The organism is Bartonella sp. CL162QHHD (assembly GCF_042195435.1).
GTDB lineage: Bacteria > Pseudomonadota > Alphaproteobacteria > Rhizobiales > Rhizobiaceae > Bartonella.
Genome location: NZ_JBHIOG010000046.1, coordinates 1 through 57,671 on the forward strand (window position 1 = coordinate 1; position 57,671 = coordinate 57,671).

The following is a 57,671-nucleotide window of genomic DNA, read 5'->3' on the forward strand; positions in this document are numbered from 1 at the left end:
TGGGGCATAACAAACGTGTTCCAAACCATTACGGTCTCGGAAAGTTCCTGTTTTAGGGTTGAAAGAACGGTATTTTTTCTTACAATAGTTAAGCCAATCAGATTCCCATGATTGTTGTACTGGCTCATATTTCACCATTTGCGGAGCTTCATAAATTATCTGTTCTTGTGGAACCTGTTGATATACAATTTGATTTTGTGGTACTATTTGATAAACAACTTGTGGCTGTTCTGGTTTTTTTAAAACTGTACCAAGAATCGTACCTGTTGCAAGACCAAGAATACCCATTACTACAGCATCTCCTGAGTTTTCTATATGAACATTACGGTGTTTTGTTTTTTTGCGCTCGACGTAATGATACGTTTTGTTTTCAATATAATGATAATGGTGGTGGTGGTGATGATGATGATGGTGTTGTTGTTCCGTCTTACTATGTTTGGCTACAAACCTTTCATGTTCGGCTTTAAATCTTCTTTTGCCGTCTTCAAAACTCTTGTGGAAATCATCAACAAACTTTTGGAAATCATCAGAAAAAAAGCCACGTTTTCTATCAGAACAATGGGAGCGAGAAAAACCGCAAGGCGGGATATCAGCTTTCTTCCTTATTTCCCTTATCGCATCATCTGTTTCTTTACGCATCTTCCTCATCATATCATCTATTTCTCTCGAGATAGAGTCACTACGATTCCATGCCATATTCGCAAGCGTTGCATTTAGCGGCATCAAAACGGTCACAGTTGACATTGCTGATAATACCGCTAACCTGATCACTTTTTTCATAATGATGCTCCTTGTGTAAATTCGTATTTTTCACATCCTACACGTTTCAAACTGAATAGAGCCTGAACAATTTTGGACTTTATTGTGACAAAAAAATAAAAATTCATTTAGTTAAATCTACCACGGAGACAGTACAATAAAATCATAACAGAATTTTGATTTCAATTAATGTACTCTGCTTGAGGTTAATTAATAAATTTGTATTGAGAGTACCCGATTTTTTACTATGGGATATAAAATCTTTATTTATTGGTACTTTTTTATTGTTTGGTACAATATGAATTGAACAATAGGTGTATGAATACAAAGTTATCATTTTTTATCATAGTCTTATGGTTCTATGAGAAAGTCTTATTTTACTTTATTTGTGTTATAGAACAGTGACCTATTTGAATATTTTTTTGTAAGGATCGATAATATTGAGTTAAATATCAGAGTATAACTGTATAAAATAATATATTTTGGAATTTTTTGTAAAATGTTCTTTCTTATGTTGTTTTAGACAAATTGGAGCACCCTTGATGTTGGAGGTTGTCTATTTTTCGGATAATGCTGTTTGCTTTTGAACCTTAGTCTTTTTTAGAAGAGCTGAAGATTATTTTATGCGGTTTGAAATTTCTTACTCCTTCATTGATTGCGTTTTTTTCGTTTTATTGTTGCTTGATTAGGGGTGTTTTTACGAGATTTTCCTTTTTGATTTTCCAAAATACCAGTGTCCATGGTTGGTCCCATGTGTGCAAGGTCTGGTTTGGAGAAAAGACTTTGTTGTAACACGGGCTCATGGGTGGATTGTTCGCTATGATGTGTTAAGGGATTTTCTGCGAGTTCTAGTTCTATCTTTTGTAATTGTTTGATTTCATCGCGAAGTCGCGCTGCTTCTTCAAAATTAAGATCAGCAGCTGCTTCATGCATTAATTTTTCAAGGTGTTTAATATGAGATGCTAAATTGTTGCCAACTATATTTTTTTTCTCGATAACATCAGGGATATTTGTACGAACATGGTTGTTTTCATCGCCTAAATTGAGAATATCTCCGATATTTTTTTTGATACTTTTCGGTGTGATATGGTGTTCTTCATTATAGGCTATTTGTTTTTGTCGACGTCTTTGTGTCTCCTGTAAGGCTCGTTCTATGGAACCAGTGATCGTATCTGCATAGAGGATAACACGGCCATCTACGTTACGTGCAGCACGTCCGATTGTTTGTATGAGGGAAGTTTCAGAGCGCAAAAAGCCCTCTTTATCGGCATCTAGAATGGCAACAAAACCACATTCTGGAATATCTAAGCCTTCTCGGAGCAAGTTGATACCGATGAGGACATCAAAGGTGCCAAGCCGAAGATCGCGTAGAATTTCAATGCGTTCTAATGTATCAATGTCAGAATGCATGTAGCGTACACGAATGTCTTGTTCGTGGAGATATTCAGTTAAGTCCTCAGCCATACGCTTTGTGAGAACTGTCACCAATGTACGGTAGCCTTTTTGAATTGTTTTACGAATTTCATTCACAACATCATCGACTTGATTTTTGGCTGGACGAACCTCTGTTGGTGGGTCAACAAGCCCTGTTGGGCGAATAACTTGTTCCGCAAAAGTGCCGTGAGATTGTTCTATTTCCCAGCGTCCAGGTGTTGCGGAGACAGCAATCGTTTGTGGGCGCATAGCATCCCATTCTTCAAAGCGCAAAGGACGGTTATCCATACAAGAAGGGAGGCGAAAACCATATTCTGCTAGTGTTGCTTTTCTACGAAAGTCACCTCGGTACATGCCCCCAATTTGGGGAATGGTTACGTGGCTTTCATCGATAAAAACAAGAGCATTATTTGGAATGTATTCGAACAAGGTTGGTGGTGGTTCTCCGGGTTTTCGTCCTGTTAAATAACGTGAATAATTTTCTATTCCGGCGCATGAGCCGGTGGTTTCTAACATTTCTAAATCAAAAATTGTACGTTGTTCTAAACGTTGTGCTTCTAAAAGACGTCCAGCTGCGTTCAACTCATCGAGGCGTTGAACGAGTTCCATTTTGATGGCTTTCATTGCTTGATTGAGTGTTGGTCGCGGTATTACATAGTGTGAATTGGCATAAATTTTAATCGATTGAAGATCGCCTGTTTTTTGTCCGGTGAGAGGATCGAATTCCGTAATTGTTTCCACTTCATCGCCAAAGAGCGAAATACGCCAAGCACGATCTTCGAGGTGGGCAGGGAAAATTTCGATTGTATCCCCTCGTACACGAAAGGAACCACGAATGAAATTGATATCTTGTCGATAATACTGTTGAGAGACTAAATCAGCCAAGAGTGTTCGTTGATTGAGTTTGTCCCCTTTTGCTATTTGGAAGGTCATGGCCGTATAGGTTTCTACGGAACCAATTCCGTAGATGCAGGAGACAGAGGCGACGATAATAACGTCATCACGCTCTAAGACGGCGCGTGTTGCAGCATGACGCATCCGGTCGATTTGTTCATTAATTGAGGATTCTTTTTCAATATAGGTATCAGAGCGTGCAACGTAGGCTTCTGGCTGATAATAGTCATAATAGGAAACAAAATATTCGACGGCATTATGGGGAAAAAAACTTTTAAATTCACCGTAAAGCTGCGCTGCTAGAGTTTTATTTGGTGCTAAGATTAAAGCTGGACGCTGTGTTTTTTCAATGATATTGGCCATTGTATAGGTTTTTCCTGAGCCGGTAACACCCAAAAGCACTTGTGTACGTTCATCTTTTTGAATTCCCTCAACCAGAGTTTTTATGGCTTGAGGTTGATCTCCCGCGGGTTTAAAAGATGTTTCGAGTTGAAATGGAATACCACCTTCAGACTTTTCAGGACGAACAGGGCGGTGAGGTGTCCATAACGCGCCATTCTTAAAAAGAGGATTACCTGAAGCAATGAGAGCAGAAAGAGCTTCTACTGTTGCAGTAACACCATTTTTCATTGTTGTATCCTTTGATAGAAAAGTGTTGGTGATTTTAAAGAAAATACTAATTTTACAAATTTATTACGACAACAGCAAAACGTTATTGAACAGATTTATTTTGGTTTATTAGAGCTTTCATTAGGATATTGATCAAGTTTTTCATGAGAAGAGTTCTTTGAAGTATTTCTTTGGAGGGGGTATATTTGTGGTTGTTCGTGGACACTATTGCATTTTTGCCATGATGATATTCAAGAGGGCATAAGTTATTATGGCTGTTATGGAGAATAATCGGTATGTTTGGGCACTAAAGACATTGTATATGTGTGATAAAGATCGTTTCCATCTTTAAATGAAAGATAACGAGATGACACCCAACCTATTTGAGTGTTATATCGGATATGGCACCAATTTCCTTCACAGTTTTTAACAAAAACCAATTCTCCAGCAGAGATTAAGCCGCAAAGCGCATACTGAGTGCTGGGACCTGTTCTAAAATTAAGATTTCTCGTAACAAAAGCATCTGCTGCCTCTGATATTGTTGTGGCTAAAAAGAAAGAGCCAAACATAAAAAAAATGACGATTTTTTTCATTTTTCTGTAAAGAATTTCTTTAGAGATTTTCTATCCTTCTCTCTTCATATCCCATATGATTTCTTTTACTAGATTATGATAAAACAGAAAAAAATACAATTCTTTCTTCTTTAGGACACTTTTAAAGAGAATAGTGAAGTTTAACGTTTTAAACACCAAAATGAGATGTTTTAATCACTATTTGTGCATGTTTTGTTTCCTTTATTTATTTTTGTATGGAAAACAGCGATACTGTACTATATAATAAAAAAGATCGTAGTTTTCGGATTCCAAAAGTAATTTTGGAAGCCGTTTTTTGTATTTTTATTAAACCTTCCGTGTAATAGAAAGGGACGGATTATGGAAAAAGTTCCGATGACTACAGCTGGTTTTGAGAGTCTTAAAGAAGAGTTGCGTTGGCGTCAACAACAGGAGCGTCCGCGAATTATTGAAGCAATTTCTGAAGCGCGTGCGCATGGTGATTTATCCGAAAATGCTGAGTATCACGCAGCTAAAGAAGCGCAAAGTCATAATGAGGGGCGTATAAATGAGCTTGAAGATTATATCGCGCGAGCAGAAGTTATAGATGTCTCGCGTCTTTCAGGTGACAAAATAAAATTTGGCGCAACCATTAAACTCTTGGATGAGGACACTGAAGAAAAAAAAGTGTATCAGATCGTAGGAGATCAAGAAGCTGATGTAAAGGTTGGTAAAATCTCTATTTCTTCGCCTATCGCACGTGCACTTATTGGCAAGCAAGAAGGTGATGTGATTGAGGTGAATGCACCAGGTGGTGCGCATAATTATGAGATCATTAAGGTTCAGTACATCTAAATAACATATGGATTATTATGCGTGTATCTTTGGACGAAACTGAGGTTATTGCGCCTCACTTTAAAAGGCGTTTGTCGGGAGTAACATCTACGATTATTCAGCTTATTCCAATGCAACGCGAACAGGGTATACGTATATCCACTTTGGGGTTTGGTTTACCACAAACTTTACCGGCTCTTGCCTTTAGGGACCTTTTCGGACTTTGGAAAAGTCCGAAAGGGAAGCCATTTCGTATTTGGCATGCACGACGCAATATTGAGATGCTTTGTGGGATCTTTTTACGCGATGTTTTGCGAATGAAGCTTAAACTCATCTTTACTTCGGCTTCACAACGTCATCATAAGCCTTTTACCAAATGGTTGATTCGCTGTATGGATAGGGTTATAGCTACCAGTACACGTACGGGCGCTTATCTAGAAGTGCCTCATAAGGTTATTATGCATGGGGTGGATGTGAGGCGTTTTACTCCACCACAGACTTTTGATGATTGCTTTTCTTCGACAGGATTTCCAGGAAAATATGCGGTAGGATGTTTTGGGCGTCTGCGCTACTCAAAGGGAACAGATTTATTTGTTGATGCCATGATAGCATTATTGCCTGATTACCCCGAATGGACAGCACTTATCGCTGGTCGTACGACAGAGCAATATTATCATTTTGAAAAAGAGTTACGCCAAAAGATTGCTGAAGCTGGTTTAAGCGACCGCATTATTTTTCTTGGTGAGATTCTGGACATCCCTTTGTGGTATCGTCGTTTAACACTTTATGTTGCACCTTCTCGTACAGAAGGTTTCGGTTTAACGCCATTAGAAGCAATGGCATCACAGGTTGCGGTTGTAACGAGTGATGCAGGAGCTTATAAAGAATTGGTTGTAGAAGCGACAGGAACAGTTGTAAAAGCAGGAGATGGTTCGGCTTTAACCGCAGCAATTGAACCTTATTTTTCTGATGTGGAAAAAACATTGGCAGCCGGAAAGAAAGCTTTAACCCATGTTCGTACTCACTTTCCTTTGGAAAAAGAGGCAAGCAAGATTGAAAGTGTTTACAAAGAACTGTTTGCGGAAAAAACACTTTGATATGATATCAAAAATCTTCTTGAGGGATGATAAAAAGTGTTTTCCTTAAAGGTTTTTCATAGTCATCAAGAAAACAGCTCAATGATATAAATGTTATTTTACAAAATTTATATTGTCTTTAGTAGAACACTATAAAAAGTTCCCAAAATTTTGGATAAAAGATTAAAAATGTATATGCTTGAGAGCGATATGTAGTTTATGATAAAGCATACTAGGAGAGAGGAAAGCTACTTTTATTCATTGATATTTTAGAATAAGAAAATAATGCTTTAACTCAAGTCTGGGGATTTATGCACTATCTTATACGGTTTCGTACTGATATTGTTCGTTTTGTAAGACTTAAATAGATAGCAAAAAAAACGTTTTCTTGTCTTAAAAAGATAATGATGCTATCTCCATGGATAAAATAGTCGTACATATTTTCAATAAATTCATGATAAGATGGATTTAAGATCAATATATATATATGATTTTTATAGATAATTTACCTTTTCAATTTGAATAAGAGCTTTGAGTACCGTAAGATTTTCTTATGTCAAATCTGTTGATATTAAATCAATGAGAGCTATCCTCTAGCACATCACAATCGGAAGAAGGCATGTGGTGGATAAAAACTATTGAAGACAAGGTGTAAAGAGATTTCTTATAAATTGTCTGAAATGCAAGCTGTTACGACATTAACAGAAATAATATGGTGGTACTAATTTATATCTTATTTTGTAGTACCGACTTGCACCTTATTGTTATTTAAGTAAAAATGATGGTGACCATTTTATATCTTTCATGAAGGCTGTCGTGGAATGGGGGTGATGAGTACTGTGAGATGTTTTTTTATAAGCTTGTGAGTTCGTAATATAATAGCATTTTTTTCTATAAGGAGGTAACTCTATTAAAGAGAAAAAACACTTTTATCAGTAAATATTCATATTTTTTGCATGAGAGATTATTCGTAAAAAAGAATGTTCTATGCGTCCACTTTATTTGATAAAGAAGATCAATAAAGTGAAGCTTTATATGTTATGGTTTTGAAAATATTGGTATTTGATTGTTTTTGTTGAATTATTTTTATATCATTGATATGATGATTTGTATAGAATTTTAGAAAATCTTCAGTGGATTGAGTAAGGGGTGAATATTATGATGCATACTGTTCACACCTTTTTATCTTGTAAATTTTTTATCATGGTAGAATAAAATACTCTCTGCATTAGAATTGTTCACGCCAGAAAGCGGGAATAAAAAGGACGAATATTGTTATGATTTCAAGGCGTCCAGCTAACATTAGAAAACTTAAAATCCATAAAGCATGGTCGTTGATTGTAGAGAAATTACCAGTGGGGCCAATAATATCTCCAAAGCCTGGACCAACATTTGAAAGTGCGGTTAAGACCCCCGTAAAGGCAGAGGTAAAGTCAAGACCGGTTGTAAGCAAAAGTGCAGTGCCGATAACAAGGCAAAACATATAAAGACAGACAAAAAACAAAACGGCTTGAGCAACATCATTTGATATATTTGAGTGATCGTAGCGCGCTTTTACAACGACATTAGGAGAAAGAAGTTTTTCTATATTTGTTTGTGTAATACGCCAAAGAATAATGAGGCGATTGATTTTCATGCCACCAGAAGTAGAACCAGCACATCCGCCTGTAAAAGAAACAATGAAGAAAATTCCAAGCGCAAACGGTCCCCAAAGTTGATAATCTTCAGCGCTATAACCTGTGGTGCTAATAATGGATGAAAGGTGAAAAATGACATCAAGGAAAATCAAGTGGAACGCGCGATGATCATAAAACCGTAGCCATGCCGCTAAAGCAAAGCTGAAAAGGAGAACGATATGGAGAAAAACAATCACTTGTGGGTCAAGGAAGCGTTTGGAGTGTCCAGGAAGGACTAATTTAACATAAAGTACGAAGGGTAAAGCAGAAAGCAACATGAAGATTGTTGAAATAATTAAGATGGCTGGTTTATCAGAAAAATAGCCAAAAGAAGCATCATGCGTTGAAAAACCAGCTGTTGCTACTGTACTCATTGCATGGTTAATGGCATCAAATAAATTCATGCCTGCAGCAAAATAAGAAAGCATACAAGCCAATGTTAACCCAACATAAGCGATGATAATTCCGTTAGCAATTTGGTTGATGCGAGGCAATATTTTTTCAGATTTATCAGATGATTCCATATGAAAAAGTCGCACGCCACCCACACGCAGTGAAGGCAAAAGCAAGAGGGCTAAACCGATAAAACCAATGCCCCCAATCCAGCATATAAGGGAACGCCATAACAAAATACTTCGCGATAAATTATCAAGATCAGAAAGGACTGTGGAGCCTGTTGTTGTAATTCCAGAAACAGATTCAAAAATGGCTCCTGCTAGAGAGATGGGAAGAGGAGAAAGATAAAGAGGTAAGGCACCTACGATGCTTCCTGTAAGCCAAAGACAAACAGTGAGCATAAAGCCAAGCCGTGCTGAAAAGCGACAAGTAGCTCCCTTAGTTGCTAAAAGAATCAGCGTTGCTAACATGGTGGTTATGGCACAAGAATAGAGAAAGCTTATCCAATTACGATTGTTGTCGTGCAAATCCACAAAAATTGGCAAAAGCATTGCTCCTCCCATGATTAAGGCAAAACGTGCACAGACATTGATAATAAATTGAAAAATGATCGTTCCCTATCTTTGTATCTCTTTTTATTATGGTTTTGTGCTCATAAGAAGTTACATTTTTCTCTTTATAGGATAAGGATTAATTCTTAACATTAGCGTGCCTTGATGAATTAGTAATCAGACCTTTTCATAAAACTTGAAAAGAAGTATACATAACATAATTAGGGCTCTTGAAAAATATTTTTTTAAAAAGCTGCATTCCGTTATCATTTATAGAATAATTAATTTATAATAAAGTGAAGGGGATTTAATGGTGCAATCGCATATTCGTCTGCTGATTATTGGCTCAGGTCCGGCTGGTTATACAGCGGCGATCTATGCAGCAAGAGCAATGCTTAAGCCGGTTTTGGTGACGGGCTTGCAGCAGGGTGGACAATTAACAATTACAACTGATGTTGAGAATTATCCAGGTTTTGCAGATCCCATTCAAGGACCATGGTTGATGGAACAAATGGCAAAACAAGCTGAGAATATGGGGACAAAAATTGTCTATGATACAATTATAAAGGCTGATTTGTTGAAGTATCCTTTTGTCTTATATGGGGATTCAGGAACACAATATTCTTGTGATGCACTGATTATTGCAACAGGAGCTCAAGCACGCTGGCTTGGTTTAGAAAGTGAACAGACCTTTATGGGCGGAGGTGTTTCCGCTTGTGCTACATGTGATGGCTTTTTTTATCGTGATAAGGACGTTATTGTCGTGGGAGGAGGAAATACGGCTGTTGAAGAAGCACTTTATTTATCGCATTTGGCTAAGAGTGTAAGCGTGGTTCACAGGCGGGGGCAGTTTCGGGCAGAAAAAATTTTGCAAGATAGGTTGCTGGCTTGTAATAATGTGCGTGTTTTTTGGGATCATGTGGTCGAAGAAATTGTGGGGCTGCCAGCTCAAGATTCAATGGGCGCTGTTGTAACAGGTGCACGTCTGAAAAATGTTAAGACAGGTCATGAGATGAAAGTGAATGCAGAGGGCATATTTATTGCCATTGGGCATAATCCTGCTGTTTCTCTGTTTGAAGGACAGCTGAAACAAAAACGAGGCGGCTATTTATGGACAGCACCGGACTCAACAGCAACAAGCATTGCTGGTGTTTTTGCTGCTGGGGATGTGACAGATGAAACATTCCGCCAAGCTGTAACAGCTGCGGGAAGAGGATGTATGGCAGCGTTGGAAGCAGAACGGTTTTTGGATATATCCAAGCGTTAGTAACTCATTGAGAAAATAGAGAATATAGAGGTAGAATTAATTGTGGCGCCACCGTTGGATTGGGATAAGTTAAGGGTTTTTCACGCTGCAGCAGAAGCGGGATCTTTTACGCATGCTGCTCAAAAACTTCATTTATCTCAATCAGCCGTTTCACGACAGGTTTCGGCTTTAGAACAAGAGGTTGGGGTATCCTTATTTCAACGTCATGCGCGTGGTTTGATTCTTACAGAACAGGGAGAAACTCTTTATCGTACAGCTCATGATGTTTTGATGAAGCTTGAAAGTGTGCGTTTGCAATTAAGTGAAAGCTATGCAAAACCAACGGGGCACTTGCGTGTGACCTCGACCTTTGGAATGGGTGCAGGGTGGATTGCAGAGCGTATGCCAGAATTTCTTAGTCTTTATCCTGATATGCAGGTTCAGCTTTTGCTTTCCGATGAAGAGCTTGATTTGACAATGTGTCATGCGGATTGTGCTGTTCGCTTACATCAACCCAAACAACCTGATCTTATACAAAGAAAACTCTTTACAATTCATATGCATGTTTATGCTTCGGAAAAGTATATTGCAAATTATGGAAAGCCGGAAAAATTATCTGATCTCGATGAGCATCGTATTATTTCGTTCGGTGAACCTGTTCCACCTTATTTGTCTGGTTTAAATTGGTTGGAAAAGGCTGGTAGAAGTGATGGATCATTGCGCGTTTCAGTTCTACAAATCAACAATATCATCTCAATAAAGAATGCGCTTATGCGTGATCTTGGGATTGCTGTGCTTCCTGATTATATCGTCAATAATGATGAGCATTTGGTGCGTCTTTTTCCTGATATGGTTGATATTCCTTCTTTTGATACTTTTTTTTGTTATCCTTATAATTTAAAGAATTTGGCAAGGTTAAATGCTTTTCGAGATTATATTTTTTTAAAAGCTCGTCAGTGGTCTTTTTAATATTAATGTCTTAATTTATAAGGAACAATTAGCTGTTTTGAAACTTGAGACTCCCGTAATATTCTTTCGTTTCAAATTTGCTCATATTGAATCAATTAAAATTATTCGTTGCACATTAAAAGTGGAGGGAGTCTGCGCGGGTAAATATTTTTGAAAAAAGGGATAAATGTTTTTTTACAAATGCTAGCAAACGTGAGAGCTATTATATAATGGACAATCGTGTGATGGTGTAGCTTACATTTTTATATTTAATTAAAGAGAGTGCTACATAATGGAGACAAATTTAAAGCTATGTGTTTATTGCATAGCAGATACGCTTAAGTCTTTATTGTGCTTTTTCTTATAAAATGACATAGAATGCTATCTCTTGATTATGTTGCCTCCCAGTGCGTTTTCTTGAGTGTTCCCTTACGAAGATCTATCAGATTGATTTTATCTCTGAAGATTTTCCAAATTTGCCGGACAATATGTCCGGCTTTTTTTTATTATTTTTGAAAGAGTCCTTAGAAATTGCAATATATGGGAAGATGATAAGGCAAAAATTTCGAAACTTGTGGATATCCAACAATTTTTTAAGAATACTAAAATTCAATGAGGAGTTTAAGAGAGATTTATCCTGTTATACCATAAAAGTCTGTCTTTTAGGGGTGTGATATAAAATATTTAAAACCTTATACATGAAGTGCTTTTTATTAGAGTGTGAGGTGAATATTTAAGGCAGGTCTTGTTCATAAAGCCTATGAAGTAAATCAAGTAGTTATTAGATAGAACTTAAAGGAAACTGGATTGCTTACACAACGATGGGAGGTGGCTTCTTCTTCATTTTAGGACGAAGAAGAAGCCGAGAAATAGAAGAGATTCTATTGTAAGGGCCTTTGATTATAAGGGCAATTGTGTTTAAAAGCGCTCGGTCTTTTTTAGAGTTATAAATTGAATGGAGAAAGCAGAATAGGTTTTTCATCTCTTATGATAATAGACCGATTCATTTATTTGATAGCTAGATTTTTTTGATCTTTATCTACAGCCTCTATTTTTGTGTTTATTCATAGATATTTTTGCTGAATCGATAGATTTAGACCATGACACAGTTTCCGATATTTTCTCGGATATACTGACATTCGGTAAAAACAATCACAAGAGATGATATTTAAAAATTTTAAATTAGACTGTTGCAAAAGCGCTGTATACGTATACAAGCTTCTTCAAGTAATTCTTCTGATGTTGCATAAGAAATACGAAAAGCTGATCCAAGTCCAAAAGCAGATCCTTGGACGACAGCAACAGCTTCTGTTTCTAGAAGCGCTATGGCGAAGTCCTCGTCATTGGTAATACATTGGCCGTTAGGTGTTTTCTTTCCAATAATTCCGGAGCAAGAAGGATAAACATAAAAAGCACCCTCAGGCGTTGGACAGTGAATGCCAGGAGCTTGATTTAGCATGGAGACAACGAGATCACGGCGTGTTTGAAAAATACTTTTATTTTTAGCAATAAAGTCTTGTGGCCCGTTGAGTGCTTCAACCGCAGCCCATTGTGAAATGACACTTGTTCCAGATGTTTGCTGTCCTTGAATGGTATCCATGGCTTTAATTAATTCTTTTGGTCCGCCTGCATAGCCGATTCTCCATCCCGTCATCGCATAGGCTTTAGAAACACCATTCATTGTGAGTGTACGCTCATAAAGCGCTGGTTCTACTTGAGCTGGAGTAACAAAGGTAAAACCCTCATATGTGAGATGTTCATATATATCATCGGAAAGGATATAAACATGAGGATATTTTACTAAAACATCTGTGAGTTTTTTCAATTCATTATGTGTATAAGCAGCACCTGATGGATTTGAAGGAGAGTTAAAGATGAACCATTTGGTTTTGGGGGTAATGGCAGCTTCTAGCTCTTGGGGTTGGAGTTTATAAGAAAATTCGGCTTTCGTTTCTAAAAAGACAGGCTTACCATCGTTGAGTGCGACCATTTCTGGATAACTAACCCAATAAGGGGATGGAATGATGACCTCATCTCCTTTATTCAAAGTTGCCATGAATGCATTAAAGAGAATTTGTTTTCCACCGGTACCAACAATAATTTGTTCTGGTTGGTAAAGAAGGTTATTTTCTCTTTTAAACTTTGCAGAAATTGCTTGGCGCAATTCTGGAATTCCAGATATGGGAGGGTATTTTGTTTCTCCTCTTCGAATAGCTTCAATAGCCGCGTTTTTGATGTTGTCTGGGGTATCAAAGTCTGGCTCTCCAGCACTTAAAGCAATAACATTGCGCCCTAATGCTTTTAAATGGCGGGCCTTTTGAGAAGCAGCTATTGTTGCAGAAGGTTTGATAAGAGACAGTTTGTCGGCAATAAAAGCCATAATTTTAAATCCTTATATTATATCAACAAATGGTTATTGCTTTAAGGATATTCTATAAGAGATTATATTGGATGCAATAAAAAACTTCTAAAATACTCTTACACGGGCTTTATATTCTTCTTTTTTGAGATTTCACAAGATAATCTCTTTGTAGATTTTATGAAAGTTTTGAGGAAGTATAAGGGGGGTGATAAATTGTGCAAAGGAGATAAGCAGTCTTTTATGTTAACAAGGTAAAATGATGCTTTATACAAAATAAAAAAAATCTTCGTCATTACAGACGAAGATTTTTAAATAAAATATTGCAGAATTTAAACTTTAAAGGGCTGCAAGGTTACCAGCGGCAAATTTTCCTGAACGACGATCTTGAAGAACATCATAAGAAATTTTTTGCCCTTCATTAAGACTGTTTAGACCAGAACGCTCGACAGCAGAAATGTGTACAAATACATCTGCACTACCATCACTAGGTTGAATGAATCCGAAACCTTTTGTTGTATTAAACCACTTAACTGTTCCTGTAGACATAGGAAACTCCTTAGAATATATAATTATATTGAGTATTGAAGCTTTCATTTCTTCAATACGGTTGTAGATCGAAATTAGGTGGGAGAAGTTTCGTCGAAAGTGCAGATTGCACAGGAAAGAAAGTCACGTAACCGAAAATTCGATGAAACCTCTATAAAAGTTTTTGGAACAAAAAGCAAGTCTTAATCAATTTTTATATAAAGAAAAAATAAGAAAACAGTGTACATTTTGTTAAGTAGAAAAATTCAACTGAAATAACTTTGTAGTGAACGTACTTCAAGGCGCCTTTTTTTGAGTGCTTTGATCGCTTCTACAACGGCTTCGGCTCCAGCTATTGTTGTATAATAGGGAACATTTTGCATGAGGGCTGCATAACGTAATGATTTTGAATCTGAGATGGCACTGGCCGTGCTAGTTGTATTAAAAATCAATTGAATTTTGCGATTACGAATAGCGTCTTCAATATGGGGGTGTCCCTCTAGAACTTTGTTAATTTTTTTTGCTTCAACGTGGTGTTCGGTGAGAAATTTTTGTGTTCCACTTGTGGCGACAACAGAAAAGCCAAGCTCAGTTAAACGTTTTACAGGATTTAAGATGCGTTTTTTATCTTCATCTCTTACAGAAACGAACAAAGTTCCCTCTTTAGGGAGTTTTACACCAGCTCCAAGTTGGGCTTTAGCAAAAGCAAGCGAAAATTCATAGTCAAGTCCCATAACTTCACCGGTTGAGCGCATTTCTGGACCAAGAAGTGTATCAACACCTGAAAAACGAGCAAAAGGAAATACGGCTTCCTTGACGGCAATATGTTGTTTTTTTTGCAAAGAAGGTAATCCACCATAAGCCTGAAGAGCATCATGAAGCGTTTCTCCTGCCATAATACGTGCAGCCATTTTAGCAATAGGGCGACCAATCGTTTTTGCAACAAATGGGACAGTACGTGAAGCACGGGGATTGACTTCTAAGACATAAATAGTGTCATCTTTTATAGCATATTGTACATTCATTAAGCCGCGAACATGAAGTGCTTGTGCTAATGCTTTGGTTTGGCGCTCTAATTCAGTAACTATTTTATTTGAGAGCGTATGGACTGGTAGAGAACATGCTGAATCACCAGAGTGGATACCAGCTTCTTCAATATGTTCCATAATACCAACGATTAGTGTTTCGTTACCATCACATAGACAATCAACATCTACTTCAATTGCTTCTGTTAAATAGGTATCAAAGAGAAGCGGATTTTTACCAAGCAATATATTGATTTGTCCTGTTGTGTCGTTAGGATAACGGACTTTGATATCTTCTGAAATTAATTCAGGGACACTCTCAAGTAAATAATTTTGTAAGCTACGTTCATCACGAATAATTTGCATAGCACGTCCTCCTAAAACATAAGAGGGACGTACAACCAAAGGGAAGCCTAGTTCGTGGGCAATGAGGCGTGCTTGTTCAATGGAGTGGGCAATACCATTTTGAGGTTGTGTTAAATTAAGTTTAAATAACAGTTTTTGAAAGCGGTCTCTATCTTCTGCTAAGTCGATAGCGTCAGGTGAAGTACCTAGGATGGGGATATTGTGTTTTTCTAGAGCGCTTGCCAATTTCAAGGGTGTTTGTCCGCCAAATTGGACGATGACTCCAACCAAATCTCCTTTTTCCTGTTCTGCTTCTAAAATAGCGATAACGTCTTCTGTTGTTAAAGATTCAAAGTAAAGGCGATCAGAGGTATCATAGTCGGTTGAAACTGTTTCAGGATTACAGTTAATCATAATCGCTTCAAATCCTGCATCACGCAGTGCAAAAGCAGCGTGGCAGCAACAGTAATCAAATTCAATACCTTGCCCAATGCGGTTTGGTCCACCGCCTAAAATAGCAATTTTTTTGCGTTCAGAAACGTGTGCTTCCGAGTGCTCTACACCTGCAAAGGGAACTTCATATGTTGAATACATATAGGCTGTAGGAGAAGAAAATTCAGCGGCACAAGTATCAATCCGTTTGAAGACGTGTTTAACATTCAGTGATTTACGTAAAGCAGCGATATAATCCGGTTCTTTCCCTGTAAGGGAGGCTAATCGCGCATCTGAAAAGCCCATAGCTTTTAACATACGTAAATTATCTGCGTCTTGGGGTAATCCATGAATGCGGATACGCTGCTCCATTTCAATGATGGAGGCTATTTGTTCTAAAAACCACGGATCAATTTTGCTAATTTGGTGAATCTCATTTAAGGGTAAGCCTGTGCGCATGGCTTGAGCAATATAGCGTAGACGATCAGGGCTTGGTATGGCAATGGCTGAGCGTATAGAACTTTTTTCATCACCTTCAGCATGCTCTGGAATCACAATTTCATCAAGACCCGTAAGCCCTGTTTCAAGTCCACGGAGTGCTTTTTGTAACGATTCTTGAAAAGTGCGTCCAATTGCCATGACTTCTCCTACAGATTTCATCGCAGTTGTGAGGACAGGTGATGAACCGGGAAATTTTTCGAACGCAAAACGAGGAATTTTTGTCACAATATAGTCAATAGAAGGTTCAAATGATGCTGGTGTTGCACCACCCGTGATATCATTTTTTAATTCATCAAGTGTATAACCAACAGCCAGTTTAGCCGCTACTTTGGCAATGGGAAACCCCGTTGCTTTTGAGGCAAGCGCTGAAGAGCGAGAAACACGCGGATTCATTTCAATAACAATGAGGCGCCCATTTTCAGGATTGACAGCAAACTGTACATTGGATCCCCCCGTTTCAACACCAATTTCGCGCAAAACAGCAATCGAAGCATTACGCATACATTGATATTCTTTATCGGTTAAGGTGAGAGCAGGTGCTACAGTGATCGAATCACCGGTATGAATCCCCATTGGATCAATGTTTTCAATAGAACAAACGATGATACAGTTGTCGTTCTTATCACGAACAACTTCCATCTCATATTCTTTCCACCCTAAAACACTTTCTTCAATTAATACTTCTGTTGTTGGTGAAGCTTCAAGCCCACGTTCAATAATTTCATAGAATTCAGAGCGGTTATAAGCGATTCCACCACCAGTTCCACCAAGGGTGAATGAAGGACGAATAATAGCTGGAAGCCCAACAACATCAAGAGCTTGAACTGCTTTTGCTGTTGCATGAGCGATATAATGTTGTTTGCGATCAGCTTCGGTATGTCGCCAGTTGCGCTCAAGTTCTTCGAGTGCTTTGTCAAGCGCAGCACCAGAAAGTTTTGCTTTAAGTTCAGCACACGTTTTTGCGTGTTGTTGGCGATTTTCTTCTTTCAGTTCTGTTGCATTGGCTAACATAGAGCGTGGCGTTTCCAAACCGATTTTTGCCATCGCTTGGCGGAATAAAGCACGATCTTCAGCTTTATCAATAGCATCAGCATTGGCTCCTATCATTTCAACATGATAGCGGTCTAAAATACCCATACGCTTTAATGATAAAGCAGTATTGAGGGCTGTTTGTCCTCCCATAGTGGGCAAAAGGGCATCGGGACGCTCGTGAGCAATAATTTTGGCAACTATTTCAGGAGTAATGGGCTCTATATAAGTTGCATCAGCTAGATCTGGATCTGTCATAATCGTGGCAGGATTAGAATTTACCAAAATAATTCGGTAACCTTCTTCTTTTAATGCTTTACAGGCTTGAGTGCCTGAATAATCAAATTCACATGCCTGACCAATGATAATAGGTCCTGCTCCGATGATAAGAATAGATTTTATATCTGTGCGTTTGGGCATGGCTTTTTCCTATGACAAATATCTGTGTGCGATTGTTGCGGGCAAAATATTTTAGTTCTGAGGCTACCGTCATTTTATAAGTTAAGTGACAAAGAAAGTAAGCATTAAAATACCTTTTCCATGCTTTTTTTCATAAAATTGAAGATAAATTTCTTTTTTGAGTTGAGTCATCTCGTCAGTTTATCAAAAGTATGACCTTTGATAAAAAATAATAACAGTGCTCCAACAAATTAGAATATTCAAGCATACTGTGGAGCATAAAAAGCCGGGACATCTTTCCAATCCATTGCCGGCATACTTTCTTTGTGTTTTATGACGTTTTTTGCTTAAGAGAGCACGCGCTTTTTCTGTTGCTTGTAAAACATAAGCTATTATTTATGGTTCGATGGGATTTCGTAAAATAAAATGGGAAGCTTATCGTGTTGTTCCGTAAAATACTGCCGTTTAGAGTTGTGATATAAGGTATGAAAATTTACTACATTAAGGTGTTTTTATTAGAGTGTATGATAGAATTCAGAGCAGGATTTGTCTGTAGAGAGCTTATGAAATAAACCATATCAAATGGGTTCAGTTGGAATCTGTTATATAAAAAGCAAGATTGTTGATAGATCAGCTCTGGTCGAAGTTTCCGTCTTAGGGTAGGAAGAAAGTCAATCTATGTATCTTTCCATTTCATAAAAAGGTGAGAGTGTATTTTAATACAATGGCTAAGGAGATAATTTCAGAATGATTTTGTTTGTTTTTAAAAGATAGTGAATACTCTCCCTTTACTTTATGGATGATGTTCAAAACTTTTTAAAATATAAAGAAGGCTAAAATGCTGAATATTTCCCAAACGAGAGTATTCTGTCTGAAAGATGTATCAATAGGAAAGCTTTTGGTGGCTAGGTCTCAAAAAGGGATTTGTCATATAGCGTTAGGAGACACTATAGAGCAATTATTACAGGAGTTTACGATACGCTTTGGTGATGCACAACAAGTTGTAGGTGACAATACATTTAAGAGAGAAGTTGCCCATATTATAGCCATGATAGAAACACCTAAGCTGGTAAAAAAATATAATTTTCCCTTAGATATAAATGGTACAGTTTTTCAACGACAAGTATGGGCAGTATTATGTGATATACCATGTGGTGAAACAATTTCATATGAGATCTTAGCATGCCGTATTGGTATGCCGAAAGCTTTTCGTGCCGTTGCTCATGCCTGTGCACGTAACGAATTGGCTATTATCATTCCGTGTCATCGTGTTGTGCGTAAAAATGGTTTTATTTCAGGGTATCGTTGGGGGGAAAAACGGAAACAGATTTTACTACAACGGGAACAAAATGGAAAAATTTAACTTTGTGTGATGGGCATTATAATCGTTACAGTTGTTCCTTTCATTTCTTTTGAAGTAATTTCAAGTTTTCCTTTGTGGAGTTCTAGCAAGGAGCGTGAAATGGCTAATCCAAGACCTGAGCCCGTATGAGATTTAGTGAGCTGATTTTCGACTTGTTCAAAAGGTTGCCCAAGTTTTTTAATTGCTGATTGGGGAATACCAACGCCTGTATCTGTAATTTTAAAAATAAGGTTATTTTTTTTCTTGAAAGCGCAGACATCAATATTTCCGCCAGAAGGCGTAAATTTAACGGCATTAGAGATGAGATTAAGGAAAATCTGTTTCATTGCACGACCATCAACTTCAGCATGAAGTTCTGGGGTAATGTTTGTTGTAACAACAATATTTTTTTCTTGAGCTTGAGGTGTTAGTGTTCGTACTGCTTCACTAATGATGGGCTCAAGATCGGTATTTTTACAATCAAGCGTAAATCTTCCTGCTTCGATTTTTGACATATCAAGGATGTCATTGATAAGGGTTAGAAGATGGGTTCCTGAATTGTAAATATCATGCATATATTCCTTATAGCGTTGTGAACCAAGAGGACCAAAAGTCGATTGCAACATGATATCTGAAAAACCAAGAATAGCATTCAGAGGCGTGCGCAATTCATGAGACATATTGGCTAAAAATTCTGATTTAGCCTTATTAGCACTTTCGGCGCGTTCTTTTTCTGCTTTCAAACTTTTATTAAGTTTTTCAACTTCTGTTGCGCGTTGTTGAGCACTCCCTCGCGCGCGCTTGAGTTCTTGAATGAAAGAAAAAAGACGCCTTTCACTGTCTTCAAATTTTTCCTGTTGTTGTTTAAGCTCAGAAATGTCAGTACCAATACAAACCAATCCTCCATCTTGGGTTCGTCGTTCGTTAATTTTGAGCCAACAACCATCTGCCGTTTGGCGAATACTGGTTAAGTTACCAGTACCATCATCTTTAAGGGGATATTCACTGAGTGCAGGGCGTGCCATGGCTTCGACCGTTGCACGTTGGATACCTGATTGGAGAATTTGTTTAGGAATAGCGGCATATTCGCAAAATTTGCTGTTGGACATGACTAAACGTCCTTCAGCATCCCACAAGACGAAAGATTCTGAAATGTTTTCAATCGCATCACGGATACGAAGGTCGGCTTGCGCTGTTTGTTCAGCCAATTGTTGCTGTTCACTAATATCGAAGGAAATACCAACCAAATGGGGTTCTTCTTCTTCAGTAACTTCGGCACGAATGCGCATCCATACATAATGACCATCAGCATGACGCATAGGAACGTTAATATCGATATGCTTCTTTTTACCGCTCATTAATTCCTGAGCAAGATCAAAAAAATTCGCATCATTTGGATTGATAATGGCGCTAATTTGGGAAATTGAGAGCAGTGCATCTTGAGGGACATAGCCGAGCATTTCGTACATTGCTCGTGACCAGTAGACACGTCCACTTGCCATATTCCAATCCCATAGTCCACAGCGTCCACGCATCATTGCCATATCAATACGGTTTTGAATTTTTTCTGAAACAAGATCTGTTTTGCGTGCTCGTACAATTTGGTTGTAATAAGCATAAAGAAGAGCGAGGATAACGCCACTAGTTCCAATAAACATGGTTATATTTAACGAGAGAGCTTTCCGCCATTCCATGTAAATATGTTGCATTTTTTCACTGATGAATACCCCATATTGTCCATTTTCTGTTTGCTGAAAGGAAGCGAGAGCAGGAATATCTTTTCCTATTGTAATTTTCATGATTCCAGCATGTTTTCCTAGAGCTTGTAAAGCAATGCTTTCAGAGGTAAAATCCTGTAAGGGTTTTCCTAAGACAATCTCGGAACTTGATGAAGCTAGGACATTGCCTTTTTGATCGACAATAGCAATAACAGCGCTGGTTTTTATAAGACCTTTGTTACGAAAATTAGTCAGGATATTTTGTAAATGATTATGAGAAAGAACAGCAGTTTTTCCTTGTCGAGTGGCTGCAGGTAAGTCACGGTCAATCGTATTGGTAATATGAGAAGCTAAGAGAGTGATGGTAGAATGCGTGTTTTTATCAATTGTGTTGCGCCAATCATAGATTGATAGGAAACGGATCGCTGCTAGCGTAACAAGAAATGCAAGAATTACAAATGGGAGTGAACGTCGCAGCCAAGGTTCAATAAAAAGAAGTTTTTGATAGGCAGGACCAGAAAACAGATTGGTACGCTCTGTCCGCTCCTTGCGACTTTGAGCGCTTGATTTTGAATCAGCATACACCTCCCTTGGCGCATTATATGCGTCCAATTTAGCCATCTCGCGTTCCTTTAATTCTGGAATAATGTGATTTAAAAACTGCTTCGATATTCATAGTAACCCCATCGAGTGCAATGAATCAAAACAGGAGTCTTCTGTCCAGTCTTTTTTTTAAAAAAATAATTTTACTTTTATAATTTGGGAATATGAAAAGAAAAAAGCACTTTAAACGTGACCTATAAACAGGCTTAGATTACCTGTTTATAGGTTTAATGATGATCGAATAGTTTATAGAATTTATTTTAAAAAATATTATAGCATATTGATTTAAAATAATTTTTTGTTTTAAGTGAGCAGACGATTAATGATATCAGCAACATCGCTTGATAATTTTGGCGCAACAGCAATCATTTTTAATTCAGTTTCAAGTTTTTGTTGTCGAATAGGTTCTAATTGTCGCCAAGAGCGCATCATTGTTAATAATCGTGAAGCAAGCTGTGGATTTTTTTTGTCAATTTCCAAAATGACTTGGCAAAGAAAATGATAAGACGCTCCATCCATCCTATTAAAGCCCGTGAGATTGTTAGAGGCAAAAACACCGATTAGGGAACGTACACGATTAGGATTATCTTGTGAAAAAAGCGGATGTTGCATGAGCTTTTGAACATTCTCGAGTGTTGATGTGCCAGCAACCATTGCTTGAATAGAAAACCATTTATCCATGACCAAAGGGTCATGCCGATAGCGGTTTTCAAAATCATTTAAGGCATTTTGTGCCTGCTCACTTTCATTAAAACGCTTCACGAGAACAGCGATACTAGCCATACGGTCAGTCATATTATCAGCTGTTGCATATTGTATAGCAGCTCGATTTGGATTGGCTTCAGCAATGGAAAGGTAATCCAGTATGATATTCTTTAATGCTCGTTTTCCAGCTTGTGCAGTGTTTGGTGAATAGGGCTCTTGGGTTTGCATTTGTCCATAGAATTTTGTTAAGAGCTCTTGATGAGTTTGTGCAAGTGAAGCTAAAAACTGATTGCGGACATAATGAATACGATCTGGGTCAATATTTTTACCGATTGTATGAGCAAGCTCAACTTCACTAGGTAAATTTAAACAGAAGGCACGAAATTCAGGCTCTAAGGTTTCATCTGTTATGATCGTTTCAATCAGCTTTAGCAAAGCAGAAGGGAGTGTTGCTTTTTCTTGTGTTTTATCTTGAATGCTTTGAATCAAAGCTTGCGTCATTAAATGATTAAGAGATTGCCAGCGATTGATGTGATTGTCATCATGTTGTGCAAGAAAAATAAGTTCTCTTTCATTGAATGGAGTGTGTAGAATGATTGGTGCTGAAAAGTCCCGCAGCAGTGATAAAACGGGTTTTTCACGCAGTCCCTTTAATGTAAACGTTTGGCTTTCCTTGGATAAAAGCATAACATCTGATTGAATATCTGTATCTGCTTCATAGGTGAGGTTTTCTCCGTTAGGTCCTAACAAGCCAAATACGATAGGGATAAGCATGGGCTTTTTTGTATTTTGTTGTGGGGTTGCGGGAATATGTTGCTTTGCATGAATTGTTAAAACACCATCGCTATAATGACTATCGATTTCTACATTGGGTGTTCCTGCCTGTTCATACCATAGCATGAATTGGGAGAAGTCTTGACCAGACACTTCAGCAAAACAGGTAATAAAATCTTCAATTGTACAAGCTTGTCCATCATGACGTTGAAAATAAAGATCAGTGCCTTTACGAAACAGAGTAGGACCTAAAATAGTTCGTATCATGCGAACAACTTCAGCACCTTTTTCATAAACAGTTGTGGTGTAAAAATTATTAATTTGGCTATATTGACGAGGACGTACAGGATGCGCAAGAGGTCCTGCGTCTTCTGCAAATTGCGTTGCTTTTAATGCTTTTACATTTTCAATTCTCTGTAGGCTGCGTACATTTTGATCTGATGAAAATTCCTGATCACGATAAACAGTGAATCCTTCTTTTAAACAGAGTTGAAACCAATCGCGACAGGTAACACGATTACCGCTCCAATTATGGAAATATTCATGTGCAATGACACGTTCAACATTTCTATAATCCTGATCGGTTGCTGTTTCAGGATCGACAAGAACATATTTATCATTAAAAACGTTAAGGCCTTTGTTTTCCATTGCTCCCATGTTAAAGTCGGACACAGCAACAATATTGAAAACATCAAGATCATATTCGCGTCCGAAACATTGTTCATCCCAACGCATGGAACGTTTAAGAGCATCCATTGCATAGGTTGCGCGTTCGGTTTTTCCTTTTTCTACATAGATACCAAGCTCGATACGTCGTCCAGATACAGTTGTAAAATGGTCTTCTAACTTATCAAGATCTCCACCTACTAAAGCAAAGAGATAAGATGGTTTGGGATAAGGATCTTCCCAAATGGCAAAATGGCGATTATTCTCTAAAGTTCCTGTTTCCACCAGATTACCATTGGAAAGCAAGATTGGGATTGTTTGGGAATCTGCTTCAATTTTCACTCTATAGGTAGAAAGAACATCTGGGCGGTCGTAAAAATAAGTAATACGACGAAAACCTTCCGATTCGCATTGTGAGCAATAAACACCATTTGAAAGGTAAAGCCCCATAAGTTGGCGGTTGCTTTCAGGATTCAGTTCTGTAACCAATTTCAATGTAAAAGGAGCCGTTGGTGGCGTTGTAATTTCTAAACGTGAAGGCGTCACTTTATAAGTGTTTGGGGCTAATATCTCATCATTAATAGAAACGGAAATTAAAGTAAGATCATCACCAGAAAGAACAAGAGGTGTTAATTCTTTTGTATCGTGACGGGATTCAATAGACAATATGGCTGTAACATAGGTTTTTGTCGGTGCCAATTGGAAAGAAAGTTGTGTTTTAGGGATAACGTAAGGGGTTGGTTGGTAGTCTTCCAAACGATAAATAGATGTTATTGGCTGTTTCATAGTTTTTTCCCATTTGTATTTTAAGAGTTAAAGAAGGGTGTGTTAATTTTAGAAGCAAGATAGGATTAAAGAATTACAAAAGGCTGTCGAGGCGATTTTTTACTTCTAAGAAGTCTATCCATGTAAGCTTCTTTTGACTAGGGGTTCTAAGAAGGTAGGCTGGGTGGAAAGTTGGCATAACAGGTATTTTTATATTATCCTCGCTTTCATAGATATGCCATTTCCCTCTTGTTCGGATAATCCCATTTTGAGATCCAGTAAGAAACTGTGCAGCAACACCTCCCAGTGCTATAAGAACACGAGGATGCGCTAAATAAATGTGCCGTTCAATAAAAGGGCGGCACAAGGCAACTTCTCTTGGTGTTGGTGTACGATTTCCTGGTGGACGCCAAGGAATAGTGTTGGCAATGTAAACATTATTTCTTGTTAAGCCAATTGATGCGAGGATTTTATTAAGCAACATCCCGGCTTTTCCCACAAAAGGAATTCCTTGTATATCCTCGTCTCGTCCTGGTGCTTCGCCTATAAGCATCAGGGGGCTTCCTGCTGTTCCATCTGAAAAACAGGTATTTTTTGCTGTCAATTTTAATGAACAGCCATTAAATGCAAGGAGAGCAGATTTTAATTCATCAAGTGTCTTGGCACTTTTTGCACTCTCTATAGCTGTGGATTCATTTTGTATAGTCCTAGAGTTATGCAGCTGATGATGATCTAATTTTACGGTTGGAGATGTTTTGGGAGATGCTTGTTGATTATGAGAAATGTTCACGACAGATATTAATTTTCTCTCTGAACAAGCAGACTGCTTAAAACGATCAATAGGGAAATCCGTCAGAACGGCATCCGCACCACTTTCTTTATAAAAGTTTAAGAGTTCTTCATAGGAAATTGAGCACGGCGTTTGATTTAACATTTTACTTTTTCTAATGATCTAGCGATTATAGATCAAACAAAATTATCCTTCAAGTTTTATTAAATGTATTCGCTAGCCATTAATGTATAAGAACGCTGATAGGATTCTCTCTTTTCACAAAAAAGGCAAATCGTAAAATGCGAGTGTTCGCGATTATATACATCTTTAAATGTACAATTTGTTTAAATTGCGCTATTTCAACTTTTTCAACAGACTAATCTCATTCATAATAAAAGATTTTTTTACTGAATGCAAGTGGTGTTATAATATTTGTTATCATTGTATTATATATTTAATACTTAATTAAAGTTACTTTTGTAGTATTTTATTTATAAAATAAAGTATAAATTTTTTTATTATTATATTTTTTAAATAATTTTTATTAAAAATAAATATATTAATTGAAATATATAAATATTAATTTGATATGAGAAAAATACTAAGACGTTATAAACTATTTTTACAATGGGTTAAAAGCAATGTGTGGATATATTCTTTTGCTTTTTTTACCGCTGAAATGAGAGGTTCATTTAATGCTAAATGCGCTGCAATAGCGCTTGAGAGAATGCAGCCTGTTCCTCGCATTGTTCCTTTTAAACGTGGAGTAGAGATATTTATGACTTCAGTTTTGTCAATGAAGCTATCAATTGCAAGAGGCCCCTCCGCATGTCCCCCTTTTACTAAAATAGAGCGAGCTCCCAATGACAAAAGTTTTTTTGCTTGTTGTATTGCTTGCTTATCATGAGATGCCAATGGACTTTGGCTAAGAAGAGCGAGTTCTTCTCTATTCGGTGTTAAAAGATCAACATGAGGAAGCAGTTTATCGATCATAGTGTCGATGATTGTTTCCGTTATTAGTTTTCCTCCTGATGAAGCGACAAGTACAGGGTCCAAAATAACTGGAACATGGGGATAGTCTTTGAGTACGTTACAGATTGCTGCTATAATTGCTTTTGTCCCCGTCATACCGATTTTTATTGCGCTTATTGGATTTGCTTCTAGGGCAGCACGCATTTGCGCAGCGACGAGGTCTCCACGCATTGGAATGATTTCGACAACGCGATTATCATCTTGTACGTTAACACAAGTAATTGCTAAATTTGCTTTTATTTGAAAATGCGCAGAGGTTTCTATATCACGAACAATACCAGCACCTCCTGTTGGATCAGTGCCCGCAACAATAAGAATGGAAGGTATCAACGCCATGTTTGTGTCACTTTTATCCACTGCTGTACACGCTCTTCAGGTTTTTTATGGAGGATAATATCAGTCACAACAGCAGCACTATTTGCTCCTGCTTTTAAAACACCAACTGCGCGTTCTGGTGTTAAACCACCAATACCCACCAAAGGTAAAGCACCAATCCGCTTTCTCCATTGTTTGATTTTCTCTAATCCTTGCGGCATCCATTTCATTTTTTTTAAGATTGTCGGATAAATAGGACCAAGTGCAATATACTCAGGATTAGCAGAGAGTGCGGTATCCAATTCATGTTCATCATGTGTACTAAGACCAACTTTTATATCACTTTTACGAATTGCGTGAAGATCAGCATTGCTCAGGTCTTCTTGTCCCAGATGAATAAAATTGCACTTTTCATCAATTGCTATTTCCCAATGATCATTAATAATTAATTGTGCTCCCAATTTATTGCATATGTTTTTTGCACGCTTGATATGTTGACGGATTATTTGTTGATTTTCATGTTTCATACGCAATTGTACGAGCTTGATACCAAGAGGAAGCAAACGTTCAATCCAATCAGCGTTATCAACGATGAGGTAAAATGGATCCAGTTTCATGAAAATACTGCTTTTCCAATGATTGGCGTTGAAGGGACTGCTACACTGCGTGCTTCGATCATGCCAGCTTTATATCCCATACGTCCTGCTTGAACAGCTTTAGAAAATGCTTCAGCCATTAAGACAGGATCACCTGCTTTAGCAACTGCGGTATTAAGCAGTACTGCATCATAACCGAGTTCCATCGCAATGGCGGCATGTGATGGGCGTCCAATGCCGGCATCAATAACAAGAGTAGCATCAGGAAGGTAAGCACGGATAGAACGCAATCCATCAGTATTATGAGGTCCTTTGGCAGAACCAATAGGAGCACACCAAGGCATAATAACACGGCAACCAATGTCAAAAAGTTTTTCAGCAACAATGAGATCATCCGTTGTATAGGCAAAAATTTTGAAACCTTCATTGTTTAAAATTTGAGCAGCTTCGATTAAGGAAAAAATATTTGGCTGTAAGGTATCTGAATTACCGATAATTTCGAGTTTAATCCAAGCCGTTTTAAAAAGATCTCTTGCTAATTGGGCTGTGGTTACGGCCTCTTTAACAGTATAACAACCAGCAGTATTAGGAAGCACTGTTACCCCAAGTTCTTGAAGAAATTTCCAAAATTGTCCACCTTGTTTTCCACCTGCAGTTTCACGGCGCAAGGAAACAGTTACAATTTCCGTATTCGATTTATGAATAGCATCACGAAGGATTGCTGGTGAAGGATATTGCGCTGTACCTAATAGAAGACGGGAAGAGAATTGTCGTCCATAAAGATTCAGCATAATTTTAGCCTCCTTGCATTGGGCTTAAAATTTCAATTTTATCTCCTTCATGCAAGACAAATTGGCTTCGTGCATCTATGGGAACAACTTCAGCGTTAACAGCAGTTGCAAGCCAATTTCCTTCATACCCCAATTCTTCAAGCAAGAGACCGAGAGTCATAACTTCTGTTTGGACTGTTTCACCATTAACAAATATTTGCATGTTTTATTCCAATGCCAATTCCATTGCTCGTTTTGCCATTTCTGGAGACAACAGAAAACCATGTCTATAAAATCCATTAATAGAAATAAAGTTACCATCTTTATGCACAGAAGGGAAGTTATTAGGATAACATGGACGAACACCAACGCCAGATTCAATAATTTCTGCTTCAGCAAAAGCAGGATGTAAAGTATAAGCCGCGTTGAGCAGTTCCATCATTGATCTTACAGAGATTGCACCATCAAAGTCACTTTCAATCATCGTTGCACCAATCATAAAAATATTATCTTGTCGAGGTACAATGTAGAGAGGAAACCGTGGATGAAGAAGACGAATTGGACGCGAAATTTTAATATCGGTGCAGCGCACGAGAAGCATTTCACCACGTACGCCCCGTATATTTTTATCTTTTCCTAAACGTGCTATTCCTGTCGCATCAATAACAATATCAAATTTTTTTTCAGCTATTTCTACATCAACAAAACAGGCTCCATTGTTGAGAAGCTTTTCTTTTAAAGCCATAAGTGCTTTGCGAGGATCAATATGGGCTTCATTTTCATAAAAGAGTGCACAGTTAAAACGTTCCGCAAGATCTGGTTCAAGATGAGCTATTTCTGTATTATCTACGGTTTTGTGATTATGCGTACGCACAGAAAATCGTTCAAGCTCTCCTCTATCTCGTGTAGGTGCAACCACTAAAGTGCCTTTTTGTATGACAAGGTTGGGGAGCGTTTTACGCCACCATTGTATAGCTTGTACACCAAGATCTTCAACAATTTGTTCTGCACTTTCCCTTTCACAGTAAGGTGCAAGCATTCCTCCTGCATACCAACTAGCACTTCCTATAGGTGAATGAGGGGGGGCCGATACAGTAACAGAAGCACCTTTTTGCTGTAACATAAAGGCAACTGTTAAGCCGCCTACACCTGCACCTTTGATAAGAATGTTTTTCAACTGTTTACTTTCTTTTTTTGAGGAGGAACAGTTTCCATATAAAGGTCACCATTTTTCTGATATTTTTCGGCCATGGCGATCATACCTTCCCCTTTTGTTTTTCTTATTGCAGCTGCCTCACGAATATCATGGGAAATACGCATAGAACAGAATTTTGGTCCACACATGGAACAAAAATGCACTAATTTATGGGCTTCTTTAGGCATTGTCTCATCATGAAAGGCACAGGCTGTTTCTGGATCAAGAGAAAGGTTAAATTGATCGTGCCATCTAAAATCAAATCGTGCACGCGAAAGAGCATTGTCGCGCAATTGTGCTCTAGGCAAACCTTTAGCAAGGTCAGCGGCATGAGCAGCAATTTTATAAGTGATCACACCAGTTTTTACATCATTCCTATCGGGGAGTCCTAGGTGTTCTTTAGGTGTTACATAACACAACATAGCAGTTCCAAACCATCCAATCATAGCGGCACCAATTGCTGATGTAATATGGTCATAACCAGGAGCAATGTCCGTTGTAAGAGGTCCCAAAGTATAAAAAGGCGCCTCATGACAAAGATCTAATTGTTGCTCCATATTTTCTTTAATTTTGTGCATTGGGACATGCCCAGGACCTTCAATCATAACCTGTACATCTTTTTTCCAAGCAATTTTTGTCAATTCTCCCAAAGTTTTAAGCTCTGCAAATTGGGCTTCATCATTGGCATCGGCAATAGAGCCAGGGCGCAATCCATCCCCCAATGAAAGAGAGATATCATATGTTTTTGCAACATCACAAATTTCATCAAAATGTTCATAGAGAAAGCTTTCTTTGTGATGATGGAGACACCATTTTGCCATAATAGAACCGCCTCGTGAAACAATACCTGTTACACGATCAATGGTCATAGGAATAAATGGTAATCTTAATCCTGCATGAATGGTAAAATAATCAACACCTTGCTCTGCTTGCTCAATAAGGGTATCACGGAAAATATCCCATGTTAAGTTTTCGGCAATACCCTGTACTTTTTCGAGTGCTTGATAAAGAGGGACTGTTCCGATGGGCACAGGAGAATTTCGGATAATCCATTCACGAATATTGTGAATATTTCGTCCTGTAGAGAGATCCATAACTGTATCTGCTCCCCAGCGAATGGCCCAAACCATTTTATCAACTTCTTCTTCCATAGATGACGTTACTGCTGAATTACCAATATTGGCATTAATTTTAACACGGAAATTACGCCCAATAATCATGGGTTCGCACTCTGGATGATTAATGTTTTGTGGAATAATGGCGCGTCCACAAGCAATTTCATTGCGAACAAATTCGGCAGTATAAATTTCTGGTATTGATCCAGAAAATGTTTCATTTGATGGTACATTCTGCCGTTCTTTTACTGCTAATCCTTCATTTTCTCGTATAGCCACATATTCCATTTCTTCGGTAATAATGCCTGCGCGTGCGTAAGCCATTTGTGTAATTGCTTTGCCATTTTTTGCTCGTAAAATAGGACGTTTTTGTTTAAAGGCTGGTGTAAGGTTTTTATCAGAAGTCAATCCATTATCTTCAGGTTTAACTAATCGTGCAGGATAAGTTTCAGTATCATCCCGCTTAGAGAGCCAAGGTAAGCTAATTGCTGGCAAGCCTTTTGTAATATCAATGATCATATCTTTATCTGTATAGGGGCCAGAAGTATCGTAGACGTTTAAAGGTTTTTCACCACTGCCATCAGTCAGTGAAATTTCACGCAATGGTACGCGCACATCAGAAAAGAGAAGGCTCTGTTGATAAATTTTGCGTGAAGCGGGAAAGGGGCTACAACTGATTGATGGAGTATTTTTCTGCACAAACTTTTTCCTTATAGACACAGAGTTCAAAAATAGGTTGCGATGTTAATGGAGGTACGATGTTAATGGAGATGTATTCAAATTATCAATCACGAGCATTCGAATGAATAGGAATAATATTGCTTTGTAGCAAGAAAATCCAATACAGCTCAAGAAAAGTTATTTTGAAAAATTGATACAATATCTATTCTAATATTTGCATGCCTCCTCCCACTTGAAGTATTTTTGTTAATACGAATATGGTTGGCTTAAATATCTATATTGTCAATCATAAAAATATATTTTAAACGATTTTGGTGTGTTTTTAAGAGTGTAAATAGATATTATGAAGTGATAAACTATGATATTGAAGCTTTTATAAACCAGAATAAAGTTAAAAACGGATTATCAAGGAAAAAGTAGATAGTTTATGGCTCTGATTGAGATTTTTTTTATATTAAAATAATAACTCAGAATACCATAAGATTCTCTCATCATACATCTTTTCATATAAAATCACTTCCTTGCACGTCATAAGTGGGGGCGTATGGGGCAAAACACTTGAAGAAAGGAAGCCAAATGTCATTTAATGAACATTCTAAGATGTGAGGACTGTCAAAACGTGGGGGACAGTAAAATGTATAATGGGTTCCAGCTTGTATCTTCAAAAGCTTAACGCTGATGATCTATAATGGCTTACTATTTTATTATTGACGTGCGCTGTCGTAAAATAAAAGGAGTATATTTTGAGCAATATTTCTTTAAAAAGTGCGTAATATGCAATATCATTATATTTTGTTTGGAGCCTTCTATTCTTCATGAGGGGGATGTTCCCATTAAGAATGCGATAAACAAAAGCGTGAAACAATACCTAATCTTTATTATTAAAAATAATATTGTTTTGAATCTTTTGAAAATCGTAAAGATGAATTAAAAAATGATGATGAAAATGAATAAAGTCTTTTCATCTTGAAATTTTATCAACACTTTTAAATAGTTGGAAGAGAGAGGAAAGCAAAAGGATGTATCTCAGCATAAAGTACTACGTAAATTCATTTAAGAGCCATATGATATCGTGCAACAATATTTACAGATAAAAAATAACTAATTATGTTTTATATGCAAGAAAAAAATACTACTTATAATGTAATTCTCTTATAATTATTATAATACAACAAGAGAAAAATTGAATAAATTTTCAGAAAAACAATTTTTAAACAATAAAAGAGGAAATAAACAAAATAGAATATTTTTATAGACAATAAATTCCATATGAAACGCTACAGTATTTTTTTATAAATGGTTATTAATAATTAAAATAAACGCAAACAAATAATTATTATGATGATGATTAATAAAGCCGAAAACCAATTTTTGAATAAGTAGGGAATTATGAGGAAGAGTAACCAAATTTCCACCAATATTACTATTATTAACAGTATTATAAATGGTAGCCATATAAAAGCTGCAGCTATACAGCCAGTGATGATTGGTGCACCCCAAAAATAGACAAATGTGTTGACAAGAGATTCATAAATAAATTCGTTAGTGAATTCTTTATCTGCAGTATCATAGCATTCTATAATCGCTTTGCATTACCCCACTCACATCATAAAACTCGTTATGCACCTTATGAAGGATATAAAAACAGCTTATCTTTTAAATCTTGTTAAAAAGATCATATTTAAGTAGTGCAATTATACTAAATAGTGAGGTAAATGCTGGAAGGAATAGAAAAGGACACCTAAAATATTCTTTTTTTAATTCTACTGTAACGATTTTAAGTATCCCCCCAATGAAAAGATTGTAAACAAAAATCCTAATATACTGCATACGATAAGATCTCCAAAACTCATATTTCCATCTTTCTTTTTGAGTGTTGGTTTTGTTGATTCATCAATACGTATTATATTTTGTAGAATAGATCACATTTTATTCATGTATTGTAAGGTTATATATTAGCGTTATGTATGTAAAAAGTCTGGAATTTTTGTTTTTTTTATTACCTAAAGAAAATGTTTTTGACATTAGAAAATATAGCAATAACTTCAAAAACAGTAAAAATAACCCCATCGAGAGCTGGTAAAGGGTGTAGCTAATAAATGATGTATATTTTAAAGGGAAGATAGAAGTTCAAGGTGCAGAGAACACTGAAAATAAAGTCGGTAATGAGTGGAGAGGATATTTTATTTGGAAAAGACAAGCCATGGATAGTCCAATTGTCTGGCTACTTATGCAAGATTTTGTAAGGTGTTTTCTTTGATAGTTAAGGGTATAGCAAGTGTTAAATCGATGGAGCGTATTTTTTGTTTGGATTGATGAAGCAGATGAGTTAGAAAAACAGTTTAGAGAATGCTTTTTGATATTGCCATGAATTAAGAAGAACACCAATAATTGCAAGATGTTGTTTAGAATGAGTTATTGTTCTTGCAAAAAAGATATACATATAATAATATATAGAGGCAGATGTGCTAAGTGTGGGAGGGGAAAAGTTGGTTATGGGGCGTTTAAAAAACAAGGATATTGTTCATAAAAATTGGGGGAGGGCGCTAGGTTATGCTTTTTAATTTTTTCCGGATCGGATACAACCTTCAAATTTTGTGAAGGTGTGTAGTGTTTCTTTAGTATTTCAAAGTATTTCTTTTCAGTTCAATGAAAGCGTGAGGAAATAGCCATATTGAATATATTCTCTATGATGTATTTAGATTGAACAAAAGCTTGTTCAAAAAAACATTGGTGATAATCCTGTAACACAATTTCAGGAATAAATTGAATAAAATAGAACAAAGTATCTGCATGTGAATAAAAACATAATGAAGCATGCAAAAAATTTTAAGCTAATTTTAAAATTTTAATACAAATGATAGCTAAAAGATAGAATTTCTTTGTTTAAAATATATGGTATAAAATATCGACGAGATAGATTTAAACTATTGAAAAAATAAAAAAAGATAATGTTTAAATCAGAAACTTTCTATGTGGGTGATAAGTTATTACATTCAGTAATTGTTATATGAAATCCATAATAAGGAAAATTTTGAACAGTATTTATAAATTTTGCAACAAGATGCAAGATTTGAGAAATAATTATATAACAACAGCAAAGCAACAAAACAAGATACTGAGTAACCTCAAATGAGGTGGTTACATTACACATTAGAAGAGAAAGCATTAATACTAATGTTATGAAAAGCGTCTGGTGAATTTAGGTTATAAAATTGGAAGGAGTGAAGAGAGATAAAATGCGTAAATACGGATGGTGCAGTGGTTATGATGTACCAATCAACAGCGGCCGCACATTTTAGTGCACAGAACGAGAAATTGTTAGAAAAACTATGAAAATAATGGGGGATTTAAAATGTCTAATATTTACGATTGGTCTCTAAAGGCTGATGAAAATGCTTATTCAGATAGTATCATTAATTGGGCAGAAGGTCAGCCGCCTAGTTCTGTTAATGATAGTGCACGGGCGATGATGCAGCGCGTACGTGAATATCTTGCAGATAATGGAGGATCTATTAATTCAAGCTTTACAGTAAATGTGGATGATAAAACAACATTAATTACTTTAAAGACAGTTTCGCCTATAAAGAAATACAACAATGATATCGTCATACGTTTTAAAGCTTGTGGTGTAAATATTGGCGCGACAACCATAACTGTTAATAATATAGGAGAAAAGCTTATCTATAAAGCCACTGACGTGGGGGTTATACCATTAGAAGGTGGAGAATTTCAAACAGATGGCATTTATGAAATGGTATACAATAATGGTGTTTTAATAAAAGAGCATGAGGGTTGGTATTTATTAAATCCTACACCACCAAAGATAGAAAGTTTTCCCGCTGGATTCATTGCAACATTTGCTATGCAAAATGTGCCAAATGGTTGGCTTTTATGTGATGGTAAGGCCTATAAGCGTGAAGATTATCCGCTGTTATTCAATGCAATAGGTGATAAATGGGGAAAAGACAGCAATAAAACTTTTAAAGTTCCTGATTTTAGAGGCATGTTTTTACGCGGCTTTGATAATGGTCGGGGTTTAGATGGTGGTAGAAAGTTTGCAGATGAACAACAAGATAGCATAAAATCGCATACGCATATTGGGAGTATTGAAAACGCAGGCGAGCATGCACACAATTTTGAGTATCAAGGGGTAGGCTGGCCCGTTGGTGATATTGGGAGACTCCCGAATCATTATACTTATAATGCGACCCTGAAAGGGAGAACAGCTTCTGCTGGTGCACATACACACAAGGTAACTCTTTCCCATACGGGTGAGGCAGAAACGCGCCCTGTTAATACAACCGTTGTCTATGCTATAAAATCATGAGTATGGTCGGGTCCATAAATAATCTATAGACCTTGATAATTTTGTTAACGCGGAGCAATTCCGCGTTATTTTCTATGCATATGAAGAGGAAATCTATATTGTTAATAGGATACTTGAGAGAGTCAAAAAACAATTTAAAAATGATTGAAAGAAAGAGTTGAGGATATAATTTATTTTATAATTGTATGATAATATAGGGAAAATATGTAAAAATCATTTAAACTGTACCGTGAAGTGATCTAGAGATACATTTTTTCATAAGGTGTTTTGATAGGGGGTAAGGTGATAAAATTATTCAACCTGAGGCATAAATAAAGTACAATATTTTAACGTTTTTTTGTGCAAAAACAGCATACCCCCGTATGAGTTAATTCATCTTATAAAGATATCTCTCACCTTGTTGTCGATTTCATTTCTTTGCATTGCCATGGTGGAGGCTTTATCTGTAAATGATAGTACTCCTTGAGTGGAATCATCATTATGCTTGTGAAGCAGAAGACAAACGCTATTTCTATACTCTCTCCTCATCCCTATATTCCGCATTGTTTTTGCATTAGGGGGGCTTACAAGAAGCGTTATTGAGTTTATTTTAAAGTTTTTATTCAATAGGTTAATTCTTTGTGATATGCCAATAAACAATTTTTTAATAGAAAGAGAAAAGTAAAAAGTATTAGTATAAATTAATATTTATTTATAAAAAAAGTTAAAGTATATGTGTTATAAAGAAGATGTTACTATTAAAGCTACAAACAAATCTTTTGTGGAGGGGAGAAAAGTACTTGATTTCTATATGGTCCTTAGAAGATATAAATAATACACCCGTTATTATAACAAAGGCATTTGTACGCATTTCTTGAATCATTTTTATAAAGATAAAAGTGATAGAAAGAGTAGGAAAACGCATATTTATGTTGTATAAATTCGTATTATCTAACAGTTTGATAGCAAAACAAAACTTCACATGTTTTTAGTTACGTAAAATCTTGAAAGATTTTAAACTGGTAGTTTTTTCAAAAAATATCTTTAGGGTGCTTGGTCTTCTTTTTTAATGATAGATGACAAAAAGGAGTTCATATAAAAATAAAAAAGATTCTTGAATATTTGCGTGTTTTATTTTGCTATGGACTTTAGTTTTTAGATTGAAGCCGACAGCTTAGAGATCTAATTTCATAGGAGGATGCCGTTTGAGGGAGTATAAAAGGGATATCTTCTTTAGGTAATTCAGAAACGTTTAAAGAACAATGATAAACATTGCGGAGATTTTGTGTTGTCAAAACATTAGTTGCATTTCCTTCGCAATAAATCTCACCTTCCTTGAGCAAGATCATGTTATCTGCATAATGTGCCGCGAGATTGAGGTCATGAAGAACAGCAAGAACGCCGCCACCAGAATAGGAAAATTGTTTAGCAATATCCATAACGATGATTTGATGTTGAATATCGAGGCTAGCAATAGGTTCATCTAATATCATCCAGCGAGGAATCCCATTATGAACAGGTTTCCAGACTTGGCAAAGTACACGGGCAAGTTGTACTCTAGCTTGTTCTCCGCCTGATAATTGGTGATAATACAGGTTGCCATAATCAGAAAGGTCAACGCACTCTAAAGCTTTCTGGATAAGATTTTGCAATTCGGCTGTGGCAAAGGTAAATTGGTTTACAGAAAGACCAAGTCCTACAACTTCATGGACTAAGAATGGAAATACGAGCGTTGTTGATTGTGGTAGTACAGCGCGCATTTTTGCCATTACATGAGTTTTTGTTTGGCATACATTATAACCATTTAAGGTTATTTTTCCACTGTAAGGAATTTCACCACTCAGAGCTTTGATAAAAGTACTTTTTCCTGATCCATTAGGACCAATAATAATGGTAAAAGCGCCACTTTTAGCTTGAAGATTAATGTGTTTAAGAATCTTCTTCTTCCCGCGCTGAACACAAATATTTGTCGCTTCAATCATGAAAAGTCTGTTCCTCGTTTGCATATAAGGATCCATAGAAAGAAAGGTGCACCAAAAAGTGCTGTTACAATCCCAATCGGCAATTCTGCGGGGGCAACAATTAAGCGTGCAAACATATCAGCAAAAATAAGTAATGCTGCTCCCAGGAGAGCAGAGCAAGGAATGAGATAGCGATGATCAGGACCTATGAGCTGACGTAAAATATGAGGAACAATAATACCAATAAAACCAATACCACCACTGACAGCAACAGCACTACCACACATAAGAGCAACAAGGGGAATAGCAATATTTTTGACGCGTTGAATATGGAAACCAATATGGCCAGCAACAGCTTCTCCAAGAGCAAGGGCATTAAGTGCTCGTGATAAAAAGGGAGAGAAAAGAAGACCAATAACGATAAAAGGAAGAACGAGCCATACTTTTAACCATGTAGCGCCCGCAAGAGAGCCAAGACTCCAAAAAGTGATATCACGCAGTTGTTGGTCATTTGCGACAAAAATCAATGTTCCGACAACTGCACTGCTTAATGCACCAAGAGCAATACCAGCAAGCAGCATGGTTGCAATAGAGGTAAAGCTATTATGCGTTGCTATTATGTAGAGAATAATCGTTGATAAAAGTCCACCAAAAAAAGCACCTATGATAACTTTATAAGGCTCTAGAAAAGGTGCAAATGAAACAGGAAAAGCAATGCCGACAACAATTGCTAAGACTGCTCCAAGTCCAGCACCTGCTGATACACCTACAATTCCGGGATCTGCAAGAGGATTACGAAAAAGCCCTTGCATAAGAACACCGGAGACAGCTAAAGCTGCTCCAATCAATAATCCCAAGATAACACGGGGAAGCCTTATGTCTATGAGCACGAGGTAATCACGCGTTTTACTACTTACCGAAAAATCTTGTGTAAGCATCACATGGAGGAGATCAACGAAAGAAACTTTTGCAGCACCATTCAAGAGCCCACCAAAAATACTGAAGATAAGGAAGATTATTAAGCTTAATAATAAAATCTTCCCCTGCTTTGAACGGCTTATTTTTTTACCTTCTTTTGCTTCAGGTAAATGCATCATGGATGTACCGTCTACCATTTTTATCAGCTCTTACCGTTTTGATTTGCACCATAAAGTATCTCAATAAGCTCTCTTGATGCGTCTGCAGTGCGTGGACCAAATCCCAAAAAATACATGGCATCCATCTGTTTTATGGCATGATTTTTTGCTGCAGTTGTTGCTTGAACTGCCGGTATGGCTAAAATCTTATCAATGCTGGTTGATCTTGCACCATGTTTTACAAGTAAGATAACATCGGGATCTGATTTCAATAACGCTTCGCCGTTGAGAAGTTTATATCCTTTATAATCGGTGATAGCATTGATAGCGCCTGAAAGTTTTATCATACTATCAGCTGCAGTACCTGTTCCAGATGCCATGACGCGTCCATTTTGCACAGAGAAAACAAAAAGAACACGCTTTGGTCTTGTTACTTTCGCCAAAAGCGCATCGTTGTCTAAAAAATTACGCTTCAATTTCTCAATTAACGCCGCGGCTTGCACTTCCCGATGAATGGCTTGACCAACGAGGCGAATCTTTTCTATCACATTTTCACGGGAGTAGTCTTCTGGTATGATCACCAGAGGTATCGATGTTTTTTTGAGAATATCAATTGTTGAAGCGGGACCGCTTCCTTCAACAAGCAATATACCCTCTGGAGCAAGTGATAAAACACCCTCAGGTGAAAGAGCACGCATATATCCAAGCACAGGAAGCTTGAGCGCTTCTTGTGGGTAGACACTTGTACTATCACGGGCGACAAGTTGATCTTGGGCTCCTAATGCATAGACAATTTCTGTAAGTGCTCCGCCGATAGAAACAATTCGAGCATTTTCAGGAAAACGCGTTGCAGGTTCAGCAATTACTTGTTTAGAAAAACAAGTAAGAGAGAGCAGTAAACACATAAGAAAAAGGTTTGATAACCTATGTAAAAGAGATACGAACATGTCCAACCTTACCTTATCTTAGTTACTGCTGTTTTCTTGGCATGATGGCAAACTATTCAATAAAGAGCGCCAATCGTCACGTTCTTTTTGTCCCTCCTTGCGTACGCCAAAGAATTGAATAACCATCTCATCAGCTTTATCGAAAACTTCAAGTGAGCTGACATACCCATCAATCGTAGGCTTGCGAACACGCCATACCTTATAAAATCCAGAAACGAGTAAATGGAGGTGAAATTTCTGATCGAGAACATTAAGCCAAGGTCCCATTTGCTTAATGTTCTTTACTTGCCCAGTGAAAATTTGAATACATCCTTTATTACCAACAAAACACATAATTGGTAACTCTTGTTGTGCAACTTGTCTGAGCATCATTTCAACAGCTTCTATTTTTAACTCATCGGCAAACTCATTTCCGACATGTTTTACAGCATCATGTCGATTAATTTTCAGTTCAGAAATAATCTCATGAAGTTGATGCACATCAGTCATCTGGCGCCAACGATCTCGGAACTTTTCAACATCCAGCTTTGTCGTATCACATTGTACTGGAGTAAGAACGGGAGAAATATCAAGTACAGGTGATTGATCGTCATGAAGCAACTTTTCAACAAGTGCAGCCCATTCATCCATATTTGTTGCGTCTTTAGAATAGAGTTTGAAAATGGCAATGCCATATTGATCAAAGAATTGCAAACTTTTCATAGGTGTTCCGAGAATAATCACATCATGCTCGAAACCAAACTTCCATTTTTTTGAAAAAATACGCAAGTCAATTTCACCGAGTGTTATCGGGATATGCTGGCTTTGAACAATTTTCTCAAAACATCCTGTTATTTCATGGACAGCATTATCATTCCGTGTCAATGCCATAACTGTGCCAAGTTTAGGAGCATTTTCCAAGAGAGTAGCGACATCAGCGCGTAGTTTTTTTGCTTTTCCAATTGTACAATAAGCCGCAATGAGTTCTGCTTCGGATATACCAATAGAGTCCGCGAAATCGCGGTTACGCATCTCTTTTTTTTCTTCACGCAAGCGAATAATCATTTCGGCTGTGTATGACATGGGCTTATCCTTATGTTACCTGTTTGAGGGTTAATTGTTTAATTTTTCAACTCAAAGACAGTAAGTCGAACCACTATCAACTAATGGTTCAACCTACTACCAAATAAGCCCTTTTTTTATTAACAGTAGAACAATAAAAACCGATAAATTGCAAAAAGCTAAAGCGTAAACCTCAAAATCTGTTGTTTAGAGAACAAGAAGAACAGAAACACAATGACTTATTCTTTATCGATCTAACCTTTTTAATTGATCTAATGGTTAACAAAAGTAACTAAAATTTTTGCACGAACGAAACTTTAAAGTTGCGACCAGGCTGAGTATAATAATCCTTCGGCGTTGAGCTTTCACCGGAAGGAAGATCTGATACATTCCAATATTTTTGATTGAACAGATTATAAACACCAGCCCTTATAACAGGACCCTTTTCACCAAATGGCTTCAACCAACCTGACACATCAATAATATTATAACCTGGAATTTTTTGATAGTCCGATTCCTTAGCAACTTTATCGCGTTTGGCAGATGAGGTAAGAACAACGTCTGCTCCCCAGATTTCTTTTGCATATCCGATCCCAACAATCGCTTTTAAAGATGGAATTGAGTTAAGATATTCATCTTTATCAAGATCTTTTCCTTGCGAATAGGCAAGAGCAAAATTGCTATGGAATCCACCATTAAGAGCCAAATGTATTTTGGCTTCAGCACCATAAATACGCACATTCGCACGATTTATGTAATGGCGACGCGCAAATTTGAATTCCTCTGATGGCCCTTTATCTATAGTATCTATGAAGTCCTTGTATTGATTGAAAAAGGCACTGACTGAACCGCCGAAATTTCCATTTCCATACCTTATACCAACATCATATCCATTGCTTGTTTCTGCTTTAAGATCAGGGTTTCCCTTCACATAATAAGCAGAGGGTTTTATATAAGAGACATAAAGTTCTGGAATACGTGGTGCACGAAAAGCTTGCGCCCATTGAGCATAAAGTGTTACTTGATTACGAACATCCAGCTCCATACGTAATTTGGGAGAAAAACGTGAACCATTTCTTTCTGGAGGAAATTTGTCAGAAATCAGAGCTTTCTCATAAGAGGACGTTTTTTGAGGGATATATTTAAACCAATCATAACGAACTCCAGGTGTTATACGGAAATGGTTATCAGCAAAGCCAATTTCATCTTCGAAAACAAAACCCAAATTATAGCCATTCGCATCTGGTGAATCTGACCGATTAGCGGGTACAAAGAGACAGCCCCGTGCATTTTCCGCCAAATGACAATTATCTTTCCCTAACAAATAATGATGAAATTTAGATGATAAAACATTAGTGGCAATCTTTAACGTATGATCTACAGTGCCAATATGAACTTTCTTGAGAGCGTTAGCATTGATACCATAATTAGTATTACGCAAAAAATTATCTCTCAAAAAATCCCCTTTGGGGGCCCTAACACGAAATCCGGTCAGAATATGACGATTTGACTGTCTTTGCCAATAAATCTGCCCACGAAATGCATCAAAAAGTGCATCTTCATTGCCATTATAGTCATAAGAAAGAGAAAGGCGTTCACGGAGTTTGTCGTCCTTATCATAAACGGAACCTGGAGCATATCTTTTAGACGCATTCAATGAATGTGTATCAATGGTGTGACCAAAACGCTCGGCGGTAAAACCAAGTCGGTGATTATCATCAAGGTATTGGTGAATTTTAAAGAGCAAATTATTTTGATCAAAATGAGCAGGGTTTTTACGTGTGCGCTCTCCATAGCCTTCTAAGGTTCCCATATTTTTGCGCTCATGACCTTCCGCATAAGAACCTTGGAAAAGCAAAAACGTTTGTTGAGCACGCATTGCAACAGCTTGATCTACGTGCCAACTATTATCAACAGAATGATAACCACCTTTTATAAGACCACCCCAATTTTTTCCTTCTGTGATAAGATCTTCAGGATCAAGGGTACGCAAAGCAACAATTCCTCCTAGCGCACCAGATCCATAAAGGCTAGAATCCGATCCTTGAATAATATCAAGTGTGGAAAGTGCACCAAAATCAAACGTTGTGTTACCACTATTTCCGCGGAATATATCGTCCAACCATGGAAGAACGATACCATCCATTGTTGTAAGAATACGGCTTGCCTCTAAACCACGAATGACAAAACTGTTATTCCCTGGGTTATAGGATACGGATGGATCAAGGCGATTAATATCATAGGCATCAGTTATTTGTTTTTCACTAATATCTTTCGCGGTTTTTCGACTCGTCAGAATAGTGACCGAATCCAAGGCCACCCCTATTTTTTTCTCTTCAATAACAATTGGTTTGAGTTCAGTGACAGAAGCTCCATCATTACTTCGTGCGAAAACAAATGAAGGTATACAGACCGATAATGCACTTAAAATCACACAGCTTTTATAGATATTTTTTCGTCTTATTTGCATAACACATCACAACCCTTTTAACGTCCCCTCTCTGTTTTGAAATTTTATTTACATACAAAAAGGCTGGACCCGCTGATTAAAACTTGCCAGCCAAGTAGAAATGATTTTGAAAACAACACAAAATCACTGGAAAACCATATTAAACATGACAAAATCAGTCAAGAAAAAAGTTGCAATTTCAAAATAGCCTGTTTTAATGAGATTGAACACCAATATTAAGCTTAAAATAGTGGCAGAAAAAACGATGAATTTTGCAAATACGAAGCAATTATTAACTCTTTGGATTGGTGCATTTGTTGGAGCTTTCTTTTTGCATGTATTATTGGGAGCGCAGTTTTATTTTCAAAGTATTGGTGTAAGTAATGGCTTGCTCTCGTCGGAGATTATGCTGACTTTTGCGCAAGAAACTGTATATCCGGATGTTGATACAGATTTGCCAGATATTCATACAGAGTCGGATATTAATACAGAGCCAGAAGTATTACAGTCTGATCTCCTAGAGCAGGAGTTAGAAGGATTGCAATCCGTGGATGAAGTTCAATCGCAAGAACCTCAGCATATAGTAGAACAGGATGACTTAAAGTCTTTAGAAGACCCCCTTCCTCAAAAAGTGGAGCATAAAGCGTTTATCAAAAAAACAATACCGATGCCAAAGGCTGTAGTAAAGCGCTCCAATACAAAGGCGGTACGTTCTTCTTCCACCAATAAGGGCGGTGGTACAGCAGGGACTGAAGATATGTTGTTAATGGAGTGGTTAGCAAAGGTACAGTCACAATTAGAAAGGCAAAAAAATTATATTGTGGGACAGCGTACCAGTCATACAAAAGGAACGGTGAAGTTAGAATTTATGGTACATGAGCAGGGGAGTATTTTTTCTAGTCGTGTAGCAGTCTCTGCTGGTGATCCGGAACTTGATCGATTAGCGATGGCGGCACTTCAACGCATTGGTTCTTTTCCACCACCACCACCATCAAAAGTGAATAAAACAATCAGAGTATCCCTAATATTTAGCTGATTTCTTATGCGGGGCGATTTTCTTATAATATATTGATTTATAATGATTGTTTATAATTTTAATGAAAGTTAAAATATAGTTTGTTCTAATTTTTTTGACGTTGAATTAATCAAAACCATTCGCTTACTTATGATATAAGTTGAGGGGGGAGCATGAATAAAAACTTCTAAAAAGCAGCGAATATACTTCTTATGAATGCTCTAAATGAAAGGGTTGTTGCAACATTGGGAGTTATGGGATGATAGAGCTATAGCTTTTATTAAGTAATTAAGTAAAGGTTAATCGTATCTAATCGATTTTTATACCGTTCGTGAGAGGATTTTCGTAAGTACTTTCCAGATACACCGTTGTGAAATAGACTTAGAAACATTAAAATAAAACAAGAATATCAATAAGAAAAACATACTATTTTGGGATGCTCTGTTTTTGTGTGAAGGATGTGAACTTATATGTAAAAATGAGAAAAACAAAAAGCAAAGCTTCATCTTCATCATTAAAAGATATTGACATATTTAAAAGTCGTAAAACCGAATGAAAGGGAAGGGGCAGAAGAAAATTGTTTGTCTTTAAGGCTTTCTAACTCAATGAGTTTGTCTTTCTGTTATCAGAGATAATCCAAACGATATATATAACAACCTACTCTCTATTTGGTATAGAAATGTTATAAGCAGAAAAAAATAGTTTTAAAATATGCTGTTTCACAAGATTTGAATATTGACTAATAAGCAACAGTAAAAGGATGAGCTATTTGTTTCACTCTTCTCTTATATTTGTAATCTCTATGATATTGTCGTTTATGTTGAGAAGAAATGAACTATTTGTATGACATGTTGATTTATAATGATAAGTCATCATTTTGTATTTAGAATAAAAGACCCGAATAGCGCAGGGTTTTCTTATTTTGAATTTATTGATACTGAATCAATTAAAATTACTTGCTTATACATCATAAGAAGGCTGGTATGTGGGTACTATTTAAAAAGGAATAAAAACACTTCTTATGAATGCTTTCAAATGCTATTTGGGAAGTTAAGGCATATTATTTCCGTCGACCAGAAAGCAGGTCGGTTTTTATATCTATTTTCCCAGTGAGTCTTGCTTTGTAGACACCATAATTTTCCATGACACGCATCACGTAATTACGTGTTTCTGTATAAGGAATACGTTCAATCCAATCAATGACGTTATCGAGAGATTGTCCTCGAGGATCGCCATAACGTTTTATCCATTCATTGACTCGACGGGGACCCGCATTATAGCCAATAAGAGTTAGTATATAGGATCCATTAAAACGTTCTAATTGTTCATTGAGAAAATGGGCACCTAATGTTGCATTATAATGAGCATCACTGCTAAATTTTTTAGGAGACCATGCGATTGAGTATTTTTTTGCCAGTGCTTTTGCTGTTGTAGGAAGCAATTGGAGTATACCTTGTGCACCTGCTTTTGATATGGCTGTTGGATTAAATTCGCTTTCTTGGCGTGCAATGGCATAGATAAGCGATTTTTCTTCTACAGAAATATTAGCAGAAGCTGGTATAGCTCCCAGAGGATGAGAGAGTGCACCAACATTTTTTCCCTGAAAAGCAGCCATTTTTCCAATTTTGAGGCTGGTATAATAGTCTCCATTTTTTTCTGCCATAACAGCCAGAAGAGCTAATTCACCGGGGCTTTCTATTCTTTTTCCGAGCTCTCTATAAAAAATTTTAGCAAAATCAGCATAGCCGGCTGCTTCAAGACGTTGAATTGCTTTGATCGCTTTTCGTGCACTAAAATGTTGTCGCTCAGCGGTTGTTGGTTTGGGAAAGAAAACTTTAAGCTTTTGTTGGTTGAGTCGTGCAGCGGCTAATTGACCATAGTAAGTTGCACCAAAATGAGCTGCACGATGAAAGTATTGCTGGGCATTTTGATGTTCTTTTAGCGTTTCTGCTGTTCGTCCCATCCAGTAATATCCACGTGATGCATAAAAAGGTAAAGAAGAGAGTTGAGGAATACGTGAAAAATGCTGCATTGCTAATTTAGGGTTATGAAGAAACCGTAGTGCATACCATCCTGCATGAAACTCAGCATCGACGGCTAATGCAGATGTTATACCAGTGTGCGTTGCAACGAGTTGATAAGCAATTTTTGGTTTGTTTAAATCGAGCATTTCACGAGAAAGGGCGCGTTGTTCTTTCCACAATGAATGAGGGTTCATAAGGCGAAATGCATCGTTTGATGTTTTCATCATGAGTGCTGCGGCTGCATCATATTGCTCTGTTCGTCGAAGATGGCGTATTCGAGCAAACTGAAAAAGAGGATCTTTTTGCCATGATCTCTCTACAGCTTTTAATTTTTGTGTAGCTCTAGGATCATTTTTTTCAACGGCCACAAAAGCATTAAAAAGAGATTGAGCATGGGCTAATTTTGCAACGCGTGCTGCTGAATCAAAACGATGTGCATACAGCATAAACTGCATGCGTTTCAAATGATCAATAGGTTTTAATGCAGCGCTTGCATTTTTAAGAACAAATACTTCTTCTTTTGCACTGAGTTGTGTTTTATGCCACCATGGAGCAATAATGTGTTGAGCACGAGTGGTTTGTCTGGTTTCGATAAGTGCTTTAGCGAAGAGAGCCATCCCTTGTGCTGTTTGGGGCGGGTGATGAGAAAATTTTTGGATGATTGCGCGTGTAACGTTGGTTTCGTTAAGAAAAGCACGTTCAGCATTGCGTTGCATCGTTTCTATACCTGGCCATCCTTTTAGCATGTTGATTGCATTAAATATTTCAGAACTTGGTATATTCGCTTGGTTTGATACCCCCAGCGCCCATGTCAAAATATGACGATCAAGGCTATGTTTTTCCATTGAATTACGAAGATTTATTGTTTTTGCAATATTGTTGTTTGCTAGTGCATCTAGCCCAGCTTTCAGTTGCTGAAGTGTAGCAGTATTGTGTGATGTCGTGTGTATCTGTTGAAGAGAGTCTTGAGCTTCTTTTGTGGTAAAGGGAGTAGGGCGAACCAAAGGGATTGGCGCTTTCCCTTGCAAAAGGGGTGTTTGCGCGTATGCACTTGAAAATAAAATTCTTATTGCCAGTATAAGTGCAGTAAAGGTTGATACGAAAAGAGAGGTGGAGAATACACGCATAGAGAAAAGACCTTGAGACCTTGCTTTTTGTAAAAACTTAAGGATTTATAGGACACAAGCGTGAAAAACGCGTTAATATAGACGGCTTATTTTAAAGAACTGTTCAACATTTAAGGAGGGGCATTTTCATCTTATGAGGGCTTTTTTTGAAATTCATCTTGCTTCAATGATAGAGCAAGATTATGCTCTATTTAAAATTTATAAAAGGCGATTATAAAAAAATAAAAGCAAACATTATAGGGAGTTTATCATGCTCAAGGGAGCTATAACTGCGCTTATCACACCGTTTGATAACAAGGGCGCAATTGATGAGAAGGCGTTTTGTGATTTTGTTGAATGGCAGATCACACAAGGGATTAACGGTGTAAGCCCTGTTGGGACAACAGGTGAATCAGCAACGTTAAGTCATGAAGAACATAAGCGGATTATAGAATTGTGTGTTGAGCAGGTTGCAAAGCGTGTTCCTGTTGTTGCTGGAGCGGGATCAAATAGCACAAGCGAGGCTGTAGAGCTTGCACAATACGCGCAAAAAGCTGGTGCAGATGCAGTTTTGGTTGTCACTCCCTATTATAATAAACCAAATCAATCTGGTTTATACAAGCATTTTTCTTCCATTGCCAAAGCTGTTTCTATTCCGATTATAATTTATAATATTCCTGGTCGTTCTATTATCGATATGGCTGTAGAAACGATGAAAGACCTTTATCAAGATTTTAACAATATCATTGGTGTTAAGGATGCAACGAGCAGAATTGAGCGCGTTAGTGAACAAAGTGAAAAGTGTGGAAAAGATTTTGTGCAGCTTTCCGGTGATGATTGTACGGCGTTAGGTTTTAATGCACATGGAGGTATGGGGTGTATTTCAGTTTCCTCCAATGTTGCTCCGAAGCTTTGTGCAGAACTTCAAGCAGCTTGTTTTCGTGGTGATTATAAAACAGCACGAGAATTAAATGATCGCTTGATGCCTCTTAATCGTGCTGTGTTTATTGAACCTAGTCCGGCAGGTATTAAATATGCTGCTGCAAAATTAGGATTTTGTGGTGATACTGTGCGTTCTCCTATTGTTCCATTAACAGAAAGAACAAAGAAGATTATTGATGCAGCCCTCAGTCATGCTGGTCTTTTAAAAGCATAAAATGATATTGACAAAGCCATGAATAAAAAAAAGAACGCGCCCGTACGGAAAATAATTGCTGACAATCGTAAAGCACGTTTTAATTTTGAAATCCTTAATAATCTCGAGGCTGGTCTTGTCCTTCAGGGAGCGGAAGTGAAGTCCTTACGTTCTAATCATGCCAATATTGCTGAAAGCTATGCGAGTTTTGAGAATGGGGAATTATGGTTAGTAAACAGCTATATTCCTGAATATACGCAGGCTAATCGTTTTAATCATGAACCACGACGTTTGCGCAAATTATTACTTTCAAAACGTGAGATGGCACGTTTTTTTAATGCAACGTCTCGTGAAGGAATGACACTTGTTCCTCTCAAACTTTATTTTAATGAACGAGGGCGCGTTAAGTTGGAGATCGCTCTAGCGCGGGGGAAAAAGCTTCATGATAAGCGCGAAACGGAAAAAAAACGTGATTGGGGACGTGAAAAAGCAAGACTTTTAAAAAGATATGGATGATGGATGCAATTTCGATATTCTTTATTTATAGCACTTTTTAAAACAGTTTTAGCATTGATCTAAGTATGTTTTTGCTGCTTGAAAGATTTGGTGAAACATGGCGTCTGTCAAGCGCCCAGTATTTGTATTATAACGAGAACAGTGATAGCTCGAAAAGATGCGTAATCTGCCGATGTTATTGATTTCACCATGTCCAAAAGGGTGAGATAAAACTTTTGCATTAAGGGCACGTATCGTTGAATGGTGCGCAATGGTGCCTAAGGTAATAACGGCTTTAAGTTTGGGAAGATTTGTTAAAAGAGGTGAAAAGAAATAGCGGCACGTGTTAATTTCTGCACCGGTGGGTTTATTTTCTGGTGGAACGCAACGAACAGAGTTAACGATTGCTGCATCAATAAGTTCAAGAGTATCGTCTGCTCTTTCTTCAAAGGTTCCTTGGGCAAAACCAAACTTTTTTAAAGTTGAATAAAGTAAGTGCCCAGCATAATCACCAGTAAATGGACGTCCAGTTCGATTTGCTCCGCGCAATCCAGGAGCAAGCCCAACAATAAGAAGGCGTGTTGTGTCTGGCCCTTTATGAGGAAAGAATGGGCGCACCGGTGCGTTATACCAACTTGGTTCTTTTACACGCCAGCCAGCGATAAATTGATGAAGCCTAGGACATAAATTGCAATTTTGGGGTGGTTCTGGGCAAAGTGATGTTAATTGGCTATTCATGGTGTTAGGCATCAATCGTTTTTCTATTTTTTTGAGTCTTTTATAGCGTATATGACGGGTTATGTTTTGATAAACAATCTATAATGAATATAAATAAACTTTTTTAGAAGAAAGTTTAATATAAACTTATTGCTAATTATTGTGTAAGAGGTCATCTTTCAGTAATTTATTCGATGAATAAGAGTGCAATACACATGATGTTCAAAGAAAAAAAGTTTTCTCTTTAGATAAAGATATTATCATAAAAAGTATGCGTAAGGCTGCCGTTATTGCAAAGGATTTTAAATAGCTGGTATTCCTTTTAAAAGGATGAATACTCCAGACAAGTATTTTGTCAAGAAAGACCGTCCTTTGTTTGAAGTCAATCTATTGGAATGCTTTTAAGAGAAACTTTGATAACGAGCATGAATAGGTTATACATTTTTATAAATTTTCCAAGAATTTTCTTAAATAAGTTCTTTAATCAAAAAATATAAAAGTTTGTGTTGTTTTTCTTGTGTTTTATTTTGATTATTGTATATACTCCTTTATCCGCTATTAAATTTTTTTATTTGAGAAAGAGGCATAAATGGCCCGCGTAACGGTAGAAGATTGTATTGATAAAGTTGACAACCGCTTTGAGTTGGTACTTTTAGCAGGTCATCGGGCGCGTCAGATTTCACAAGGAGCGCAGATTACGGTTGATCGCGATAATGATAAAAATCCAGTTGTTGCTTTGCGTGAAATAGCAGAAGAAACATTGTCGCCTGCTGATTTAAAGGAAGACCTTATTCATTCGCTGCAAAAGCATGTGGAAGTAGATGAGCCAGAAATGGCAAGTGAATTTATTACCCATTCAGGTGAAGCTGAAAGTGTTTTTAATACGTCATCGCAAGAAGAAGGTACTTCATTTGATCATATGTCAGAAGAAGAGCTTTTAGCGGGTATTGAAGGTTTGGTTGTTCCAGAAAAAAGTGACGATTATTAATTGCAGCAATTTATGTTACAGGAGTAAAGATACTTTGTCATGTGAGGAGCAATTATTTTTCGTGTCTTTTATTAATAGGACGTGTTCAATAAAGATTAGGGGTGTGAAAAGATAAAGGATATGCTCGTATGATGCGTCAGTGTGAGCTTGTTGGACGTGTTCAACGTTACAAGTCTGACGTAGATGAGGCTCTTTTAAACAGGGCCTATGATTATGCAATGAAAAAGCATGCGCATCAAAAGCGTGCGTCAGGTGATCTTTATTTTTCTCATCCTTTAGAAGTTGCTGCTATTTTGACAGATATGCGGTTGGACGAGGCAACGATTGCTGTTGCTCTTTTGCATGATACAATTGAAGATACAAGCGCTACACGAGCAGAAATTGATCAGCTTTTTGGTTCTGAAATTGGGAAGTTGGTTGAAGGGCTTACAAAGCTTAATAAGCTTGATCTTGTATCAAAGAAAGCCGTACAGGCAGAAAATCTTCGTAAACTTCTTATTGCTATTTCTGATGATGTTCGTGTTCTTTTAGTCAAACTTGCTGACCGTCTTCATAATATGCGTACCCTTGGTGTTATGCGTGATGATAAACGTCGGCGAATTGCTGAAGAGACGATGGATATCTATGCGCCACTTGCAGGCCGTATGGGTATGCAGGATATGCGTGAGGAATTAGAGGATCTCTCTTTCTTTTATTTAAATCCAGAAGGTTATCGTACGATTACCAATCGACTTTCTGAATTATTGAAACACAACCGTGATTTGCTTTCCACAATTGAAAATGAATTGACAAAACTTTTTTTGGAGCATGGCATTAAAGCAGATGTTAAAAGCCGTCAGAAAAAATCTTATTCAGTCTTTCGCAAAATGGAAAGTAAAGCATTATCTTTTGAACAATTATCGGATATTTTTGGATTTCGTGTGATTGTTGAGTCCGTGAATGATTGTTATCGTGCTCTTGGTGTCATTCATACGACATGGCCAATGGTTCCTGGTCGTTTCAAAGATTATATCTCTATACCAAAGCAAAATGATTATCGTTCTATTCATACAACAATTGTTGGCCCTTCAAGACAACGTGTTGAGTTGCAAATTAGAACGGCTGCTATGGATGAAGTTGCTGAATATGGGGTTGCTGCTCATTCCATATATAAAGAGCGCGGTTCCAATTATTCGACTGTGAAGTTATCAAGTGAAACGAATGCCTATGCATGGTTGCGTCAAACGATACAATCTTTGTCTGATGGAGATAATCCAGAAGAGTTTTTAGAACATACAAAACTTGAGCTTTTTCAAGACCAAGTTTTTTGTTTTACGCCGAAAGGTCGATTAATTGCTTTTCCTAAAGGAGCTACGCCTATTGATTTTGCTTATGCCGTCCATACAGACATCGGTGATTCTTGTGTGGGTGTAAAAATCAATGGTCGTATTATGCCTTTAATGACCAAATTAAAAAATGGTGATGAGGTTGATATTATTCGCTCACACGCTCAAATTCCGCCAGCAGCATGGGAATTTCTTGTTGTCACAGGTAAAGCACGTTCAGCTATTCGACGAGCAAGTCGTGCAGCGGTACGTAAACAATATTCGGGTTTAGGATATCGTATTCTCGAGCGTTCATTTGAATATATGGGAAAGCAATTTTCAAAAGACCTTTTGAAGAAAGTTTTGCCACGTTTAGCACGTAAAGATGTAGAGGATGTATTGGCTGCTGTTGGGCGTGGAGAGCTGTTTTCCGCTGATGTGATTAAAGCGGTTTATCCTGATTATCAAGATCACCGTGTGGTACAAAAGTCATCTTTTAGGCCTGGGGAAGAAGGTTGGTTTAATATTGAAAATGCTCAAGGTATGATTTTTAAAGTTCCAGAAAATGAAAAGAATGCAAAGGTCGAGAATCATCAATCTAAAGCATTGCCTATTAGAGGAACCCATGGAGATATACCCGTACGTTTTTCACCGGAAGGAGCAGTACCTGGAGATCGGATTGTTGGTATTATGCAGCCAGGAGCTGGGATCGTTATTTATCCAATACAGTCTTCAGCTTTGATGGCGTATGATGATCAGCCAGAACGATGGATTGATGTTCGCTGGGATATTGATGCCCAAATGAATGAACGTTTTCCTGCACGGATGAATATTTTGGTTGTAAATAGTCCTGGTTCTTTGGCTGAAATTACACAAATAATTTCTGCTAACGATGCCAATATCCAAAATTTATCTTTTATCCGTACAGCACCAGATTTTACAGAAATTATGATTGATTTGGAAGTGTGGGATTTAAAACATTTGAATCGTATTTTTTCTCAATTAAAAAGGGCAGGTTCAGTAAGTACAGTACGGCGGGTTCATGGATAAAAAGAAAGATTTAGCAATGAATACACAAGATGTCATTGATATTTTTAAACAAGCAGATGCTATTCTAGAAGGGCATTTTATTTTAACATCGGGGCGCCATAGTGCGACTTATATGCAAAAAGCGAAAGTATTCATGCATGCTGACTTGACAGAAAAGTTATGTCGTGGATTGGCTGAAAAAATCAAAAAATCTATCGAGGAAAAAATTGATTATGTTGTTGGGCCCGCAATTGGCGGTCTTATTCCTTCCTATGAAACTTCACGTCACCTTGGTGTTCCTTCTCTTTGGGTAGAGCGTGTAAATGGCATCTTTGAATTGCGTCGTTTTGAAATCAAGAAGGGTGCACGGGTTGTTATTGTTGAAGATATTGTGACAACGGGTCTTTCCATTCGTGAGACTGTTGAAGCGCTTGTTGCAGCAGGAGCAGAGGTATTGGCCAGTGCATGTATTCTTGATCGTTCTGGTGGTAAGGTCAATGTTGGAGTTCCATTGATTGCGCTTGCTGAATACGAGATAACCTCTTATGCTAGTGATGCTCTTCCTGCAGAGCTTTCTGTTCTTCCAGCGATTAAACCAGGCAGTCGAAATATTTAATTGTCTTTCTATTTTTTTTTGTGCAAAAGCTTAAAAAGATTAATTTGGATGATATAGGTTATTTCATTATCAAAAGATGTATATTGAGAGTCATATGCTTTTTCGTCGTCGAGAACCAATAGATTTTGTAACGCGTATTCGACTTTGGTTATGGCCACGTCGTTCATTTTCTCGCTCATTTTGCTACATATATAAACGTATTTTGCGTATATCAGCAACACCGCATGAAGTAGCATTAGGGGTTGCTGTTGGCATTTTTTTAGCTTGTTCCCCTTTCTTTGGGCTGCATATTATTTTGGCAATATTTTTTTCTTGGCTTTTGCGTGCAAACTTTGCTGCCGCAATCATTGGGACGATTTTTTCTAATCCACTCACATTTTTATTGATTATCATGGCTGATTATAAAGTAGGGTACTTTTGTTTATCACTTTTTAGCGATGTCAAAGAGATTTCTCTTTCGCAAATTCGTGCTCTATTTAATGGTTTGACATTGTCAAATCTCTCTCTCCTCTTTAAAGGCGCATGGGACACAATTATGAGTCCTATGATTTTAGGTGGAACTCTTTTAGGTATTGTTTTTGGTGGTTTATCTTATATAGGTGTTTACAGAGCAACGGTTCGTTTTAAACAAAAGCGATATCAAAAGATTATAAAAAAAAGGCGTTTCAAGAAGCGTTCATCGCCTGTATTAAAACAGAAATAAATTTGAGAAAGATCGGGTTAATATCTTATGATTATTGGTCTTGGAAATGATCTGGTTGATATACGACGTATTGAGAAAATGTTGGTTCGTTATGGTGAGCGTTTTATCCAACGTATTTTTACGGATATTGAAAAAAATAGATCTGAAAATCTCAAAAAAAGCTCCTCTTCCTATGCAAAAAGATTTGCTGCTAAAGAAGCATGTGCTAAAGCCTTAGGAACGGGAATCGCTTGTGGTATCAATTGGAAAGACATGGGGGTAGTTAATTTGCCATCTGGTAAACCAATAATGCAATTAACAAATCGTGCGCAAATGCAACTTCAAAAGTTATTACCTCCTCATCATGATGCAGTTATTCATCTTAGCATAACAGATGATTTTCCTTGGGCACAGGCATTTATTATTATCGAAGCACTTCCACGTGGATAGATGGCGTGAGAGATTGTGCTTTTGTTATTTGAATATTATGATGAAAAAAAATTATATCTGTGATGAGAAGGCAGTTGGTGATGATCCAAAAAGATAAAGTGCATAAAAAAGAAAAAAAAGGTGGGATTCGTGAATTTATTTCTGTTTTAGTACAGGCTCTGCTTTTAGCAGCGTTTATTCGGACACTTTTTTTCCAGCCGTTTAGTATTCCTTCCGGTTCAATGCGTCCTACTTTGTTGGTGGGAGATTATCTGTTTGTTTCTAAGTATGCATATGGGTATTCTCATTTTTCCATCCCCTTTTCTCCCCCTCTTTTTTCTGGACGGATTTGGGCATCTCAACCTCAACGTGGAGATGTGGTCGTTTTTCGCTTACCAAGTAATCCGAAGATTGATTATATAAAACGCGTTGTTGGGCTACCAGGTGATCGTATACAAGTCCGTCAAAGTGTTCTTTATATTAATGATGAGGCTGTTTCACGTCACTTTATGGGGGAGATTAATAATTCTGATATAACAGAGGTTAACTATCCTGTTGAGGTTTATCGCGAGACAATGCCTAACGGTGTCAGTTATGATACACTTGATTTAGCTTTCATCCCGAAAGTTGATGATACAAAAGTTTTTGAAGTTCCTCAAGGACATTACTTTATGATGGGAGATAACCGCGACAATTCAGATGATAGTCGTTTAGATGTAGGCTATGTTCCAGAAGAAAATCTTATTGGTCGCGCGAGCGTCATTTTCTTTTCTATCAGTAACGGTTCAAGTGCTTGGCAGATTTGGCGCTGGCCATTTGATGTGCGTTGGAAACGTTTGTTTTCTTTCATAAATACGGTTCATGATTTGCCGCTTATCAAGCAAGGAAACAACGATGAAACGTCTCATGATTGATCAGCTTTTCAAGCTGACGGGGCATCGTTTTAAAGATGAAGAGAGGTTAACGAAGGCATTAACACATTCGAGTGTACAAGATTCGGAACAGGGAAATTATGAACGACTAGAGTTTTTAGGGGATCGGGTTTTAGGGCTTTTGATTGCGGAAATGCTGTATCAACTTTTTCCTCAGGCAAGTGAAGGTGAATTATCAGTCCGTTTGAATCATCTTGTTAATGCGCAGACATGTGCTGATATTGCGCGTGAAATGAGGCTTCCTGATATGATTCGTGTTGGTTTTGAGATGAAAAATTTCGAGGGGCGTCGACTTATCAATATGCATGCAGATGTCGTGGAAGCTTTGATTGCCGTGATATATCTCGATGGAGGATTGGAAAGCGTTCGCCCTTTTATTCAAAAATATTGGCAAAGTCGGGCAAAGAAAATGGATGCTGGTCGACGTGATGCCAAGACAGAATTACAAGAATGGGCGCATATCCAAGGCAATGCACAACCACATTATCAGGTTATCAAACGTTCAGGTCCCGATCACGATCCTGTTTTTATGGTAGAGGTCAGTATTTCTGGGTTTGCTTCAGAGATTGGGCAGGGAAGCTCCAAAAGATATGCCGAAAGAATGGCAGCTGAAAAAATTTTGCGACGAGAGGGTGTATGGAAAACAGTGGGAAAAAATGATCATGAGTGACGTTATGAAAACGCGTTCTGGGTTTGTTGTGCTTATTGGGATGCCTAATGCCGGTAAATCGACACTGGTTAATCAATTGGTTGGAACAAAGGTTTCAATTGTAACGCATAAGGTACAAACAACACGAACTTTAATCCGCGGTATTGTCATTCATGATGATGTGCAAATTGTGTTGGTCGATACACCGGGTGTTTTTCGTCCCCATAAGCGCTTAGAACGAGCCATGGTCTCTGCTGCTTGGGGAGGGGCTAAGAGCGCTGATGTTCTACTCGTTTTAATCGACGCTCAAAATGGTCTTTCGGATGAAGTTGATATGATGTTAGATATTGTAAACAATCTGAAACAAGAAAAAGTTCTTGTTCTTAATAAGGTTGATACAGTTGTTAAATCATCTCTTCTAGCGTTAACCACTAAAATAAATGAACGTGTAAAGTTTGCGCAAACATTTATGATTTCTGCTCTAAACGGTTCTGGTTGCAAGGATTTACTTCATGCGTTGAGTAATATGATGCAGGAGGGGCCATGGTATTATCCGGAAGATCAAATTTCTGATATGCCCATGCGTCATCTTGCTGCTGAAATTACGCGTGAAAAACTTTTTCTTCGTCTTCATGATGAACTTCCTTATTCCTCAACGGTTGAAACAGAAAGCTGGGAAGAGCGTTCAGATGGTTCCGTTAAAATTAATCAAGTTATTTATGTCGAGCGTGAGAGTCAGAAAAAAATTGTCTTAGGAGCAAAAGGCGATACAATTAAAGCGATTGGACAAGCAGCACGTAAAGAACTCATGGAAATTATGGATCAAAAGGTTCATCTTTTTCTCTTTGTGAAAGTGCGCGATAATTGGGATACCGATCCAGAACGTTATCGCGAAATGGGATTGGATTTTTTAAAATAAGATTTTTAAAAAATAATTAAAGTAAAATGAAGTGGAAAGAACAAGCCGTTATTCTTGGTACGCGCCAATATGGTGAAACAAGTGTTATTCTTGAGATTATGACACGTGAACATGGTCGTTATATGGGAGTGGTAAAAGGGGGGCGGTCGCGTCGTATGGCAGCTCTTCTTCAACCTGGAAATTTTGTGGAGGCTGAATGGTGGGCTCGTTTAGACGAACATTTGGGACTTTTTCGGCTTGAAGCTCTTGATTTACATGCGGCACGATTAATCTGTCTACCAGAAGCACTTTATGCTTTGCAATTGATAGCTTTTCATTTGCGGCTTCTTCCCGAACGTGATCCACACCCCATTTTATATGATATTTTACACCTTTTTATGCAGAATTTTGATGAACCATTTGTAAATGCAGAATTGCTTGTACGTTTTGAAATGCGGCTTCTTGAAGAACTTGGTTTTGGTCTTGATTTATCTTGTTGTGCTGCAACAGGTCGTCAGGAAAGGCTTCATTACGTATCACCAAAATCTGGACGGGCTGTCTGTGAAGAAGCAGGGGAACCTTGGAAAAAAAAGCTTCTCATTCTACCACAGTTTCTTGTACAAAGAACGACTCGTCCTGCTGATTTTAGTGACATAATAAATGGTTTTATACTGACGGGTTTTTTTCTTATGCGTCATGTCTGGGAGCCACGAGATATAAAGCAGCCGTCAGTGCGCATGAATTTGATACAATTGTTTGAGCGCCAATTTGGTGTACAGGCATTAATTGGTTGATCTGATGATAATTGAATGGGAAAATGAGAATTTTAAAGACAATTGCTGAAGTCCGCCAATATACTTCAGAGGAACGACGTTTAGGTTTTTCGATTGGTTTTGTTCCAACAATGGGGGCATTGCATGATGGCCATCTTGCATTAGTACAGTATGCAAGAGCAATGTGTGATCGCGTAGTGGTTTCTATTTTTGTCAATCCAAAGCAATTTGGACCTCATGAAGATTTTTCTCAATATCCAAGAGATTTGAAGGGCGATTGTGCTTTGTTAAAAGAAGCAGGTGTTGAATGTGTTTTTGCTCCTTCTGTAGATGAAATGTGGCCACTGGGGAATGATACAATTGTACAAGTGAAAAAATTATCACGTATTTTGATGGGAAAATTACGTCCGGGGCATTTTTGTGGTGTAACAAGCGTTGTTGCTAAACTTTTTAAC

42 protein-coding genes (1 of these 42 running past the window's edge) are annotated in these 57,671 nt (G+C 37.5%); 19 read left to right on the plus strand and 23 right to left on the minus strand.

The features are described 5' to 3' along the window. The 3 genes from ACFILD_RS03985 to ACFILD_RS03995 all read right to left on the minus strand — a co-directional run. Positions 1 to 780, minus strand: a 780-nt coding sequence (locus ACFILD_RS03985) for a BA14K family protein (RefSeq protein ID WP_375664799.1), incomplete at its 3' end; no start/stop codon positions are given. A gap of 627 nt (positions 781 to 1,407) precedes the next feature. Then, complete coding sequence (gene uvrB / locus ACFILD_RS03990; protein ID WP_273791222.1) at positions 1,408 to 3,717, minus strand: excinuclease ABC subunit UvrB; 2,310 nt, start codon at positions 3,715 to 3,717, stop codon at positions 1,408 to 1,410. A gap of 257 nt (positions 3,718 to 3,974) precedes the next feature. Further along, positions 3,975 to 4,289, minus strand: a complete 315-nt coding sequence (locus ACFILD_RS03995; RefSeq protein ID WP_375630822.1) for an SH3 domain-containing protein — start codon at positions 4,287 to 4,289, stop codon at positions 3,975 to 3,977. A 339-nt stretch (positions 4,290 to 4,628) separates the two neighbouring features. On the opposite strand from ACFILD_RS03995, the gene greA reads away from it, so the two are divergent. Then, complete coding sequence (greA, locus tag ACFILD_RS04000; RefSeq protein ID WP_007347010.1) at positions 4,629 to 5,102, plus strand: transcription elongation factor GreA; 474 nt, start codon at positions 4,629 to 4,631, stop codon at positions 5,100 to 5,102. Positions 5,103 to 5,119: 17 nt separating this feature from the next. Continuing rightward, positions 5,120 to 6,178: a glycosyltransferase family 4 protein gene (locus tag ACFILD_RS04005; protein ID WP_375664801.1), complete on the plus strand. Its 1,059-nt coding sequence runs from the start codon at positions 5,120 to 5,122 to the stop codon at positions 6,176 to 6,178. Positions 6,179 to 7,385: 1,207 nt separating this feature from the next. Here the strand turns inward: ACFILD_RS04005 and ACFILD_RS04010 are convergent. After that, positions 7,386 to 8,780 carry a TrkH family potassium uptake protein gene (locus ACFILD_RS04010; protein WP_375637398.1) on the minus strand — a complete coding sequence of 465 codons (1,395 nt, stop codon included), beginning with the start codon at positions 8,778 to 8,780 and terminating at the stop codon, positions 7,386 to 7,388. A gap of 310 nt (positions 8,781 to 9,090) precedes the next feature. On the opposite strand from ACFILD_RS04010, the gene trxB reads away from it, so the two are divergent. Together trxB and ACFILD_RS04020 are read left to right on the plus strand one after the other, a co-directional pair. Continuing rightward, positions 9,091 to 10,047, plus strand: coding sequence for a thioredoxin-disulfide reductase (gene trxB / locus ACFILD_RS04015; protein WP_273791218.1), 957 nt, complete (start codon positions 9,091 to 9,093; stop codon positions 10,045 to 10,047). Between the two features lie 42 nt (positions 10,048 to 10,089). Beyond that, on the plus strand, positions 10,090 to 10,995 hold the full coding sequence (locus ACFILD_RS04020; RefSeq protein ID WP_273791217.1) for a LysR family transcriptional regulator: 906 nt from the start codon (positions 10,090 to 10,092) through the stop codon (positions 10,993 to 10,995). A 1,156-nt stretch (positions 10,996 to 12,151) separates the two neighbouring features. Here the strand turns inward: ACFILD_RS04020 and ACFILD_RS04025 are convergent. The 3 genes from ACFILD_RS04025 to carB all read right to left on the minus strand — a co-directional run bounded on the left by ACFILD_RS04025 (position 12,152) and on the right by carB (position 17,613). Next, complete coding sequence (locus ACFILD_RS04025) at positions 12,152 to 13,354, minus strand: pyridoxal phosphate-dependent aminotransferase (RefSeq protein WP_273791216.1); 1,203 nt, start codon at positions 13,352 to 13,354, stop codon at positions 12,152 to 12,154. Positions 13,355 to 13,672: 318 nt separating this feature from the next. Beyond that, a complete protein-coding gene (locus tag ACFILD_RS04030) occupies positions 13,673 to 13,882 on the minus strand; it encodes a cold-shock protein (protein ID WP_012754908.1) in 210 nt (69 codons plus the stop codon). A gap of 245 nt (positions 13,883 to 14,127) precedes the next feature. After that, the gene (carB, locus tag ACFILD_RS04035; RefSeq protein WP_273791215.1) at positions 14,128 to 17,613 is read right to left on the minus strand and encodes a carbamoyl-phosphate synthase large subunit; all 3,486 of its coding nucleotides are present in this window, start codon (positions 17,611 to 17,613) and stop codon (positions 14,128 to 14,130) included. An 817-nt stretch (positions 17,614 to 18,430) separates the two neighbouring features. On the opposite strand from carB, the gene ACFILD_RS04040 reads away from it, so the two are divergent. Beyond that, the gene (locus ACFILD_RS04040; protein WP_273791214.1) at positions 18,431 to 18,955 is read left to right on the plus strand and encodes a methylated-DNA--[protein]-cysteine S-methyltransferase; all 525 of its coding nucleotides are present in this window, start codon (positions 18,431 to 18,433) and stop codon (positions 18,953 to 18,955) included. On the opposite strand, the gene ACFILD_RS04045 is transcribed toward ACFILD_RS04040, so the two are convergent. The 9 genes from ACFILD_RS04045 to thiC all read right to left on the minus strand — a co-directional run bounded on the left by ACFILD_RS04045 (position 18,952) and on the right by thiC (position 30,659). After that, positions 18,952 to 21,273, minus strand: coding sequence for an ATP-binding protein (locus ACFILD_RS04045; protein WP_375664803.1), 2,322 nt, complete (start codon positions 21,271 to 21,273; stop codon positions 18,952 to 18,954). The two genes, ACFILD_RS04040 and ACFILD_RS04045, sit on opposite strands and share 4 nt — an antisense overlap. A 285-nt stretch (positions 21,274 to 21,558) precedes the next feature. Further along, entirely contained in the window at positions 21,559 to 24,186 is a 2,628-nt protein-coding gene (gene pepN / locus ACFILD_RS04050) for an aminopeptidase N (RefSeq protein ID WP_375664804.1), read from the minus strand. 73 nt (positions 24,187 to 24,259) lie between these two features. Beyond that, positions 24,260 to 25,099, minus strand: coding sequence for a uracil-DNA glycosylase family protein (locus tag ACFILD_RS04055; RefSeq protein ID WP_375664806.1), 840 nt, complete (start codon positions 25,097 to 25,099; stop codon positions 24,260 to 24,262). Positions 25,100 to 25,546: 447 nt separating this feature from the next. Continuing rightward, the gene (locus ACFILD_RS04060; RefSeq protein ID WP_273791118.1) at positions 25,547 to 26,305 is read right to left on the minus strand and encodes a hydroxymethylpyrimidine/phosphomethylpyrimidine kinase; all 759 of its coding nucleotides are present in this window, start codon (positions 26,303 to 26,305) and stop codon (positions 25,547 to 25,549) included. Continuing rightward, the gene (locus tag ACFILD_RS04065) at positions 26,296 to 26,901 is read right to left on the minus strand and encodes a thiamine phosphate synthase (RefSeq protein ID WP_273791117.1); all 606 of its coding nucleotides are present in this window, start codon (positions 26,899 to 26,901) and stop codon (positions 26,296 to 26,298) included. The genes ACFILD_RS04060 and ACFILD_RS04065 overlap by 10 nt, the downstream gene beginning before the upstream one ends. Then, complete coding sequence (locus ACFILD_RS04070) at positions 26,898 to 27,671, minus strand: thiazole synthase (protein WP_273791116.1); 774 nt, start codon at positions 27,669 to 27,671, stop codon at positions 26,898 to 26,900. Before ACFILD_RS04070 ends, ACFILD_RS04065 begins: the two co-directional genes overlap by 4 nt. Before the next feature lie 4 nt (positions 27,672 to 27,675). Beyond that, positions 27,676 to 27,873, minus strand: coding sequence for a sulfur carrier protein ThiS (thiS, locus tag ACFILD_RS04075; RefSeq protein WP_273791115.1), 198 nt, complete (start codon positions 27,871 to 27,873; stop codon positions 27,676 to 27,678). Between the two features lie 3 nt (positions 27,874 to 27,876). Continuing rightward, a complete protein-coding gene (gene thiO, locus ACFILD_RS04080; RefSeq protein ID WP_273791114.1) occupies positions 27,877 to 28,827 on the minus strand; it encodes a glycine oxidase ThiO in 951 nt (316 codons plus the stop codon). Beyond that, a complete protein-coding gene (thiC, locus tag ACFILD_RS04085; RefSeq protein WP_273791113.1) occupies positions 28,824 to 30,659 on the minus strand; it encodes a phosphomethylpyrimidine synthase ThiC in 1,836 nt (611 codons plus the stop codon). The genes thiO and thiC overlap by 4 nt, the downstream gene beginning before the upstream one ends. Positions 30,660 to 33,996: 3,337 nt before the next feature. Between thiC and ACFILD_RS04090 the strand changes: the two genes are divergently transcribed. Then, on the plus strand, positions 33,997 to 34,971 hold the full coding sequence (locus tag ACFILD_RS04090) for a tail fiber protein (protein ID WP_375664807.1): 975 nt from the start codon (positions 33,997 to 33,999) through the stop codon (positions 34,969 to 34,971). 1,127 nt (positions 34,972 to 36,098) lie between these two features. Here the strand turns inward: ACFILD_RS04090 and ACFILD_RS04095 are convergent. The 5 genes from ACFILD_RS04095 to ACFILD_RS04115 all read right to left on the minus strand — a co-directional run bounded on the left by ACFILD_RS04095 (position 36,099) and on the right by ACFILD_RS04115 (position 42,445). Continuing rightward, entirely contained in the window at positions 36,099 to 36,932 is an 834-nt protein-coding gene (locus ACFILD_RS04095; protein ID WP_375637393.1) for a heme ABC transporter ATP-binding protein, read from the minus strand. Beyond that, positions 36,929 to 38,026 (minus strand): FecCD family ABC transporter permease, encoded by a 1,098-nt coding sequence (locus ACFILD_RS04100; protein WP_375630798.1) that lies wholly within the window; start codon positions 38,024 to 38,026, stop codon positions 36,929 to 36,931. Before ACFILD_RS04100 ends, ACFILD_RS04095 begins: the two co-directional genes overlap by 4 nt. Positions 38,027 to 38,031: 5 nt before the next feature. Continuing rightward, positions 38,032 to 38,934: a hemin ABC transporter substrate-binding protein gene (locus tag ACFILD_RS04105; RefSeq protein ID WP_375657730.1), complete on the minus strand. Its 903-nt coding sequence runs from the start codon at positions 38,932 to 38,934 to the stop codon at positions 38,032 to 38,034. A gap of 18 nt (positions 38,935 to 38,952) precedes the next feature. Then, complete coding sequence (locus ACFILD_RS04110; protein ID WP_375663394.1) at positions 38,953 to 39,996, minus strand: hemin-degrading factor; 1,044 nt, start codon at positions 39,994 to 39,996, stop codon at positions 38,953 to 38,955. Positions 39,997 to 40,267: 271 nt separating this feature from the next. Beyond that, entirely contained in the window at positions 40,268 to 42,445 is a 2,178-nt protein-coding gene (locus tag ACFILD_RS04115) for a TonB-dependent hemoglobin/transferrin/lactoferrin family receptor (RefSeq protein ID WP_375664050.1), read from the minus strand. A gap of 244 nt (positions 42,446 to 42,689) precedes the next feature. Here ACFILD_RS04115 and ACFILD_RS04120 point away from each other — a divergent pair, with 244 nt between their 5' ends. Then, a complete protein-coding gene (locus ACFILD_RS04120) occupies positions 42,690 to 43,460 on the plus strand; it encodes an energy transducer TonB (protein ID WP_375630892.1) in 771 nt (256 codons plus the stop codon). Between the two features lie 1,039 nt (positions 43,461 to 44,499). On the opposite strand, the gene ACFILD_RS04125 is transcribed toward ACFILD_RS04120, so the two are convergent. Beyond that, positions 44,500 to 46,590 (minus strand): lytic transglycosylase domain-containing protein, encoded by a 2,091-nt coding sequence (locus ACFILD_RS04125; protein WP_375664808.1) that lies wholly within the window; start codon positions 46,588 to 46,590, stop codon positions 44,500 to 44,502. Between the two features lie 250 nt (positions 46,591 to 46,840). Here ACFILD_RS04125 and dapA point away from each other — a divergent pair, with 250 nt between their 5' ends. Beyond that, the gene (dapA, locus tag ACFILD_RS04130; protein WP_273791105.1) at positions 46,841 to 47,725 is read left to right on the plus strand and encodes a 4-hydroxy-tetrahydrodipicolinate synthase; all 885 of its coding nucleotides are present in this window, start codon (positions 46,841 to 46,843) and stop codon (positions 47,723 to 47,725) included. A gap of 18 nt (positions 47,726 to 47,743) precedes the next feature. Next, positions 47,744 to 48,220 (plus strand): SsrA-binding protein SmpB, encoded by a 477-nt coding sequence (gene smpB, locus ACFILD_RS04135; protein WP_012231306.1) that lies wholly within the window; start codon positions 47,744 to 47,746, stop codon positions 48,218 to 48,220. Between the two features lie 48 nt (positions 48,221 to 48,268). Here smpB and ACFILD_RS04140 read toward each other — a convergent pair whose 3' ends face one another. Beyond that, positions 48,269 to 48,937 carry a uracil-DNA glycosylase gene (locus ACFILD_RS04140; RefSeq protein ID WP_273791121.1) on the minus strand — a complete coding sequence of 223 codons (669 nt, stop codon included), beginning with the start codon at positions 48,935 to 48,937 and terminating at the stop codon, positions 48,269 to 48,271. A 568-nt stretch (positions 48,938 to 49,505) separates the two neighbouring features. On the opposite strand from ACFILD_RS04140, the gene rpoZ reads away from it, so the two are divergent. The 10 genes from rpoZ to panC form a co-directional block, all read left to right on the plus strand. After that, a complete protein-coding gene (gene rpoZ / locus ACFILD_RS04145; protein WP_273791104.1) occupies positions 49,506 to 49,904 on the plus strand; it encodes a DNA-directed RNA polymerase subunit omega in 399 nt (132 codons plus the stop codon). A 128-nt stretch (positions 49,905 to 50,032) separates the two neighbouring features. After that, on the plus strand, positions 50,033 to 52,258 hold the full coding sequence (locus tag ACFILD_RS04150) for a RelA/SpoT family protein (RefSeq protein WP_375664809.1): 2,226 nt from the start codon (positions 50,033 to 50,035) through the stop codon (positions 52,256 to 52,258). Between the two features lie 16 nt (positions 52,259 to 52,274). After that, positions 52,275 to 52,853 carry an orotate phosphoribosyltransferase gene (gene pyrE, locus ACFILD_RS04155; RefSeq protein WP_273791120.1) on the plus strand — a complete coding sequence of 193 codons (579 nt, stop codon included), beginning with the start codon at positions 52,275 to 52,277 and terminating at the stop codon, positions 52,851 to 52,853. A 94-nt stretch (positions 52,854 to 52,947) separates the two neighbouring features. Beyond that, positions 52,948 to 53,556: a DUF2062 domain-containing protein gene (locus ACFILD_RS04160; RefSeq protein WP_375659936.1), complete on the plus strand. Its 609-nt coding sequence runs from the start codon at positions 52,948 to 52,950 to the stop codon at positions 53,554 to 53,556. A gap of 27 nt (positions 53,557 to 53,583) precedes the next feature. Next, the gene (gene acpS / locus ACFILD_RS04165) at positions 53,584 to 53,985 is read left to right on the plus strand and encodes a holo-ACP synthase (RefSeq protein WP_273791101.1); all 402 of its coding nucleotides are present in this window, start codon (positions 53,584 to 53,586) and stop codon (positions 53,983 to 53,985) included. Positions 53,986 to 54,065: 80 nt separating this feature from the next. Then, positions 54,066 to 54,878, plus strand: coding sequence for a signal peptidase I (lepB, locus tag ACFILD_RS04170; RefSeq protein ID WP_273791100.1), 813 nt, complete (start codon positions 54,066 to 54,068; stop codon positions 54,876 to 54,878). Then, a complete protein-coding gene (gene rnc / locus ACFILD_RS04175) occupies positions 54,859 to 55,566 on the plus strand; it encodes a ribonuclease III (protein WP_273791099.1) in 708 nt (235 codons plus the stop codon). The genes lepB and rnc overlap by 20 nt, the downstream gene beginning before the upstream one ends. Further along, a complete protein-coding gene (era, locus tag ACFILD_RS04180; protein WP_273791098.1) occupies positions 55,559 to 56,464 on the plus strand; it encodes a GTPase Era in 906 nt (301 codons plus the stop codon). The genes rnc and era overlap by 8 nt, the downstream gene beginning before the upstream one ends. A 26-nt stretch (positions 56,465 to 56,490) precedes the next feature. Continuing rightward, positions 56,491 to 57,237 carry a DNA repair protein RecO gene (recO, locus tag ACFILD_RS04185; RefSeq protein ID WP_375631707.1) on the plus strand — a complete coding sequence of 249 codons (747 nt, stop codon included), beginning with the start codon at positions 56,491 to 56,493 and terminating at the stop codon, positions 57,235 to 57,237. A 23-nt stretch (positions 57,238 to 57,260) separates the two neighbouring features. Further along, positions 57,261 to 57,671: the start of a pantoate--beta-alanine ligase gene (gene panC / locus ACFILD_RS04190; RefSeq protein ID WP_375611217.1), read on the plus strand. The gene runs 450 nt beyond the window's last position; only the first 411 of its 861 coding nucleotides appear in the window; the start codon lies at positions 57,261 to 57,263; its stop codon lies off the right edge, out of view.

Coding starts and splice junctions, on each gene's coding strand:
- uvrB (WP_273791222.1), bottom strand. CDS start 3,717: ATGAAAAATGGTGTTACTGCAACAGTAGAAGCTCTTTCTGCTCTCATT.
- ACFILD_RS03995 (WP_375630822.1), bottom strand. CDS start 4,289: ATGAAAAAAATCGTCATTTTTTTTATGTTTGGCTCTTTCTTTTTAGCC.
- greA (WP_007347010.1), top strand. CDS start 4,629: ATGGAAAAAGTTCCGATGACTACAGCTGGTTTTGAGAGTCTTAAAGAA.
- ACFILD_RS04005 (WP_375664801.1), top strand. CDS start 5,120: ATGCGTGTATCTTTGGACGAAACTGAGGTTATTGCGCCTCACTTTAAA.
- ACFILD_RS04010 (WP_375637398.1), bottom strand. CDS start 8,780: ATGCTTTTGCCAATTTTTGTGGATTTGCACGACAACAATCGTAATTGG.
- trxB (WP_273791218.1), top strand. CDS start 9,091: ATGGTGCAATCGCATATTCGTCTGCTGATTATTGGCTCAGGTCCGGCT.
- ACFILD_RS04025 (WP_273791216.1), bottom strand. CDS start 13,354: ATGGCTTTTATTGCCGACAAACTGTCTCTTATCAAACCTTCTGCAACA.
- ACFILD_RS04030 (WP_012754908.1), bottom strand. CDS start 13,882: ATGTCTACAGGAACAGTTAAGTGGTTTAATACAACAAAAGGTTTCGGA.
- carB (WP_273791215.1), bottom strand. CDS start 17,613: ATGCCCAAACGCACAGATATAAAATCTATTCTTATCATCGGAGCAGGA.
- ACFILD_RS04040 (WP_273791214.1), top strand. CDS start 18,431: ATGCTGAATATTTCCCAAACGAGAGTATTCTGTCTGAAAGATGTATCA.
- ACFILD_RS04045 (WP_375664803.1), bottom strand. CDS start 21,273: ATGGCTAAATTGGACGCATATAATGCGCCAAGGGAGGTGTATGCTGAT.
- pepN (WP_375664804.1), bottom strand. CDS start 24,186: ATGAAACAGCCAATAACATCTATTTATCGTTTGGAAGACTACCAACCA.
- ACFILD_RS04055 (WP_375664806.1), bottom strand. CDS start 25,099: ATGTTAAATCAAACGCCGTGCTCAATTTCCTATGAAGAACTCTTAAAC.
- ACFILD_RS04060 (WP_273791118.1), bottom strand. CDS start 26,305: ATGGCGTTGATACCTTCCATTCTTATTGTTGCGGGCACTGATCCAACA.
- ACFILD_RS04065 (WP_273791117.1), bottom strand. CDS start 26,901: ATGAAACTGGATCCATTTTACCTCATCGTTGATAACGCTGATTGGATT.
- ACFILD_RS04070 (WP_273791116.1), bottom strand. CDS start 27,671: ATGCTGAATCTTTATGGACGACAATTCTCTTCCCGTCTTCTATTAGGT.
- thiS (WP_273791115.1), bottom strand. CDS start 27,873: ATGCAAATATTTGTTAATGGTGAAACAGTCCAAACAGAAGTTATGACT.
- ACFILD_RS04090 (WP_375664807.1), top strand. CDS start 33,997: ATGTCTAATATTTACGATTGGTCTCTAAAGGCTGATGAAAATGCTTAT.
- ACFILD_RS04095 (WP_375637393.1), bottom strand. CDS start 36,932: ATGATTGAAGCGACAAATATTTGTGTTCAGCGCGGGAAGAAGAAGATT.
- ACFILD_RS04100 (WP_375630798.1), bottom strand. CDS start 38,026: ATGGTAGACGGTACATCCATGATGCATTTACCTGAAGCAAAAGAAGGT.
- ACFILD_RS04105 (WP_375657730.1), bottom strand. CDS start 38,934: ATGTTCGTATCTCTTTTACATAGGTTATCAAACCTTTTTCTTATGTGT.
- ACFILD_RS04110 (WP_375663394.1), bottom strand. CDS start 39,996: ATGTCATACACAGCCGAAATGATTATTCGCTTGCGTGAAGAAAAAAAA.
- ACFILD_RS04115 (WP_375664050.1), bottom strand. CDS start 42,445: ATGCAAATAAGACGAAAAAATATCTATAAAAGCTGTGTGATTTTAAGT.
- ACFILD_RS04120 (WP_375630892.1), top strand. CDS start 42,690: ATGAATTTTGCAAATACGAAGCAATTATTAACTCTTTGGATTGGTGCA.
- ACFILD_RS04125 (WP_375664808.1), bottom strand. CDS start 46,590: ATGCGTGTATTCTCCACCTCTCTTTTCGTATCAACCTTTACTGCACTT.
- dapA (WP_273791105.1), top strand. CDS start 46,841: ATGCTCAAGGGAGCTATAACTGCGCTTATCACACCGTTTGATAACAAG.
- smpB (WP_012231306.1), top strand. CDS start 47,744: ATGAATAAAAAAAAGAACGCGCCCGTACGGAAAATAATTGCTGACAAT.
- ACFILD_RS04140 (WP_273791121.1), bottom strand. CDS start 48,937: ATGAATAGCCAATTAACATCACTTTGCCCAGAACCACCCCAAAATTGC.
- rpoZ (WP_273791104.1), top strand. CDS start 49,506: ATGGCCCGCGTAACGGTAGAAGATTGTATTGATAAAGTTGACAACCGC.
- ACFILD_RS04150 (WP_375664809.1), top strand. CDS start 50,033: ATGATGCGTCAGTGTGAGCTTGTTGGACGTGTTCAACGTTACAAGTCT.
- pyrE (WP_273791120.1), top strand. CDS start 52,275: ATGAATACACAAGATGTCATTGATATTTTTAAACAAGCAGATGCTATT.
- ACFILD_RS04160 (WP_375659936.1), top strand. CDS start 52,948: ATGCTTTTTCGTCGTCGAGAACCAATAGATTTTGTAACGCGTATTCGA.
- acpS (WP_273791101.1), top strand. CDS start 53,584: ATGATTATTGGTCTTGGAAATGATCTGGTTGATATACGACGTATTGAG.
- lepB (WP_273791100.1), top strand. CDS start 54,066: ATGATCCAAAAAGATAAAGTGCATAAAAAAGAAAAAAAAGGTGGGATT.
- rnc (WP_273791099.1), top strand. CDS start 54,859: ATGAAACGTCTCATGATTGATCAGCTTTTCAAGCTGACGGGGCATCGT.
- era (WP_273791098.1), top strand. CDS start 55,559: ATGAGTGACGTTATGAAAACGCGTTCTGGGTTTGTTGTGCTTATTGGG.
- recO (WP_375631707.1), top strand. CDS start 56,491: ATGAAGTGGAAAGAACAAGCCGTTATTCTTGGTACGCGCCAATATGGT.